Origin of the sequence: Citrobacter sp. HN-141, assembly GCF_033341895.1 — a bacterium.
Lineage (GTDB): Bacteria > Pseudomonadota > Gammaproteobacteria > Enterobacterales > Enterobacteriaceae > Citrobacter.
On sequence record NZ_JAWPBF010000001.1, the window covers coordinates 533988 to 591658 of the forward strand.

At 54.1% G+C, this 57671-nt stretch carries 54 protein-coding genes (1 of these 54 only partly in view); 20 read left to right on the top strand and 34 right to left on the bottom strand.

Annotated elements, in window-relative coordinates:
- The first annotated feature begins 168 nt into the window (after positions 1–168).
- Both sseA and timP read left to right on the top strand, forming a co-directional pair.
- Entirely contained in the window at positions 169–1020 is an 852-nt protein-coding gene (gene sseA, locus RYZ59_RS02505) for a 3-mercaptopyruvate sulfurtransferase (RefSeq protein WP_318044646.1), read from the top strand.
- A gap of 350 nt (positions 1021–1370) precedes the next feature.
- A complete protein-coding gene (gene timP, locus RYZ59_RS24695) occupies positions 1371–1487 on the top strand; it encodes a small toxic inner membrane protein TimP (protein WP_411961632.1) in 117 nt (38 codons plus the stop codon).
- Positions 1488–1523: 36 nt separating this feature from the next.
- Here the strand turns inward: timP and sseB are convergent, their stop codons facing one another.
- The 11 genes from sseB to trmJ form a co-directional block, all read right to left on the bottom strand.
- Positions 1524–2300 carry an enhanced serine sensitivity protein SseB gene (gene sseB / locus RYZ59_RS02510; RefSeq protein WP_202038057.1) on the bottom strand — a complete coding sequence of 259 codons (777 nt, stop codon included), beginning with the start codon at positions 2298–2300 and terminating at the stop codon, positions 1524–1526.
- A 70-nt stretch (positions 2301–2370) separates the two neighbouring features.
- Positions 2371–3654, bottom strand: coding sequence for an aminopeptidase PepB (gene pepB, locus RYZ59_RS02515; RefSeq protein ID WP_318044647.1), 1284 nt, complete (start codon positions 3652–3654; stop codon positions 2371–2373).
- A gap of 61 nt (positions 3655–3715) precedes the next feature.
- Positions 3716–3916 (bottom strand): Fe-S cluster assembly protein IscX, encoded by a 201-nt coding sequence (gene iscX, locus RYZ59_RS02520; RefSeq protein ID WP_003037694.1) that lies wholly within the window; start codon positions 3914–3916, stop codon positions 3716–3718.
- Between the two features lie 11 nt (positions 3917–3927).
- On the bottom strand, positions 3928–4263 hold the full coding sequence (fdx, locus tag RYZ59_RS02525) for an ISC system 2Fe-2S type ferredoxin (protein ID WP_003037690.1): 336 nt from the start codon (positions 4261–4263) through the stop codon (positions 3928–3930).
- A gap of 1 nt (position 4264) precedes the next feature.
- Positions 4265–6115 (bottom strand): Fe-S protein assembly chaperone HscA, encoded by a 1851-nt coding sequence (gene hscA, locus RYZ59_RS02530; protein WP_318044648.1) that lies wholly within the window; start codon positions 6113–6115, stop codon positions 4265–4267.
- A 15-nt stretch (positions 6116–6130) separates the two neighbouring features.
- On the bottom strand, positions 6131–6646 hold the full coding sequence (gene hscB, locus RYZ59_RS02535) for a co-chaperone HscB (RefSeq protein ID WP_043017193.1): 516 nt from the start codon (positions 6644–6646) through the stop codon (positions 6131–6133).
- Between the two features lie 108 nt (positions 6647–6754).
- A complete protein-coding gene (iscA, locus tag RYZ59_RS02540; RefSeq protein ID WP_003835203.1) occupies positions 6755–7078 on the bottom strand; it encodes an iron-sulfur cluster assembly protein IscA in 324 nt (107 codons plus the stop codon).
- Between the two features lie 20 nt (positions 7079–7098).
- Positions 7099–7485 carry a Fe-S cluster assembly scaffold IscU gene (iscU, locus tag RYZ59_RS02545; protein ID WP_002913991.1) on the bottom strand — a complete coding sequence of 129 codons (387 nt, stop codon included), beginning with the start codon at positions 7483–7485 and terminating at the stop codon, positions 7099–7101.
- 148 nt (positions 7486–7633) lie between these two features.
- Positions 7634–8848: a cysteine desulfurase gene (iscS, locus tag RYZ59_RS02550; protein ID WP_137384804.1), complete on the bottom strand. Its 1215-nt coding sequence runs from the start codon at positions 8846–8848 to the stop codon at positions 7634–7636.
- A gap of 167 nt (positions 8849–9015) precedes the next feature.
- Complete coding sequence (gene iscR, locus RYZ59_RS02555; RefSeq protein ID WP_005120405.1) at positions 9016–9507, bottom strand: Fe-S cluster assembly transcriptional regulator IscR; 492 nt, start codon at positions 9505–9507, stop codon at positions 9016–9018.
- A gap of 194 nt (positions 9508–9701) precedes the next feature.
- Positions 9702–10433: a tRNA (cytosine(32)/uridine(32)-2'-O)-methyltransferase TrmJ gene (trmJ, locus tag RYZ59_RS02560; protein WP_137384805.1), complete on the bottom strand. Its 732-nt coding sequence runs from the start codon at positions 10431–10433 to the stop codon at positions 9702–9704.
- A 118-nt stretch (positions 10434–10551) separates the two neighbouring features.
- Between trmJ and suhB the strand changes: the two genes are divergently transcribed.
- A complete protein-coding gene (suhB, locus tag RYZ59_RS02565; protein WP_003835237.1) occupies positions 10552–11355 on the top strand; it encodes an inositol-1-monophosphatase in 804 nt (267 codons plus the stop codon).
- A gap of 70 nt (positions 11356–11425) precedes the next feature.
- Here the strand turns inward: suhB and RYZ59_RS02570 are convergent, their stop codons facing one another.
- Together RYZ59_RS02570 and RYZ59_RS02575 are read right to left on the bottom strand one after the other, a co-directional pair.
- On the bottom strand, positions 11426–12406 hold the full coding sequence (locus tag RYZ59_RS02570; RefSeq protein ID WP_318044650.1) for a nickel/cobalt transporter: 981 nt from the start codon (positions 12404–12406) through the stop codon (positions 11426–11428).
- On the bottom strand, positions 12397–13035 hold the full coding sequence (locus RYZ59_RS02575; RefSeq protein ID WP_318044651.1) for a DUF1007 family protein: 639 nt from the start codon (positions 13033–13035) through the stop codon (positions 12397–12399). The genes RYZ59_RS02570 and RYZ59_RS02575 overlap by 10 nt, the downstream gene beginning before the upstream one ends.
- 417 nt (positions 13036–13452) lie before the next feature.
- On the opposite strand from RYZ59_RS02575, the gene RYZ59_RS02580 reads away from it, so the two are divergent.
- The 7 genes from RYZ59_RS02580 to csiE all read left to right on the top strand — a co-directional run bounded on the left by RYZ59_RS02580 (position 13453) and on the right by csiE (position 21966).
- Positions 13453–14436, top strand: coding sequence for an autoinducer 2 ABC transporter substrate-binding protein (locus tag RYZ59_RS02580; protein ID WP_006683457.1), 984 nt, complete (start codon positions 13453–13455; stop codon positions 14434–14436).
- A gap of 103 nt (positions 14437–14539) precedes the next feature.
- The gene (locus RYZ59_RS02585; protein ID WP_318044652.1) at positions 14540–16048 is read left to right on the top strand and encodes a sugar ABC transporter ATP-binding protein; all 1509 of its coding nucleotides are present in this window, start codon (positions 14540–14542) and stop codon (positions 16046–16048) included.
- A complete protein-coding gene (locus RYZ59_RS02590) occupies positions 16041–17030 on the top strand; it encodes an ABC transporter permease (RefSeq protein ID WP_202038050.1) in 990 nt (329 codons plus the stop codon). The genes RYZ59_RS02585 and RYZ59_RS02590 overlap by 8 nt, the downstream gene beginning before the upstream one ends.
- Position 17031: 1 nt before the next feature.
- Positions 17032–17985, top strand: a complete 954-nt coding sequence (locus RYZ59_RS02595) for an ABC transporter permease (protein WP_003037658.1) — start codon at positions 17032–17034, stop codon at positions 17983–17985.
- Between the two features lie 17 nt (positions 17986–18002).
- Positions 18003–19640, top strand: coding sequence for an FGGY-family carbohydrate kinase (locus RYZ59_RS02600; protein WP_137384810.1), 1638 nt, complete (start codon positions 18003–18005; stop codon positions 19638–19640).
- Positions 19637–20236: an SIS domain-containing protein gene (locus tag RYZ59_RS02605; protein ID WP_318044655.1), complete on the top strand. Its 600-nt coding sequence runs from the start codon at positions 19637–19639 to the stop codon at positions 20234–20236. Before RYZ59_RS02600 ends, RYZ59_RS02605 begins: the two co-directional genes overlap by 4 nt.
- 452 nt (positions 20237–20688) lie before the next feature.
- Positions 20689–21966 (top strand): stationary phase inducible protein CsiE, encoded by a 1278-nt coding sequence (gene csiE / locus RYZ59_RS02610; protein WP_318044657.1) that lies wholly within the window; start codon positions 20689–20691, stop codon positions 21964–21966.
- Here the strand turns inward: csiE and RYZ59_RS02615 are convergent.
- From RYZ59_RS02615 to RYZ59_RS02630, 4 genes are all read right to left on the bottom strand, one after another.
- On the bottom strand, positions 21961–23109 hold the full coding sequence (locus RYZ59_RS02615; RefSeq protein ID WP_318044659.1) for a 3-phenylpropionate MFS transporter: 1149 nt from the start codon (positions 23107–23109) through the stop codon (positions 21961–21963). The genes csiE and RYZ59_RS02615 overlap by 6 nt on opposite strands.
- 88 nt (positions 23110–23197) lie before the next feature.
- Positions 23198–24040, bottom strand: coding sequence for an aldose 1-epimerase (locus tag RYZ59_RS02620; RefSeq protein ID WP_318044661.1), 843 nt, complete (start codon positions 24038–24040; stop codon positions 23198–23200).
- The gene (locus RYZ59_RS02625; protein WP_318044663.1) at positions 24040–25479 is read right to left on the bottom strand and encodes a sugar porter family MFS transporter; all 1440 of its coding nucleotides are present in this window, start codon (positions 25477–25479) and stop codon (positions 24040–24042) included. Before RYZ59_RS02625 ends, RYZ59_RS02620 begins: the two co-directional genes overlap by 1 nt.
- Positions 25480–25551: 72 nt before the next feature.
- Positions 25552–28818 carry a DUF5107 domain-containing protein gene (locus RYZ59_RS02630; RefSeq protein WP_318044664.1) on the bottom strand — a complete coding sequence of 1089 codons (3267 nt, stop codon included), beginning with the start codon at positions 28816–28818 and terminating at the stop codon, positions 25552–25554.
- A gap of 114 nt (positions 28819–28932) precedes the next feature.
- Between RYZ59_RS02630 and RYZ59_RS02635 the strand changes: the two genes are divergently transcribed.
- The gene (locus RYZ59_RS02635; RefSeq protein ID WP_318044665.1) at positions 28933–30126 is read left to right on the top strand and encodes an ROK family transcriptional regulator; all 1194 of its coding nucleotides are present in this window, start codon (positions 28933–28935) and stop codon (positions 30124–30126) included.
- A 3-nt stretch (positions 30127–30129) separates the two neighbouring features.
- On the opposite strand, the gene hcaR is transcribed toward RYZ59_RS02635, so the two are convergent.
- Entirely contained in the window at positions 30130–31023 is an 894-nt protein-coding gene (gene hcaR / locus RYZ59_RS02640; protein WP_318044666.1) for a DNA-binding transcriptional regulator HcaR, read from the bottom strand.
- Between the two features lie 135 nt (positions 31024–31158).
- Here hcaR and hcaE point away from each other — a divergent pair, with 135 nt between their 5' ends.
- Genes hcaE through hcaD form a run of 5 tightly spaced genes read left to right on the top strand, consistent with a single transcriptional unit; the run spans position 31159 to position 35376 of the window.
- Positions 31159–32520: a 3-phenylpropionate/cinnamic acid dioxygenase subunit alpha gene (gene hcaE, locus RYZ59_RS02645; RefSeq protein WP_318044667.1), complete on the top strand. Its 1362-nt coding sequence runs from the start codon at positions 31159–31161 to the stop codon at positions 32518–32520.
- Positions 32517–33035, top strand: coding sequence for a 3-phenylpropionate/cinnamic acid dioxygenase subunit beta (hcaF, locus tag RYZ59_RS02650; protein WP_318044668.1), 519 nt, complete (start codon positions 32517–32519; stop codon positions 33033–33035). Before hcaE ends, hcaF begins: the two co-directional genes overlap by 4 nt.
- Entirely contained in the window at positions 33035–33352 is a 318-nt protein-coding gene (gene hcaC / locus RYZ59_RS02655) for a 3-phenylpropionate/cinnamic acid dioxygenase ferredoxin subunit (RefSeq protein ID WP_318044670.1), read from the top strand. Before hcaF ends, hcaC begins: the two co-directional genes overlap by 1 nt.
- Complete coding sequence (gene hcaB / locus RYZ59_RS02660; protein ID WP_318044671.1) at positions 33352–34164, top strand: 3-phenylpropionate-dihydrodiol/cinnamic acid-dihydrodiol dehydrogenase; 813 nt, start codon at positions 33352–33354, stop codon at positions 34162–34164. The genes hcaC and hcaB overlap by 1 nt, the downstream gene beginning before the upstream one ends.
- 9 nt (positions 34165–34173) lie before the next feature.
- Positions 34174–35376: a phenylpropionate dioxygenase ferredoxin reductase subunit gene (gene hcaD, locus RYZ59_RS02665; protein ID WP_318044672.1), complete on the top strand. Its 1203-nt coding sequence runs from the start codon at positions 34174–34176 to the stop codon at positions 35374–35376.
- Positions 35377–35468: 92 nt separating this feature from the next.
- Here the strand turns inward: hcaD and glyA are convergent, their stop codons facing one another.
- Positions 35469–36722 (bottom strand): serine hydroxymethyltransferase, encoded by a 1254-nt coding sequence (gene glyA, locus RYZ59_RS02670; protein WP_003835277.1) that lies wholly within the window; start codon positions 36720–36722, stop codon positions 35469–35471.
- 325 nt (positions 36723–37047) lie between these two features.
- Between glyA and hmpA the strand changes: the two genes are divergently transcribed.
- Positions 37048–38238, top strand: coding sequence for an NO-inducible flavohemoprotein (gene hmpA, locus RYZ59_RS02675; RefSeq protein ID WP_318044673.1), 1191 nt, complete (start codon positions 37048–37050; stop codon positions 38236–38238).
- Between the two features lie 101 nt (positions 38239–38339).
- Here the strand turns inward: hmpA and glnB are convergent, their stop codons facing one another.
- From glnB to purL, 5 genes are all read right to left on the bottom strand, one after another.
- Positions 38340–38678: a nitrogen regulatory protein P-II gene (gene glnB, locus RYZ59_RS02680; RefSeq protein ID WP_002914032.1), complete on the bottom strand. Its 339-nt coding sequence runs from the start codon at positions 38676–38678 to the stop codon at positions 38340–38342.
- Between the two features lie 60 nt (positions 38679–38738).
- Positions 38739–40073: a two-component system response regulator GlrR gene (gene glrR, locus RYZ59_RS02685; protein ID WP_318044707.1), complete on the bottom strand. Its 1335-nt coding sequence runs from the start codon at positions 40071–40073 to the stop codon at positions 38739–38741.
- Complete coding sequence (qseG, locus tag RYZ59_RS02690) at positions 40073–40792, bottom strand: two-component system QseEF-associated lipoprotein QseG (protein ID WP_137383482.1); 720 nt, start codon at positions 40790–40792, stop codon at positions 40073–40075. The genes glrR and qseG overlap by 1 nt, the downstream gene beginning before the upstream one ends.
- Before the next feature lie 22 nt (positions 40793–40814).
- On the bottom strand, positions 40815–42245 hold the full coding sequence (gene qseE / locus RYZ59_RS02695; protein WP_202039675.1) for a two component system sensor histidine kinase QseE/GlrK: 1431 nt from the start codon (positions 42243–42245) through the stop codon (positions 40815–40817).
- A 643-nt stretch (positions 42246–42888) separates the two neighbouring features.
- Positions 42889–46776, bottom strand: coding sequence for a phosphoribosylformylglycinamidine synthase (gene purL / locus RYZ59_RS02700; RefSeq protein ID WP_318044674.1), 3888 nt, complete (start codon positions 46774–46776; stop codon positions 42889–42891).
- 256 nt (positions 46777–47032) lie between these two features.
- On the opposite strand from purL, the gene mltF reads away from it, so the two are divergent.
- On the top strand, positions 47033–48613 hold the full coding sequence (mltF, locus tag RYZ59_RS02705) for a membrane-bound lytic murein transglycosylase MltF (protein ID WP_318044675.1): 1581 nt from the start codon (positions 47033–47035) through the stop codon (positions 48611–48613).
- 30 nt (positions 48614–48643) lie between these two features.
- On the opposite strand, the gene tadA is transcribed toward mltF, so the two are convergent.
- The 4 genes from tadA to murQ are packed head-to-tail and all read right to left on the bottom strand — an operon-like array spanning position 48644 to position 52105.
- Positions 48644–49141, bottom strand: coding sequence for a tRNA adenosine(34) deaminase TadA (gene tadA, locus RYZ59_RS02710; protein WP_318044677.1), 498 nt, complete (start codon positions 49139–49141; stop codon positions 48644–48646).
- Positions 49142–49198: 57 nt separating this feature from the next.
- On the bottom strand, positions 49199–49834 hold the full coding sequence (yfhb, locus tag RYZ59_RS02715; protein ID WP_318044679.1) for a phosphatidylglycerophosphatase C: 636 nt from the start codon (positions 49832–49834) through the stop codon (positions 49199–49201).
- A gap of 3 nt (positions 49835–49837) precedes the next feature.
- The gene (locus RYZ59_RS02720; protein ID WP_318044681.1) at positions 49838–51202 is read right to left on the bottom strand and encodes a PTS transporter subunit EIIC; all 1365 of its coding nucleotides are present in this window, start codon (positions 51200–51202) and stop codon (positions 49838–49840) included.
- Between the two features lie 9 nt (positions 51203–51211).
- Positions 51212–52105, bottom strand: coding sequence for an N-acetylmuramic acid 6-phosphate etherase (gene murQ, locus RYZ59_RS02725; RefSeq protein ID WP_318044683.1), 894 nt, complete (start codon positions 52103–52105; stop codon positions 51212–51214).
- A gap of 117 nt (positions 52106–52222) precedes the next feature.
- Between murQ and RYZ59_RS02730 the strand changes: the two genes are divergently transcribed.
- Positions 52223–53071, top strand: a complete 849-nt coding sequence (locus RYZ59_RS02730) for a MurR/RpiR family transcriptional regulator (RefSeq protein ID WP_048210891.1) — start codon at positions 52223–52225, stop codon at positions 53069–53071.
- Positions 53072–53126: 55 nt separating this feature from the next.
- A complete protein-coding gene (locus RYZ59_RS02735) occupies positions 53127–53387 on the top strand; it encodes a YfhL family 4Fe-4S dicluster ferredoxin (protein ID WP_137383471.1) in 261 nt (86 codons plus the stop codon).
- Positions 53388–53450: 63 nt separating this feature from the next.
- On the opposite strand, the gene acpS is transcribed toward RYZ59_RS02735, so the two are convergent.
- The 6 genes from acpS to lepB form a co-directional block, all read right to left on the bottom strand.
- On the bottom strand, positions 53451–53831 hold the full coding sequence (acpS, locus tag RYZ59_RS02740; RefSeq protein ID WP_005130319.1) for a holo-ACP synthase: 381 nt from the start codon (positions 53829–53831) through the stop codon (positions 53451–53453).
- Positions 53831–54562: a pyridoxine 5'-phosphate synthase gene (gene pdxJ / locus RYZ59_RS02745; RefSeq protein ID WP_137383470.1), complete on the bottom strand. Its 732-nt coding sequence runs from the start codon at positions 54560–54562 to the stop codon at positions 53831–53833. The genes acpS and pdxJ overlap by 1 nt, the downstream gene beginning before the upstream one ends.
- 16 nt (positions 54563–54578) lie before the next feature.
- Positions 54579–55289 carry a DNA repair protein RecO gene (gene recO, locus RYZ59_RS02750; RefSeq protein WP_137383480.1) on the bottom strand — a complete coding sequence of 237 codons (711 nt, stop codon included), beginning with the start codon at positions 55287–55289 and terminating at the stop codon, positions 54579–54581.
- Positions 55290–55423: 134 nt separating this feature from the next.
- Positions 55424–56329: a GTPase Era gene (gene era / locus RYZ59_RS02755; protein WP_202038026.1), complete on the bottom strand. Its 906-nt coding sequence runs from the start codon at positions 56327–56329 to the stop codon at positions 55424–55426.
- Positions 56326–57006: a ribonuclease III gene (gene rnc, locus RYZ59_RS02760; protein ID WP_003037579.1), complete on the bottom strand. Its 681-nt coding sequence runs from the start codon at positions 57004–57006 to the stop codon at positions 56326–56328. The genes era and rnc overlap by 4 nt, the downstream gene beginning before the upstream one ends.
- A gap of 269 nt (positions 57007–57275) precedes the next feature.
- Positions 57276–57671, bottom strand: the 3' portion of a protein-coding gene (gene lepB / locus RYZ59_RS02765; protein WP_048210888.1) for a signal peptidase I. Its footprint extends 579 nt past the window's final position; only the last 396 of its 975 coding nucleotides appear in the window; its start codon lies off the right edge, out of view; the stop codon is at positions 57276–57278.

Below are 57671 nucleotides of genomic sequence, written 5' to 3' on the forward strand. Positions count from 1 at the left end.
TACAACTATTATGCGTCAGATTTCTTACGGTGGCAGTCGGCAAGTGGATGATGTTGTCTGAATTTTAATGATTAATGTGGTTCGGCCTGACAAATCAGCCTCTTTTACTTGTCGCTTTCCAGTAAACATCCGACAATTTGCCGAAACCTGGTAAAAATGGAGATGCCTATGACTACCGCCTTCTTTGTCGCTGCCGACTGGCTTGTCGAACATATTGACGACCCGGAAATACAAATTCTTGATGCCCGGATGGCACCTCCAGGCCAGGAAGATCGCGATGTTGGCGAGGAATATCGTGCAGGCCACATTCCTGGCGCTGTCTTTTTTGATATTGAAGCCCTCTCTGACCACACCTCCCCCTTTCCACATATGATGCCGCGCCCGGAAGCCTTCGCCGTCGCCATGCGCGAGTTAGGCGTGCACCAGGATAAGCACCTGGTGATATACGATGAAGGTAACCTGTTCTCTGCCCCGCGGGCATGGTGGATGCTGCGGACATTTGGCGTTGAAAATGTCTCGATTCTGGCTGGCGGTTTGGCTGGCTGGCAGCGCGATGAACTCCCCCTGCAGACAGGAAATGTTGATTTGCCCGAAGGTGAATTTGACGCAGCATTCGCGCCTGACGCGGTTGTACGCGTGACCGATGTGCTGCTGGCCAGCCATGAAAAAACGGCGCAGATCGTCGATGCCCGCCCGGCGGCACGTTTTAATGCCCAGATTGATGAGCCTCGTCCAGGCCTGAAACGCGGTCATGTTCCAGGAGCACTGAACGTGCCGTGGACAGAACTGGTTCGTGATGGAGAGTTGAAAACCACCGATGAACTGGATGCTATTTTCTTTAGCCACGGCGTGAGCTTTGACAGACCAATCATTGCCAGTTGCGGTTCCGGTGTAACGGCTGCCGTTGTCGTGTTGGCGCTTGCCACGCTGGATGTGCCTGATGTGTCCTTGTATGACGGTGCGTGGAGCGAATGGGGATCGCGGAGTGATTTACCGGTAGAACCATCTGAGACTAAATAAAATCTGATTTACTCATCTTTTTCGCCCACAAAAAAACCGCTCATGTGAGCGGTTTTTTTGTGCCAGTCCGGTTCGCGGCCTTTCCAGCAGGCTGTGTTGCCATAGCAACGCAGGCACATCGTAGCGAACCAATACTCCCTTTTAAGGGAGAAAAAGTCAAGTTAGTTAGCGGGGAAACTATTCAGTACATGAGGTATTATCCTTTCGGCCCTTTTCGCCGCCTCGCAAACGGGCACTGGTCTCGGGAAAGGACGTTTCATGGCCGTAAGCGCAGGCACATCGTAGTGCTTGCTATCGCGGCATTATCGCCAGTGATGCTGTCGTGATGCGGTCTTCGCATGGACCGCGCAATGAAGATACGATACTTGTGTATCGTGCTTGTTGTTTCTGGTGCACTGTGTCTTCACGGGGATCGGGATTACCCAGGTAATTCCATACGCGTGACGCTCAGCACTCAGGGCAAGTAAGCCAGGTAGCCGCCCTTCGGGGCGGCTTTCCTTCACTCAGATAATCCGGTTCTGTTTAAAATCGCGCAGGAAACCGCCCCAGCGGCGTTCGTAGAACGGCGCGATGTGTTCGGTAATAAAGTGGCTGACCCCTTTCTCACCTTTCACCACCTGGCAGATATCAATAGGTTCATCGCCCGGTAGCGTGTCGGTCGCGACACTGCCTGTAGCATGAATAATCTCTTCGATATCACCATCAGCTTCAATACCAATCAACAGGTTCGGCTGAGCATCCGCGCTCTCTTTAATTGAGCAGAGAAATGCGCGCTTCACCGGTTTAATGGTTTTAAACAGCGTGGTCAACGAGTCAATCATCTGCGCGGGCGGTTCGGCAACTTCGGAGAGAATTAGCGATTCACCGCCTTCCAGTACTTCCTGAGTACTCAGAGGGTTGCCTTCTTCCCCCATCAGCAGACTGATTTCGCGTGGCATAAACTCTTTGCCGGTCGGCAGCTTAGCATTGAGAAACAGCGTTTCGCCGAGCGTCATTTCAAACAGCGTACGCACCGGCATTACGACAAACGCTTGTTCATCTTCAACGGCCTGCTGCAGGGCTTCCAGAGAGGTAAAGAACGGGATTACGGTTGTGCCGTCTTCTTTCTCCCAGTGCTGCAGATCGAGAGCGCTGTCTTCAACCACCGCCTCACCTTCTGCGGCAGTACCCGGTACCCAGACAGTAGACTCCAGCAACGTGCGGAAAAAGGCCGGACGATGCGCTGGCTCAGTCGCTGCTTGTTCCAGCAAAGTTTCTAATTCGTTTTTTGTTTCGGACATAAGTATCACAAGTTGGATGAATACATGTAGGCCGGATAAGCGTAGCGCCATCCGGCAATACAGTAATAAATTATGCGGTCAGCAGATTCGCAATGGTGCGCACACCCAGACCGGTTGCGCCCGCAGACCACTGCTCAACCGGCGCTTTGCGATAGGTTGCAGAGCAGTCGATGTGCAGCCAGCCTTGCTGGTAGTTTTCCACGAAGTGAGACAGGAAGCCCGCCGCGGTGCTTGCGCCAGCAGGGTAAGCCGCGCTGCCAGTGTTATTCAGCTCGGCAAAGTTAGACGGCAGCTGGTTACGGTGGAATTCCGCCAGGGGCAGACGCCAGAACAACTCGTTTTCTTGTGCAGCACTTGCCAGCAGGCGAGCAGCCAGTTGGTCATCAAAGCTGAACAGCGCGTGGTAATCGTTGCCCAGCGCGGTTTTCGCCGCGCCGGTCAGCGTGGCGGCATCAATAATCAGCTCCGGTTTCTGCGCGCTGGCGTCAATCAGGCCATCCGCCAGAACCAAACGACCTTCTGCATCAGTGTTCATCACCTCAACGTTTTTACCGTTGCGATAGTGAATGATATCGCCGAGCTTAAAGGCGTTGCCGCTGATCAGGTTATCCGCACAGCACAGATACAATTTCACACGCTTGTTCAGACCACGGGTGATGGCAAATGCCAGCGCGCCGGTGACCGTTGCCGCACCGCCCATGTCAGACTTCATTGAGTCCATAAATGCGCTTTGTTTGATGCTGTAACCACCGGAGTCAAAGGTGATGCCTTTGCCGACCAGACACGCATAAACCGGCGCTTCTTTATCGCCAGTTGGGTTGTAGTCCAGCGCCAGCAGCACCGGCGGACGTTCGGAGCCGCGTCCCACGGTATGCAGTCCCATGTAGTTCTGCTCACGCAGATCTTCACCTTTGGTGATGCGGTAAGAGACGTTATCGCACGCGACGGAGCACAGCAGATCAACAGCACGCTGCGCCAGCTGTTCCGGGCCCAGTTCTTCCGCCGGGGCGTTAATGGTATCGCGCACCCAGTCGATAATTTTAAGACGGTTATCCAGCTCCTTGCGCTGCGCCTCGTCCAAAGCAGCCCACTCAACTTTGCGGGTGCCTTTTGGTCCCTTGTAGCCTTGCCAGAACGCCCAGCTACGTTCGGTATCCCAGCCTTCACCGTCCAGTTGAACGTGTTTAATGCCCAGGCCGTCGATTTTACGCGCGGCGCGCTGGATAAGGCCGAGGTCATCTTTTCCGTTCAGGTGCAGGGTAATGCCGTCATTATTAATGCTGTATGTCGCCTTTTCACCCCAGCGGGCATCGGCGGGTTGCGTGGAAAGCGTTATTTTCATGGCTTCTGTCATTTTATTTATCCTTATTTTCGCGCATACAGGAAAACGGGCCACCCGTGGGCAGCCCGTTGACTTATTCGGCTTCGTCCAGCCAGACCAGCAAAATGGCCTCAAGGATTTTTTCGTTCGATGCCTGAGGATCATCATCGAACTCTTCCAGGTCACAGATCCACTGATGCAGATCGGTGAAACGAACGGTCTTGGGATCGAGATCGGGGAACGCGTCGTACAACGCCTCGCCGATTTCGCGGCTATCGGTCCACTTCAGTCCCATACTACCCTCTGTTAATGCTCACGCGCATGATTGATTGTGTAACGTGGGATTTCGACCACTAAATCGTCCTCGGTTACCCGCGCCTGACAGCTTAAACGGCTCTCCGGCTCCAGTCCCCAGGCTTTATCCAGCATGTCGTCTTCTTCTTCTGTGCTTTCCGGCAAAGAATCAAAACCTTCACGCACGATGCAGTGGCAGGTAGTGCAGGCACAGGATTTTTCACAGGCGTGTTCAATCTCGATCCCGTTACGCAGGGCAACGTCGAGAATCGTTTCGCCGGTCTCAGCTTCCAGAACTGCGCCATCGGGACAGAGATCCTGATGAGGCAAAATAACAATCTTTGGCATATTAAACCTCGTCCACGGAATGGCCTTTCAGCGCGCTACGGACGGATTTGTCCATGCGGCGAGCGGCGAATTCCTGGGTTTGTTTGTCTACGTTTTTAATGGCTTGTTCTATCGCGTCAACATCGTCACCCTGTGCAACCTCGCTCAAGTGCGCGGCGGCGGTGTCGATAGCCTGACGTTCTGCGGCGCTTAACAGCGCGGCATCAGCAGCGAGCGCACCGGACAGGCTTTCCAGTACACGTGCTGCTTCGACTTTTTGTTCTGCCAGCATACGCGCTTTTACATCCTGCTCGGCAAAACTCATCGAATCCTGAATCATAGAGGCGATTTCGCTATCCGTCAGACCGTAGGACGGTTTGACCTGGATGGAGGATTCAACGCCGGTGGATTTCTCCATGGCGGTCACACTCAGCAGGCCATCAGCATCCACCTGGAAGGTCACGCGGATATGCGCCCCACCCGCAGGCAGTGCCGGGATACCGCGCAGCGCAAAACGTGCCAGTGAACGACAGTCCTGCACCAGCTCACGCTCGCCTTGCATCACGTGAATCGACATCGCGGTTTGCCCGTCTTTAAAGGTGGTAAAGTCTTGTGCCCGCGCCACCGGAATCGTGGTGTTACGCGGAATCACTTTCTCCACCAGACCGCCCATGGTTTCCAGTCCCAGGGACAGCGGGATAACGTCCAGCAACAGCATTTCGCTGTCCGGTTTATTGCCAACCAGAATATCAGCCTGGATTGCCGCGCCGATGGCGACGACTTTATCCGGATCAATCGAGGTCAGCGGCGTACGACCAAAGAATTCGCCGACACGTTCACGCACCAGCGGCACGCGAGTTGAACCACCAACCATCACCACTTCCAGAACGTCTTGCGCCTCAACGCCAGCATCTTTCAGTGCGCGGCGGCAAGCCAGCAGCGTGCGCTTAACCAGTGCGGAAATCAGTTCATTAAAGGTTTCACGGGTGATTTCACCCTGCCATCCCGCCACGTTAACCGTCACAGAATCGGCATCACTGAGCGCGATTTTCGCTGCAATCGCGGCATCCAGCAGTTCGCGCTGTACGCGGTTATCGCTGCGATCGGCCACGCCCGCCTGCTCACGGATGTAGTCGGCCAGCAGATGGTCAAAATCGTCGCCGCCGAGCGCGGAATCACCGCCGGTCGCCAGCACTTCGAACACGCCGCGACTCAGGCGCAGAATAGAAATATCAAATGTACCGCCGCCGAGGTCATAAACGGCAATGACACCTTCCTGACCTGAATCCAGGCCATAGGCGATTGCAGCAGCGGTCGGTTCGTTCAACAGACGCAGCACGTGCAGGCCCGCCAGACGCGCAGCATCTTTCGTGCCCTGACGCTGAGCATCATCAAAGTATGCCGGAACGGTGATCACCACGCCGTCCAGTTCGCCGGACAGCGCTTCGGTTGCCCGCGCGGCCAGCGCCTTCAGAATATCAGCAGAGACGCGGACCGGATTGAGTAAGCCAGCAGCAGTTTCAATCATCGGCAGACCGTTCTCACTCGCCTGGAACGTATAAGGCAAATGCGGGTAGCGCGCCTGAATATCCGCCAGCGAGCGGCCCATCATGCGTTTTACCGAACTGACGGTATTTGCCGTATCCAGCGCGGCATTGGCGCGGGCATCGTAACCGACTGAGTAGCCCTGCTGCTGATAGTGAACCACTGACGGCAACAGGTGGCGACCTTCGTGGTCGGCCAACGTTTCGGCCTGGCCGCTGCGTACGGTCGCAACCAGGGAGTTGGTGGTGCCTAAATCGATGCCTACCGCCAGACGACGCTGGTGCGGCGCAGCGCTCAGACCAGGCTCACTAATTTGTAATAAGGCCATTTTCGCTTCCGGAAATTAAAAATCGAGCAGTTTTTCTTCGAGTTGTTCTGCACTGCTTCGCAGTTTATCGAGAAAACGCAGCTTACGCACGGTATCTGCCGCCGCGTCCCACGTCTCGCTATCCAGCTGTTCTACCATCAGTTGATGGCGAACGTTATACATTTCGCTGACGCGTTGCATAAACGCATCTAAACGTTGACTGTCTTTTGCCTGTTCAATCTCGTCCAGCTCTTCACGCAGCTCAAGTTGCTCCATCAGGAACGCGGTATCGCGCACCGTGTGCTGCTCGTTGCGGATATCAAAGCCGTGTAAAGACAATAAGTATTCGGCGCGCATCAAAGGATGACGCAGCGTTTGCCAGGCCTGGTTGATAGTGGCGGACTGCGAAACCGCAGCAAGTTGTTCCGCCTGGGAACCGCTGGCGAATTTATCAGGATGATACTGACGTTGTAGATCCTGAAAACGTAGGCTCAGCGCCTGAGTATCGAGCTGATAACGGGCCGGTAAGCCAAAGAGGGTGAAGTAGTCCATAACATTCTCAGGGCATCGATTCTCTGTTGTTCGATGAGGCAAAACCAGAGAGTCAGGTAAAACAAACCCCACGCGCAGGCGACCACGGTGGGGTTATCAGTAAGCGCGTTACACGTGGAAGCTTTCGCCGCATCCACATTCGTCTTTCACGTTCGGGTTAGTGAACTTAAACCCTTCGTTCAGACCTTCTTTGACGAAATCTAACTGCGTACCGTCGAGGAATTGCAGGCTCTTACCGTCGATCACGACTTTTACGCCTTTGTCTTCAAACACGGTATCTTCAGCCGCCGGCTCGTCAACAAATTCCAGTACATAGGCCATACCTGAGCAGCCGGAGGTTCTCACGCCCAGACGCAGACCAAACCCTTTACCGCGGTTTGCCAGGAAGGTATTTACACGCGCTGCTGCACTGTCGCTTAAGGTAATCGACATAATAAAACCTCAACTCTTAATTATTTTGCTTCACGTTTGCTTTTGTAATCCGCAATCGCGGCTTTAATCGCGTCTTCAGCCAGAATAGAACAGTGAATTTTCACTGGTGGCAGTTCAAGTTCGTCTGCGATATCGGTGTTCTTAATCGCCTGTGCTTCGTCCAGCGATTTCCCTTTTACCCATTCGGTAACCAGAGAGCTGGAGGCAATAGCGGAACCGCAGCCGTAAGTCTTGAAACGCGCGTCTTCAATGATACCCTCATTGTTGACTTTGATCTGCAACTTCATCACGTCGCCACAGGCCGGTGCACCCACCATGCCGCTGCCCACGTTCTCGTCGCTGTTGTCAAAAGAGCCCACGTTACGTGGATTCTCGTAATGATCGATTACTTTTTCGCTGTAAGCCATGCTGAATTCTCCTTATTTGTACCCTAAATAATTCGAGTTGCAGGAAGGCGGCAAGGGAGCAAATCCCCAGGAGCGTACATAAGTACGTGACTGGGGTGAGCGAGCGCGGCCAACGCATCTGCAACTTGAAGTATGACGGGTATACCGATTAATGATGTGACCATTCAATACTGTTCAGATCCACGCCCTGTTTGAACATTTCCCACAGTGGAGAAAGGTCACGCAGGCGGCCGATGGAGTTGCGAACCAGATTGATGGCGTAGTCAATCTCTTCTTCGGTAGTGAAACGACCTAAAGAGAAACGAATTGAGCTATGTGCCAGCTCGTCAGTCATCCCCAGTGCGCGCAGCACGTAGGAAGGTTCCAGGCTTGCAGAGGTACATGCAGAACCGGAAGATACCGCCAGATCTTTCAGCGCCATAATCAGCGACTCGCCTTCAACAAAGTTGAAGCTGACGTTGAGAATGTTCGGTGCGCCATGCTCGAGGTCACCATTGAGGTATACCTCTTCCATGTCTTTCACGCCGTTCCACAGACGGTTACGCAGACCGCGCAGACGCGCCATCTCGGTTTCCATCTCTTCTTTGGCGATACGGTAAGCTTCACCCATACCGACAATTTGGTGAACAGGCAGCGTACCGGAGCGCATGCCGCGCTCGTGACCGCCGCCGTGCATCTGCGCTTCGATACGGATACGCGGTTTACGACGCACATACAGCGCGCCGATACCTTTCGGGCCATAGATTTTGTGGCCGGAGAAGGACATCAGGTCCACTTTCAGCTGGCTCAGGTCGATAGGCAGTTTACCTACGCTCTGGGTCGCATCAACGTGATAGATGATGCCGCGAGCACGGCACATTTCGCCGATCTTCGCAATATCCTGTACCACGCCAATTTCGTTGTTCACGTGCATGATGGACACGAGAATGGTGTCATCACGCATCGCCGCTTCAAGTTCTTGAAGGTCGATAATACCGTTACGCTGCGGGGCGAGGTAGGTGACTTCAAACCCTTCGCGCTCCAGCTGACGACAGGTGTCCAGCACGGCTTTGTGTTCGGTTTTGCTGGTGATGATGTGCTTGCCTTTTTTCTGATAAAAGTTGGCTGCACCTTTAATCGCCAGGTTATCGGATTCAGTCGCACCGGAAGTAAAGACGATTTCACGCGGGTCAGCGCCCACGAGATCGGCAATCTGGTTACGGGCGATATCTACCGCCTCTTCAGCCTGCCAGCCGAAACGGTGTGAACGAGACGCTGGGTTACCAAAGTTTCCGTCCAGGGTCAGACACTGCATCATTTTCTCGGCAACACGCGGGTCCACCGGCGTGGTTGCGGAGTAATCGAGATAGATCGGTAATTTCATTGCTCTATAAACTCCGTACATCGCTTCAATGCAAGGAATCAGGCAACCGGCTGGATGTACGACCGAGTTAACGGGATGTCTGACATCCCGGCCTGATTCTGAAATACTTTTTACGCTTCATCTTTCTGGTTGCCTTGTTGCAAGCAGAAGATAGTGCGTAATTTTTATTAGGCACGCAGTTTGACGTCGATAGCGTCTTGCGTACGGGTGCTGCGTGGAGCGTCATGCGTGTGCTGGCGACCAGACACATCGAGGACTTCCTGATTATTTACCAACTCGCCCAACGTAATGTTGTTGAGGAAACCGGTCAGGCGGTCGCTAAGATCGCGCCACAGCGCGTGGGTCAGGCACTTATCACCGCCCTGACAACCGCCTTTACCCTGGCAACGGGTCGCATCTACAGACTCGTCAACAGCGCTAATAACTTCACCTACTGCGATGCTGCCTGCATCTTTACCCAGCAGATATCCGCCGCCTGGTCCGCGTACACTGGAAACCAGACCGTTTTTACGCAAACGGGAGAACAACTGCTCCAGATACGACAGGGAAATGCCCTGACGTTCAGAAATATCAGCCAACGGTACCGGGCCCGTTTCGGAGTTGAGCGCAACGTCCAACATTGCGGTCACGGCATAACGCCCTTTTGATGTCAGTCTCATGTCTTACTTAGCCTCAAACTCGCCCCTGCCCGGGGTTTTTTATTGTAAAATGGGGGTATTGCATAGCAGGGGCAAGTCTGACATTCCCGACTAAATCAGTCAACTATTTACTTGACTAATTTAGTCAGGTATTTTGCGTTCCGTGCGGTATTCGTTTACCGGATGGCGCTTCGCTTATCCGGCGTAAAGACCGGTTACTTCCCTTTATTCTGTTGTTCAATCGACGCTAAAATCCCGCGCAGGATATTCAGTTCCTGGCTCTCTGGACGTGCGCGAGTAAACAGACGACGCAGCTTGTTCATCACCTGCCCCGGATGGCCTTCACGGATAAACCCGGTCGACAGCAGTGTCTGTTCCAGATGACCGTAAAAACGCTCTAAATCATCGACCAGTGGATACTGGGTTTCTTCATAGTCAGCTGCTTTACCGCTTTCCTGCGTTGCCAGCCAGGCCATGCGCACTTCATAAGAGATGACCTGGACCGCCATCGCCAGATTGAGCGAACTGTATTCCGGGTTCGCGGCAATAGCGACGTGATAATGGCATTTTTGCAGTTCTTCGTTAGTCAGACCAACGCGTTCACGACCAAAAACCAACGCCACCGGCGTATTTGCCGCTTCAGCAACGCTTTTTAAACCACACTCACGCGGGTCCAGCATCGGCCACGGCAACGTGCGAGAACGCGCGCTGGTTCCGACAACCAGACTACAACCCGCCAGGGCTTCATCGAGCGTGTCGACGATTTGCGCACTGCCAATCACATCGCTGGCGCCAGCCGCCAGAGCGATAGCCTGGGAGTCCGGTTTTACCAATGGATTTACCAGCCACAGATTGGTTAAACCCATCGTTTTCATTGCGCGGGCAACAGAGCCCATGTTGCCGGTGTGAGACGTTTCCACCAGCACGATTCGAATATTTTGCAGCATTGTATTTCTTCGGCTAAAGATTATTCGACCATATTATCATAAAACGAAGACATAATCCGAACTCGCTGCTATACTCTGCGCCGTTTTCCCGTTCTTTAACATCCAGTGAGAGAGACCGATGCATCCGATGCTGACCATCGCCGTGCGCGCAGCGCGCAAGGCGGGTAATGTAATTGCCAAACACTACGAAACCCCAGACTCTGTAGAAACCAGCCAGAAAGGCAGCAATGATTTCGTGACTAACGTCGATAAAGCCGCCGAAGCGATTATTATCGAAACGATCCGCAAATCTTACCCACAGCACACCATCATCACCGAAGAAAGCGGTGAACATGTTGGTGAAGATTTGGATGTTCAATGGGTTATCGATCCACTGGATGGCACCACCAACTTCGTAAAACGTCTGCCGCACTTCGCGGTATCCATCGCAGTACGCATCAAAGGCCGTACTGAAGTCGCCGTTGTTTACGATCCAATGCGTAATGAACTGTTCACCGCGACTCGCGGTCAGGGCGCACAGCTGAACGGCTACCGTCTGCGCGGCAGCACGGCTCGCGATCTGGATGGCACCATCATCGCCACCGGTTTCCCGTTCAAAGCGAAGCAACACGCCGCTTCTTATATGAAAATCCTCGGTAACATGTTCACCGAATGCGCGGACTTCCGTCGCACCGGTTCTGCTGCGCTGGATCTGGCTTACGTTGCCGCTGCACGCGTTGATGGTTATTTTGAAATTGGCCTGCGCCCGTGGGATTTTGCCGCTGGTGAACTGATTGCCCGTGAAGCTGGCGCACTGGTTTGTGACTTTACCGGTGGTCATAACTACATGGCGACTGGCAACATCGTTGCAGGTAACCCGCGCGTCGTTAAAGCCATGCTGGCGAACATGCGTGACGAACTGAGCGACGCGCTGAAGCGTTAATCTGCTGTGGTGCCGGATGCGACGCTCTCGCGTCTTATCCGGCCTACAATTCATACTATACCGCTCTAACCTAAAACGGTCTTATCCCCCACCCCACCGGCACTGCGCTCATCCACATCACTACCGCAGCAGCAATCAACACCGCGCCTCCGGCTAATGCCAGCGTTGTCCAGCCAATCTGCCGCCACAGTACCGGCGCGCTATTGCCACTGAGTTTCACCGCCAGCGAGCGGAAACTGTGCACCAGTAAAGCTAACGATGTGATCGTCAGTGACGTTCCAGCCGCCATGGCCAGCGCCGATGCCATCCCCCAGCTAAAAACGCCAACCACTTTACTAAACAGTAAGACCATGATTGCCCCCGAGCACGGGCGCATTCCCATAGATAAAACGATCATCAGCCGGGCGCGCCAGTCATCACCGCTTTGCAGCTGTTGAGGATCTGGCACATGCTGATGCCCGCAGCCACAACCCTCGTGATGCACATGATGCGGCGTGAAGGCAGTGAATTTTGGGCGGCGCAGCAGTTGGCGCAATTTCTTCAGCGCACGGACGCACAATAAAACGCCCACCCCCCCCACCAGTGCATAACTCCCTTTCTCCAGCCAGAAACTACTCATATGTAGCTGTCGTGCGGGCAACTGCAAGATGGTAAGCACCACAACCACCAGCCCGATGGCGACCAGTCCCTGTAACAACGAAGACGCCAGCGTCAGGCCAATACTCGACTTCAGCTTCGACGGATGGGTCGCGAGCCAGGTGGTAATAACAATTTTGCCGTGTCCCGGCCCCAGCGCGTGGAGTACCCCATACAGGAAACTAAACAGCAGCAGCGATCCCCCGGCCCGGGCCGGATTAGCAGCAACCGCTTTCAGCAATCCACTCATCTGTTGATTAACCTCGCGCTGCCAGACGACACTTTTCATCATCACCTGCGGCCAGGTCTGCCATAGCCACAGTACGCCGCCTGCAGCCAGCAGTAAAAACAGCGCCAGCGGCCATAGGCTAAACCAACGATGTCTGACCGTATGTGGTCGATAAATTACTGACATTGCAACGTCACCGTCTGTGCAAACTGTTTACCTAATTCCATATCCTCCGGCGGCGCATCTTCTTTATCCAGCGACTGTGCAAAACTCAGCGTTTGTTCATTCGGCGTCGGCGTATGCACGGAAATCCGGCATTGCTGGCGTAGGGGCTGCGCCAGAGAGGCATCACTGTCTTTGTCATAGCTCATATCGACGTAATAGGTCGGATCGAACGTTGAAATGCTATATTTTTGTCCGCTCAACGGCTGCGGCTCTGCCAGCGGTAGCACAAACGTCAGCACCGCCTGGTGATCCTCACGCTCCATGCCATATTCCGTCGGCCGATTTTTAAACTTTACCTTTTGTCCCGCATGCCACACTTCGGTGAAATAGTGCTGCCCAAGGACGTTGGCCATTACCTCCGCCGCCAGTTTTTTCCAGATCTCATCGCCCGGTTTGGCATTCCCCGCATCATAAAGCAAGTCAGCCGAGGTGATTTCATCCATCGTCCAGCGCATTTTCAGCGCCACAAGTTGGTTTTTTTCACTCACTATCTCAGTTTTCAGATGGATAAAACTGTGGGGATGCGCACCGACATTAAAAGACAGGATAGCCAGGATCAACGTGACAATGATGCGTTGAACGCGTTGCATGAGTTCTCCACGGTAACAATACAGGCCGCCACGATGATGACACCCTGGGCGAAAAGAGTGGTGAGCATATCATCGAACGGAAAAATGTTGAGCACCCTTTTCCGGTATCGATTCAGTTCTCAATTTCGACATTTTATTATTTTCCCGTCACCGTAAAAACGGCGATTCATGGCTTCAATTTACGTCAAATGATGCATATATGTTAATAACTGGTTTCATATTAATTATTTATTAACAGAAATAGCGCCGCAAAAAATTCAAACCCCGTCATATTTAACCAAAAATTAACTTAAAATTATCTACAAATTAACAATAGTGGGCATAGATCACATTCATCAAACTTATAATTCATTCCCTCTTCCATTCGTTGTTAACTTCACGCCGTAACATGCCCTGCCCCCTACTAAAGGTACAACTATGAAATTCAAACTCGCATTACTCAGTGCAACCCTGGTTTCTGCATGCATGTTGTCCGGCACGTCGTTTGCGGCGGAAAAATATGAAATTGCTGTGGTTGCCAAAGTCACCGGTATTCCGTGGTTTAACCGAATGGAAACCGGCGTGAATGAAGCAGCAAAAAAACTCGATGTAAATGCTTACCAGACCGGACCTTCAACGCCGGACCCGGCGCAGCAGGTAAAAGTCATTGAGGATCTGATCGCTAAAAACGTGAATGCGATCATCGTGGTTCCTAACGATGCCAAAGTCCTCGAACCCGTACTAAAAAAAGCGCGCGATAAAGGCATCGTGGTGCTGACGCACGAATCCCCGGATGAGCACATCGGCCAGTGGGATATCGAAACCATCGACAGTGAAAAATACGCGCAGGCCAACGTCGATGAACTGGCGAAAAATATGGGCGGCAAAGGCGGGTATGCTATCTATGTCGGTTCGCTGACCGTGCCGTTGCATAACGCGTGGGCGGATTATGCAATTAAGTACCAGAAAGAAAAATATCCGGAGATGTTCGAAGTCACCTCCCGTTTACCCGTCGCGGAAAGCATCGATAAGTCCTATGCCACGACGCTGGATCTGATGAAAACTTACCCGCAGATGAAAGGCATTATCGGTTTCGGCTCACTGGGTCCTATCGGTGCAGGCCAGGCCGTGCAGAAAAAACGCGCCAAAGATAAAATCGCCGTCGTCGGGATCGCCATGCCGGCACAGGCTGCGCCTTACCTGATGCGTGGAGACATCAAAAAAGCGCTGCTGTGGGATCCGAAAGACGCGGGCTACGCGCTGGTAACGGTTGCCGATCAACTGCTGCAGGGCAAAGAAGTCAACGCCGATTTGAGTATCGATGGTTTAGGGAAAGCCGATATCGACACGGAGAAGAAAGTGATCCGCTTTAACAAGATCCTCGAAGTCACCAAAGACAACGCACAATCACTCGGTTTCTAAGGCCTTAGCCAACACCAGGGAACCTTAACGCCGACCGTCTGGTCGGCGCTATCTACCAAACTAACACTCAGCGTCCGCGAGGACGCTCGCAGGGGTATTGTCCATGACAGACACCACCGCATTTATCACTCTTGAGAATATCAGCAAACAATTCCCGGGCGTGCTGGCGCTGGATAAGGTGAATTTGATGCTGAAAAAAGGCGAAGTTCACTGTCTGGCGGGTCAAAACGGTTGTGGTAAAAGCACCATTATTAAAGTGATCTCCGGGGTCTATAGCCCTGAAAAAGGCGCACAAATTTTACTCGACGGTAAATTGTTCCATCACCTGACGCCGCAACTCTCTTCCCACTATGGTATTCAGGTTATTTATCAGGATTTGTCGTTGTTTCCCAATTTTAGCGTCGCGGAAAACATCGCGGTCAACCGTTATCTGCCCGGTGGCGATATCTGGGTACGGCGTGGCGCCATGAAACAGCAGGCGCTGGCGGCCATGAAGCGCATCGGTGTGAACATCGATCCCGATAAAAAAGTTGAAAAACTCTCGATTGCCGACCGACAACTGGTTGCTATTTGCCGGGCAATCGCCGCCGATGCCCGACTGGTCATTATGGACGAGCCCACCGCCTCGCTAACCCGCCAGGAGGTTAATGGCCTGCTGCGGGTAGTTAATGAACTGAAAGCGGCCGGAATTTGCGTCGTGTTTGTCAGCCATCGTCTGGATGAGGTGATGGAAGTGGCGGACCGCATCAGCGTAATGCGCGACGGTAAACTGGTGGGCACATACCCTGCCAGCGAACTCGACAGCCACGAGCTGGCCTTCCTGATGACCGGACAACGCTTCCACTACAGCCCGCTGCCGCAAAGGCCTGCCATTGAGCAGGAACCGCTGCTGGAGCTGCGCAATCTCAGCCGTCGGGGCAAATACCAGAACATTAATCTGTCGCTGCACGGCGGCGAGATAGTTTCCATTGTGGGTCTGCTGGGAGCCGGACGTACCGAGCTCTGTCTGAGCCTGTTCGGCATGACGCATCCTGAAAGTGGTGAAATCCGCATTAACGGCCAGCCGGTTACTCTGCGCAATAACCATGACGCCATCAAACACGGGATCGGCTATGTCTCAGAAGATCGCCTGACGCAGGGGCTTATCATGGAGCAGTCGATCTATGACAACACCATCGTCACGGTATTTGACCAACTGCACACCCGCAGCGGCCTGCTCGATCATCGCAAAGCGCAAAAGCTGGTCGCCGACCTGATCCGCGAGCTGAACATTAAAGTCTCCGATCCACATCTGCCGGTCAAAACCCTTTCCGGCGGGAATGCCCAGCGTATCGCCATTGCTAAATGGGTGGCGACCAATCCGCGCATCCTGATCCTCGACTCGCCTACCGTTGGCGTGGACATCGCTAACAAAGAGGGTATTTACCAGATAGCCCGCGACCTGGCGGAGCAGGGGATGGCGGTGCTGATGATTTGCGATGAAATTCCGGAAGCGTATTACAACAGCCATCGCGTGCTGGTAATGCGCCGCGGCAAGCTGGTGGCGGAATTTAATCCTCATCAATGCCGTGAAGAGGAGATTGCTGAAGTGGTCGAGGTAATCAATGAATAAGATGCATCTGTCCCGTTTAATCGGGCAACATGAGTTCTGGCTGGGCCTGCTGGTTGTAGCCCTTGCCGTTGGGCTGAGCATCAGCACCGACGAGTTTCTGTCACTGGGGAACCTGACGGATGTGGCCACCAGCTACGCGATTCTTGGCATCCTTGCCTGCGGTCTGTTTGTAGTACTGATTTCCGGTGGGATCGACATCTCCTTCCCGGCGATGACCGCCATTGCCCAGTACGCGATGGCCAGTTGGGTGATCGGCCACGGCGGCAACTTCGCACTGGCGTTAATCATCGCGATTGCGGTAGGTCTGTTGCTTGGACTGATCAATGGCTTCCTGGTCTACTGGCTGCGCGTTCCGGCGATCATCATTACTATCGCCACGCTGAACGTTTATTACGGCCTGCTGGTTTACACCACTAAAGGCACCTGGCTGTATGGCTTCCCCGACTGGTTTATGAACGGCATTAACTGGTTCTCGTTCACCGCGGCGGATGGCTACGACTACGGTTTGACCCTGCCCCTGCTGTGCCTGGCTGCGGTGATCATCTTTACCGCCGTGCTGATGAACTATACCCGTCTTGGCCGTCAGGTTTACGCCATGGGCGGCAACCGCGACGCGGCCTCGCGCCTGGGACTGAATCTGCTGAAACTGCATTTCTACGTGTATGGCTATATGGGCATTCTGGCGGGCGTGGCCGCCGTGGTGCAGGCACAAATTACCCAGTCAGTAGCACCCAATTCGCTGCTCGGCTTTGAGTTGACGGTGCTGGCAGCGGTAGTGCTCGGGGGAACCAGTATGAGCGGTGGACGCGGTACGTTAACCGGAACCCTGCTCGGCGTGATCCTGCTGGCCTTCTTACAAAACGGCCTGACGCTGCTCAGCGTCTCCTCTTACTGGCATACCGTGTTCAGCGGCGCCATTATCCTGGTCAGCATCAGCGCCACGGCCTGGAACGAAAAACGCAAACTGGCAAGGGAGCTTTGAGATGAAAACAATCGCCAGATTTTTACCCGGTGATGCCATCATTCGCCTGCAATGCGTCATTATTGTGGTCGTCGCGCTGGTCTTCTCGGCCCTGCTCGGCAGCCGTTTTTTCAGCGTCGCTAACTTCCAGTCCATCGGTTCGCAGTTGCCGATCCTCGGCATGCTGGCCCTGGGGATGGGCATGACCATGCTGACCGGCGGCATTAACCTGTCGATAATTGCCGGGGCGAACGCCTGCTCGCTGGTGATGGCGGCGATTATCGTCACCCATCCGGATAACCCGCTGTTTCTGGTGCTGGCGCTGCTGGCAGGCGCTGCCGTCGCGGTTGCCATTGGTACCCTGAACGGCGCGCTGATCGCCTGGGTCGGGGTCTCGCCTATTCTCGCCACGCTCGGCACCATGACGCTTATCTCCGGGCTGAATATTCTGCTGTCTAACGGGACGGTCATTTCCGGCTTCCCGACGGCGATTCAATATCTTGGCAACGCAACCATTGCCGGGATTCCGGTGGCGCTGCTGCTCTTTTTCCTCGTGGCAATCCTGCTGTGGGTGCTGCTGGAGCACACCACGCTTGGGCGCAGTCTGTATCTCGTCGGTTCCAATGAGCAGGCTACCCGCTACAGCGGCGTGAATACCGTACGGGTACAAATTTCGGTGTACGTGATTTCTGCCCTGCTCGGCTGGGTCGCAGCCATTCTGATGATGGCGAAATTCAACTCGGCGAAAGCCGGATACGGCGAATCCTACCTGCTGGTCACCATCCTTGCCTCCGTCCTCGGCGGCATCAACCCGGATGGCGGTTTCGGGCGCATTATCGGCCTGGTGCTGGCACTGATCGTGCTGCAAATGCTGGAAAGCGGTCTTAACTTGCTGGGGGTCAGCAGCTATCTGACGATGGCGCTGTGGGGCGCGGTGCTGATCCTCTTTATCGCATTACAGAATCGTAAAGCCTGATTTCAGGAGAAAAAATTATGGCAAGTTACTTTATTGGTGTGGATGTCGGAACCGGTAGCGCCCGTGCTGGCGTGTTTGATCTCAACGGCAGAATGGTCGGTCAGGCCAGTCGGGCCATCGAGATTTACCGCCCGCAAGCCGATTTTGTTGAGCAGTCATCCGATAACATCTGGCAGGCGGTGTGCAACGCGGTTCGCGATGCCATCAACCAATCGGATATCAACCCGATTCAGGTGAAAGGGTTAGGCTTTGACGCGACCTGTTCTCTGGTGGTGCTGGATAAAGAAGGTAAGCCACTGACCATCAGCCCGTCCGGGCGCAGCGAACAGAATATCATTGTGTGGATGGACCACCGCGCCATTACCCAGGCCGACCGCATCAACGCCCTGCATCATCGGGTGCTGGACTACGTCGGCGGCATTATTTCTCCGGAAATGCAGACGCCAAAACTGCTGTGGCTGAAACAGCATATGCCCAATACCTGGGCCAATGCGGGTTACTACTTTGATTTGCCAGACTTCCTCACCTGGCGTGCGACCGGAGACGACACGCGATCGCTGTGCTCAACGGTCTGCAAATGGACCTATATGGGCCATGAAGACAAATGGGATGCCAGCTACTTCCGCCAGATCGGGCTGGAAGATTTACTGGAGCACGATGCTGCCAAAATTGGCCGCTACGTAAAAACCATGGGTGAACCGCTCGGTCATGGGCTGTCAGCACGCGCCGCCAGCGAAATGGGGCTGATTCCGGGGACGGCAGTCAGCGTATCGATCATCGATGCGCACGCCGGCACTCTCGGTACACTCGGCGCCTGCGGCGTTTCCGGCGAAGTGGCGGATTTCGACCGTCGTGTCGCACTGATTGGCGGTACCTCCACGGGTCATATGGCCATTTCCAAAGAGCCTCGTTTTATCAGCGGCATCTGGGGTCCCTACTACTCTGCCGTTCTGCCGGGGTATTGGCTAAATGAAGGCGGGCAGTCAGCGACCGGGGCGTTAATCGACCACGTCATTCAGTCGCATCCGTGCTATGAAACACTACTGGCGCAGGCGAAGTCCCAGGGACAAACCATTTACGAAGTACTGAACGCACTGCTGCGTAAAATGGCCGGTGAGCCAGAAGATATCGCGTTCCTGACCCGCGACATGCATATCCTGCCCTATTTCCACGGCAACCGCTCACCGCGCGCTAACCCAACGCTCACAGGGGCAATCACCGGGCTGAAGCTATCCCGCACGGCGGAAGACATGGCGTTGCAGTATCTGGCGACTATCCAGGCCATTGCCCTGGGGACACGTCATATTATCGAGACGATGAATCAAAGTGGTTACACCATCGATACCATTATGGCCAGCGGCGGCGGTACAAAGAACCCAATTTTCGTGCAGGAACATGCTAACGCCACGGGTTGCGCAATGTTGCTGCCAGAAGAGAGCGAAGCCATGCTGCTGGGTGGCGCGATGATGGGCACCATCGCGGCAGGTGTTTTTGACACCCTCCCGGAAGCGATGTCGGCGATGAGTCGTATTGGTAAGACGGTCACCCCACAAACAAACCGTATCAAGCAGTACTACGATCGCAAATACCGGGTATTCCACGAGATGTATCAGGACCACATGAAATACCGCGAGCTGATGCAGGAGGACGCATGAGTAACTCCTGGTCTCAGGCCACCAGTGTATTTCAGCTCTATAGCGATGCCCTGGCGAGTCTGGGGCAGCATCTGACTGAACCTGTCTGGCAGTCGTTGATGGCGGAGCTACGCGGTTGCCGGGGGAAAATCGTCGTCACTGGCGTCGGCACTTCCGGCATTGCCGCGCGTAAAGTGGCGCATATGCTTGCCTGCGTGGAGCGTCCGGCGATTTACCTCAATGCCACCGACGCCGCACATGGCGATCTGGGTTTTTTACGTGCCGACGACCTGGTCATCATGTTGTCACGCGGGGGCAATTCGGATGAGCTCACCCGGCTGCTACCCGGTCTGTCAGCGAGAAATGTGCCCATCCTGAGCATCACTGAAAACGCCGATTCAGCCATTGCTAAATCATCGAGACTGGTGATTTCCACCGGCGTCCAGCGCGAAGCCGATCCGCTAAACATGCTGGCGACCACCTCAATAATACTGGTACTGGCGATCTTTGACGCCGCCTGCGCCTGCCTGATGAGCGAAAGCGGCTACTCAAAGGAGACGTTGTTGTCTGTACATCCCGGCGGCGATGTGGGGTTAACGCTGAGCCGTGAGCAGTAACGCCATCCGGCGTATTGTTACGTTCACCTTATGTTTTTCACTTCTCTGAAACGATACTACCTGTGAACGTGTTAAGGGTACTATCGCCGTACCCTTAACAATCCCGCCGGGAGCCTGGGTTGCAAGGGAGGCGGCGGTGAGCCTCCCTTGCTCGTTCACGGGTATCTGCGCTTCAGAGAAATGACACCGTTCAGGTGAACGGAACCCTGAGCAGGAATCACATGTTCTCCATCATGTTTAACAGACATGCAGTACATCTCTGGCATATCTAAACAAAAGATAAAACAGTGAAAAAGCGGATTAACGCGCTGCGTTCGACTACCGCTATCTGTTCCGCACGTTAAAAATTCTGTGACGCTCCCCTGCATTCCTGGTGGAAAGCATTCCATTCTCCAAATCTATGAGCAAACCTTAGCTATTCTTATCAAACAACCTCACGGGAGATCCTACAGATGATGTCAACGCTTGCCCCACCATCTGTACTTTCCGCTCCCCAGCGCCGTTGCCAGATGCTGCTGACGCTTTTCCTGCCAGGGCAAATCACGACTGCACAAACTTTCAGCAGTCTTAATGGCGTGGATGATGCCACGGTTCAGGAAGATATTATCGGTGCCGGACTCGAAATCCAGCGCTATCACCGACTCGCCATTACCACCGCTCAGAATGGACATTATGCAATAGAAGGAACCCCGCTCAATCAGCGTCTGTGCCTGTTACAGTGGCTGCGCCGTGGCCTGCGGATTTGTCCAACATTTATTGCCCAGCAGTTTACCCCGGCGTTAAAAATGGAACTTAAGCAACGTGGTATTGCGCGAACGCTGTATGACGACACCAATCTGCATGCGCTGATCAACCTGTGTTCCCGACGCTTGCAGAAGCCGTTTGAGTGCCGTGATATCCAGTTCCTGCGGCTTTATTTACAGTACTGCCTGCTACAGCATCACGCAGGGATCACCCCGGAGTTTAATCCTCTGCAACAACGCTGGGCGCAAGCTTGTGCCGAATACCCACTCGCTGAGGAAATAGGCCGCCACTGGCAACGGCACGTTATGCAGCGTGCGCCGCTGGGGGAATCGCTGTTTATGGCGCTGCTGTTTTCGATGATCCGCATCCCCGACCCGATTCGTGATAACCACCAGCAGGATCGTCGTTTGCGCCTTGAGATTGCCCGGTTGGTGCTGCGTTTTCGTGAATATGGCAACGTCCGCTTCAGCGATGAACAGGGGCTAAATGACCAACTGTATGTACATCTGACTCAAGCGCTGAACCGCAGTCTGTTCGCCATTGGTATTGATAACACCCTGCCGGAAGAGTTCAGTCGGCTGTATCCCCGGTTAGTACGCACCACGCGTGAAGCGTTACACGGATTCGAAGACGAATACGATGTGCGTTTTTCAGAGGAAGAGGCCGGGCTGGTGGCCGTCATTTTCGGTGCCTGGCTGATGCAGGAAAAGGATTTACACGAGAAACAGATAATCCTGCTGACCGGCAATAACGAACAACGTGAGGCACATATAGAGCAACAGCTGCGGGAACTGACGCTGCTGCCGCTCAACGTAAAGCATATGCCGATGCAGGACTTTCAAAAAGAAGGTTCACCACGTGGTGTGGCGCTGATTATTACGCCGTACACCACGCCGCTACCGCTGTTTTCACCGCCGTTGATTCATGCGGACCTGGCGCTTACGCAACATCAGCAGCAGCAGATCCGCAAAATCCTCGAATCATGATGCTGTCGGTTGCGCCACCACTTTTGGTCGCAGGACAATCGCGGGAAGTGCCACCAGCGCCATCACCCAGAATACGCCACTGCCCAGGTTTTGATACAGGTAGCCGGCGAACACGGTCATGATGGCGATACTCCCCCCCATCGCCACCGCGGAATAAACCGCCTGCAAACGAATGACTTCGCTGCCCTGTCGCGTCGCGATATAGCGCATCGCCGCCAGGTGACAGACGGTAAATGTGCCGCAATGCAGGATCTGCACCACAATCAGCCACGGCAGTTCGGTACTCCAGCCCATTAATCCCCAACGCACCACGCCGCAAACGGCAGAGAGCAGCAACAGATCGCGAGCGCTAAAGCGACGGAATAGCTTGTGGCTGAGCGCAAAAATAATCACTTCCGCTACCACACCGAGCGACCATAAGTACCCTACCGCCGAGGCAGAATATCCAGCCGACTGCCAGTAGAGGGCACTAAAACCGTAATAGGCCGCATGAGCCCCTTGCAGCAAGCTTACGCAGGCGAGAAAACGCCAGCTTTGGGCTATCAACGTGCGCCAGGCCGGCCATCCTGCACTCTCCTGCTGACGGTTTTCACCCGCAGGCTGAACGCTCGGGCGGATCATCATCCCCAGCAGCATCGACGCGACCCCTAGCGACAACAGGACAAGGATCATCCGGTAATCAAACAGGCTCACCAGCTTGCCGGTCAGCGCGGAGCCGATGACAAAGGCCACAGACCCCCACAGGCGCACCCGACCATAATCCATGGTTATTTGTTTCTGCCAGGTGTTGGCCAGCGCGTCGGTCAGCGGCACCAGCGGTGAGAAAAACAGGTTAAAGCCGACCATCACCACCATCAGCCACGCGACGTTAGTGCCCGCCCAGAAGGCCAGCGCAAACACCAACGTCAACAGGGCCAGAATACGTAAAGCAGAGATCAGGCGAGAGGGATCGCTCACGCGCGGCGCAATCAGCAAACTCCCCAGAAAACGAGCAATCAGCCCCGCGCCCAGCAGCACACCAATGGTTTCCGGCGTCAGCCCCAATCCTTCGAGCCAGACGCTCCAGAAAGGCAGAAAAATACCGTAGCTAAAGAAATAGGTGAAATAACTGAGCGCCAGCCAGCGCGTGGAATGCAGAGCCATGAATCCCTCCCGTTTGGAGGCGATAGTCTGGCGACAAACGCAGGCTGGCGCAAGAGAGCATTAACAGACAAATAACATGATTTTCGCCCTATTCGATACAAATTTGCAGCGAAAAATGGCAACGTTCTCCCTGCGCTAAAACCTGCAATCCCGGCTGCCCCTGCATGTTGTGGGCATTCACCGGATGCGTTTGCGGCTCCAGGCACAGGAACTCCTCACCCGACATTCTGAACAGCATCAACCACGGAGTTTGCGCTAAAATCGTGACTTTCATCACATCCCGCTGAATAACGGCCCGCCCGCTCCAGCCAGAATATCCAACATTCAGCCAGCTATCCTCACCGTATTGCGCATGCATGAAATCCGCCGCTGAAGGAATATCGCATTGCCATTCCAGCGGCAGATGCTGTTCCCCCTCCGGCCAGTAGCCGCTGGCGGTGAACTGCGCAGTACTGCGCTTATCAAAGGCGAAAAACGGATGGAACCCGCAGCCGTAAATCATTGGCTGCTCACCGCAATGGGTGAGCGTCAACGAGGCATGCAGACTCGATGTTTCCAGTTGATAGCAAAGCTGCGCCGTATAGTCATAGCCACAGGGATGCCAACTGCGCAACTGCAGTAAACAACCGCTTTGAGTAACGGTGATAACCTGCCAGCGTTGCAGCCAGCCGTCACCGTGCAGGAAAAAGGTGTCATCTGCGCCATGTTGAGGTAAAACCACCTCTTCACCGCGCAGCATAAAACGATTTCCCGCCACCCGATTCGCGACCGGCAGCATCGGGAACAGACCACAATCACCGGGTTGTTGACCATGACCTTCGCGTAAAATGGCCTGTTGATGTTGTAACGAAACCAGACTTAATAGCGAACCGCCCTGCGAGTCTACGCACATCCGCAGATGTGCGTTTTGTAGCGTCAGCAGACCATCCATTATCGAACGCTTCGTTGCTGGGTTGATGCGCCAGCTTTTGTATGTTGCGCCGCCAGCTGTTCTTCCAGCGCTTCCAGCGTCACGCCTTTAGTTTCCGGTACATTACGCAGAACATATATGAAGCCCATCGCGCAAATCACACCGTACAACAGGAAGCTTCCCGACGCGCCCAGACTCGCATTGAGCAGCGGGAAGGTATAGGTCAGCAGGAAGCAGGCAATCCACAGCGCCAGCGTCCCCAGCGACATCGCCAACCCCCGAACGCGGTTAGGGAAAATTTCAGACAGCAGCACCCAGGTCACCGGAGCCAGCGTCAGGGCATAAATAGCTATCGCCGCCAGCACCAGAACCAAAACCGGCCAGCCCATAATGCCCAACCCGTACGCCCCGGCAATCAGTACATAAATAACGGTTAATCCTGACGCACCGAACAACATCAGTTTACGACGACCAATTTTGTCCACTAACGGCAGAGCAGCAAGGGTAAAGACCAGATTGATGATCCCTGTCGCCACGATCGATTTTAACGTACCGTTGATGTCGAATCCGGCAGAGGCGAAGATCTCCTGCGCATAGTTGAAAATAACGTTGATCCCACACCACTGCTGGAACACCGCCAGCACCATGCCAATAATCACGATCGGTTTGATCTGCGGTTGTAACAGCGTTGACCACGCGACCTTGTGATTATCTTTTTGCAGCGTATGTTCAATTTCTTTCAGCGTTTGCCCGGCATACTCCGCTGAACCAATGCGCTGCAACATGGCGCGGGCACGATCGGCTTTGCCCGCTTTCACCAGCCAGCGCGGCGATTCGGGTACAAAGAACATCAGCACCAGGAAAATTACCGCAGGCACTAATTCAGCACCAAACATCCAGCGCCAGCCTGTCTGACCGTTCCAGCTTTCAACAATTGCCTGCTGCGTAGCGCCTGTGGCAACAGGTTCGGCAATCATCAGGTTGATAAGCTGCGCCGCCAGCACGCCAATGACGATGGTGAGCTGGTTAACGGCCACAAAGCGACCACGCTTTTCAGCGGGGCTAACCTCGGCGATATACAGTGGGCTTAGCGCAGACGCCAGACCAATCCCCACGCCGCCAACGATGCGATAAACAATAAACATATCGAAGTTACTGGCGACGGCGGTTCCCCAGGCGGAAGCGCTAAAGAGGATCGCTGAGAGAATCAGCGGCATTTTTCGGCCAAACTTATCGGCGCACCAGCCGGAAATCAGCGCGCCAAAGATACAACCAACCAGCGCGGAACTCATCGCCCAGCCGGATTGCGCCGGATCGGTAATCGAGAAATATGCTTCATAGAAGGGTTTTGCCCCGCCGATCACCACCCAGTCATAACCAAACAGTAAACCTCCGCAGGCCGCAACCAGGCAGATAGTCCAGACGTAACCAATCTTTAAATGTGTCTGCGCGTTGTTCATTATGATTCCTCTTTCAGGGAAACGCAGGGTACAGTAGGTTTCGGGTGAGGTTACCCCCACCCGTTTCGGGTATTACTGGAAAAGCCTTACGTTAATGGCGTGACGCAGCAGTAATGCCTTGTCATGTGCCGGATTGAGTTGCAGGAGTTCATCAAGTTCACGCTGACAGGCGGCGCTATTTCCCAGCCCCAGATGCCCGAGCGCATTGATAAACAGGCAGTGTTGCTGGTGTTTTGCTTGTGCTGAGGTATCCAGCACCACCAGATCGGGTAGCGAGACGGCAAAGAAATCGACATCAGGAACGTTGTCATGCTGCAACTCGACCCATTGCAGGAAGCTATTGAACAACGCGTCCGCCTCTGCGTCATCGCCAAGTTTTCTCTGCGCCATACCCTGCCAGAAGAGATAGTCCACTGGCTGGTCGTTGTAATAGCGTCCGGCATCCAGTGACGTGCCGCCGCACGTCGCTCGCGCAAAATAACGTTGGGACTCCTCAAAGTAGCCTTGTTGCTGTGAACAACATCCCAGCAAATACCAGATGTCATTATCTGTCTGTCCGGGTAAGCGCCCTTCGCCAAGATTCTGCGGGTAGCGCAATGCTTCTTGCAGTAAAGAGATGGCTAATTGCTGATCACCAGAATGTATTGCCGCCAGCGCACGATGGAGTTGATTGAGCAGGTACTGCCCGGTCGCCTTGCCCTCCCCGCCTTCCCACGGATGGAACACTCGCTCGCGCAGCACAGCAGCAGCGGCATCATAGTGACCCAATCCATTCCACAGGCTGAGCAGTTCCACTGTCAGATCATCACGCAGGAAGACAATCTCTTTGCTGGCCTCCAGTCGCTGCAAACGTTGTTCTGCCGGTTGCGCCATCAGTTTATTGAGATAGTCGAGTTCAAACAGGAAACGCGCGTTTTGCGGCTCCAATGCCACAGCCTGTGATAAATAGCGTTTTGCCAGGTGAGCATCGTGCTGTTTGTTCCACGCATAAATACCAAGTAAACGGTGTACTGGGGCAAAATCCGGCTCCTGCTCAAGCGTGAACTGCCAACAGGAGACTGCCTCGGCGTAACGTCGCTTGCTGTACCAGAAACAACCGAGTAGATAGCGGGAAAACGCATCCTGTTCCAGGGTTTGCAGCATCTGTACCTCATCCAGCGTATTAGGGAACCGGACGCGATTTTGCAGACACTCGCGGGCACGAGCGATAAAGTGCTGCGGATTATCGCTTAATGAAGCCCGCCACAGCATCGGCAGCGTTTCCTGGCTGTCGAGCAGTTCCAGCACGCCACGGGCAGCATCCTTTTGCCCCAAAGAAGTCAGCCAGCCTGCCAGTTCACACGCGTTGGTCCCGCGCCGCCCGGTAATCGCAATCAGCGCTTGCGCCGTCGCTTCGTCCTGGCAGATTGCCCAGCGGGCATAATGCAGGGTATAGCTCAGCGGATAATCCACCAGCTGTTGGCGAATGTAGTCCAGCGCTTGCGTATTGCGATCAAGCTTCGCCAGCGCCAACGCTTTCAGCCCCATAGCCAGGTTATTACTGCCATTAAAACGCAGGCTCTGCTCCACCTTTTCCAATGCGCCAGCGTAGTCCTGACGCTTCATCGCCAGACGCGCTAACGACCAGAAAGCCGCATCCCGGCAGTTGCCGCTCCAGCTGGCCTTATAATAATTATCCCACGCGCTGTCATCATCGCCCTGACGTTCCTGTGCGGCGGCCAGCAGCATACTCGCCTCGCCATCACGCGAATTTTTATTGAGCTTATGCGCCCGCTCCAGCGCCTTGCCAGCACATTGTGCCGCCAGCGCCCAGTCGGCGCGGTTTAGCGCCAGCGTCCCCAGGGCTACATTATTGCGGTAGTCCAGCGGATCAACGTCCAGTGCGCGGCGATAATAATCTTCGGCATAGCGGCTGGCGTGGTTGTACTGCTCCAGATGCTGACCAATAAAATAGAGTTCATCGGTATTAGAAAGCGCTTCTGGCAGCGCTGGCGCGACGGCCGCCGATGGCAGCGGTAATTCTTGCGCGATGTGCTCTTCGTACTGCAAAAGCGTAGTGCCATCGGCGCTAGTGACGGTCATCGTCACCCGGGCATGGCCATTGTCGGACACATCGGCCAGCCAACTCTGTCCCGGCTCAAGGGTGAGAGTATTTTCATAGAACGGCTGCCCGTGCGCAGCAAGCGTAACCTGAACATTACGTAGCGGCGCAATCGCATAAACGCCCACAGAAAGCTGGCTACGCTCACGCACCAGACGAAGCGCCAACTGCGTGCTGGCGTTTTGCACCATTCCCAGTTCGCTGTAGGGCAGGAAGTTTTGTACGAAGACTTTCTCTTCGTACGGCGCAAGCCAGGTGAAATCCGGCTGATTATCGGTAAAGACCCCGGTCATCAGTTCAATATACGGACCGTTGTCATCGGTGAGATTACGATCCCAGGCAACCCCAAAGTCGCCGTATCCCCAGGTCCACTGTTTTTTCCCCGGCGAAACATGGTGATCGGCCACATGCAGCAACCCACCACGTTCGCCGTGATGCCACGCGCCAACAAAATCATAATCAGATTTTTCAGCCATATAGGAGGTAGGCACGGGTACATTCTTGTAGCGTGAGATATCCACACCGGCCGAATAGTCCACTTTGTAGTAGGTGCCGGTGGCGATGGGAAACGCTGAGACATCGCGCTTGCCATGGTCAAATACCGCCGTCACATCCGGTGGGAACACACTCTGGTGATCGTCGCCGCCCTTCACCGCCGGATTCGCCCACCATAAGAAGTGGCGCGGGGTAGCGTTACCGTTAAACACTTTCCCGGTTATCTCGATCAACGCGCGATCCGGATACAGCGTGAATCCGGTCATCACCTGTAAACCGCGCATGGGTTCAACCTCACCCATCCACACGGTGTATTCACCCTGCTCACCCTGCTGCTGCGTAAAATCCACCGGCATAAAGGTGGTCGGACGATGATGTTGCGGCCAGTTAAACTCGATACCGCCGGAGATCCACGGCCCAAGCAGACCGACCAGCGCGGGTTTCACCACTTCGTTGTAGTAGACGAAGTCGCGCTGCTGCACTTTGTCATACGCTCGATGAATACGCCCGCCTAACTCCGGCAGCAGCATGATGCGAATGAAGTCATTCTCCATCCACACCGCCTGATAGTCGCGCATTTCACGTTTGCCGGTGAGCGTATCAATCACGCCGTAAGGGTAAACCGCTCCAGAAGATCCCTGATAAACCCGCTTTTCCAGAAACATTGGGTTGGCATCTTCTTCACCTGCCGTCCACGTTGGGAGGGTGATCGTTTCCTGCCAGACTTTAACTGAACCGTACATGCCGCTCTCCACTCAATAAACCAAAGTAAAAGTTCAACTTGATGCTATTCTGCGGCAGTTAAGTGGCGTTAAAATGCGCAATGCTCACGCAATATAGTTAAGGGAGTTAAGTGAATGCAGCGTTCGGGGTTCAACAACGCCAGGGTCCGTCAGGCGAATAAACAGATCTTTTTGTCCCACCTGTGGCGGGAAAAACAGCTCAGCAAGTCACAACTGGCGCAGCTCACCAGCCTGTCGATCCCGGCGGTCAGCAATATCCTCGAAGAACTGATGGATGAAGGGAGAATCAGCCATTCGCGAGAAACCTTAAGCCAGCGCGGTTTGAGCAGCGGCAGCTATCATTTGCCAGAAAAAGGCGCCTGGACGCTGTGTATCAACGTCACCCCCACCAGCATCACCAGTCAACTGGCGGACGCGCGGCTGGTGGCTGTCGGCGACTGGCAGCATGAAGTTATCAACCCCGAATCCCCAAAAGCGCTGCTGTCAGCCCTGGCGGCACACTGGCGGGAGTATCGTCGGCAATTTCCCGAGGTGACGATTAATCTGGCGCTTGGCGTTCACGGTCAGGTTGATCCGATAACCGGTGCATCAAAAACCATGCCCCAGGCTCCGTGGAAAACCCCGGTGGAAATAAAATATCTGCTGGAGGAGAAGCTCGGCGTGCAGGTCCGGCTGGACAATGACTGCGTGATGCTGGCGCTGGCGGAAAAATGGCAAAACCCGGCGGCCAACGGTGATTTCTGCGTAATTAACGTTGATTACGGTATTGGTTCATCGTTTGTGATTAACGATAACATCTGGCGCGGCAGTCTGTACGGCAGCGGTCAGATTGGGCATACCATCATTCATCCCGATGGCGTGGCCTGTGACTGCGGTCGCTATGGCTGCCTGGAAACCGTAGCATCCTTGAGCGCATTGAAAAAGCAGGCCCGGGTGTGGATGAAATCGCAGCCGACATCCCTTTACGATCCGGAAACGCTCACCACTGACCAGCTAATTGCGGCCTGGCAGCACGGTGATGTGCGCATTCAGGCCTGGGCCGAAAATGCCGCCAGCGCCATCGGACTCAGTCTTTATAACTTTCTGAATATACTCAACATTAACCAAATATGGTTGTATGGGCGTAGCTGCGCATTTGGCGATAGCTGGCTCAATACGCTGGTGCAGCAAACTGGGTTTAACCCGTTCGATCACGGCGATAACCCGCGTGCCAGAGCCACGCAGATAAGCTTCGGTCAGCTTAATCGCGCCCAGCAACTGATGGGGATTGGCTATCTGTATGTGGAATCACAACTGAGCGAACTGTAACTATTACTCCGTCAGACTCACCGCTAAACGTTCCTGTACCGTGGCGATAAAATCGGTCAACGCCGGTTTGATTGACCCTTTTTTCCACGCCATCAGCAGTGAAATTGTCGGGATATCGCCGACAATTGGCCGGAAAACCACCTGACCGGTATTAAAATTATTCATATAACCGGGTATCAAAGTGACCCCCAGTCCCATACCGACCAGATTCATGGTCACCAGAATGTTGGTAGCTACCTGTACAATATTGGGCTGGCTTTTTTGCTGCTGGAACCAGTTTTTGACAATCATTGCTAACGCACCAGAATAAGCGGGATCGGTGCTGACAAAATTCACGCCGTGTAGTTGTTCTGCGGAGATTGCTTGCTCATTAGCTAACGGATGATTCACCGGTAAAACCACTACTAACGGCTCATGAATCAGCTCCAGATAATCCAGATCCGGACTGTACACCGGGTGGCGCATTAAGCCCACATCCAGCTCCCCACGCAGGATCTTCTCTTCCTGCTCGGTGGTGATCAGACTCACCAGTTCAATGTGTGTATCCGGTTGTTTTAAACGAAACAAAGGCAGCACCTTAGGCAGCAGATTCACCTCTGCTGAAGGAACAAAACCAATCGTAAAATGGTTATCTTCCTGTACCGTTTTACGGGCGCGAATTTTGGCGCTCTCCGCCTGTTCGAGGATAGCCAGTGCATCTTGTAAAAAGCATTCTCCCGCCGCCGTCAGCGCAACTTTTCGTTTATCCCGCACCAGCAACGGAACGCCCACGCAAGTTTCCAGATCGCGGATCTGGCTGCTTAACGACGGCTGAGAGGTATGCAGCTTTTCTGCCGCTCGGGTGAAATTCAGCGCCTGCGCCACCGCTACGAAATAGCGTAAGTGCCTCAGTTCCATGCCCTTCTCCTTGTTATCGAAAAAATGTCTCAACTGGTAGAAATTTACTATTTCACAGATTGATAACTAACCAGCAACATCCTTAGGGTACAAAAATAGAAGGTCAATACATCTTAGCTTTCAGGATTAAAAAATATGACCACACCCTCAAATTTAGACATCTACCAACTGATCGACACGCAAAACGGTCGCGTAACCCCACGAATTTATACCGACCCTGAAATTTACCAACTGGAACTGGAACGCATCTTCGGACGCTGCTGGTTATTTCTCGCCCACGAAAGCCAAATCCCCAAACCCGGTGATTTTTTTAACACCTACATGGGCGAGGATGCGGTCGTGGTGGTGCGTCAGAAAGACGGCAGCATCAAAGCCTTTCTCAACCAATGCCGTCACCGCGCAATGCGGGTCAGCTACGCCGACTGCGGCAACACCCGCGCCTTTACCTGCCCCTATCACGGTTGGTCATACGGTATTAACGGCGAGCTCATCGATGTCCCACTGGAGCCGCGCGCTTACCCACAAGGGTTGTGCAAATCTCACTGGGGCCTGAACGAAGTTCCTGGCGTCGAGAGCTACAAGGGACTGATTTTCGGTAACTGGGATACCTCCGCGCCTGCGCTGCGCGATTATCTCGGCGACATCGCCTGGTATCTGGACGGCGTGCTCGATCGCCGCGAAGGCGGCACAGAAATCGTCGGTGGTGTACAAAAATGGACTATCGACTGTAACTGGAAATTCCCCGCCGAACAGTTTGCCAGCGACCAGTATCACGCGCTGTTCAGCCATGCTTCTGCCGTTCAGGTACTGGGCGCGAAAGATGACGGCAGTGATAAACGCCTGGGGGACGGACAAACCGCCCGTCCGGTGTGGGAAACTGCCAAAGATGCGCTGCAATTCGGTCAGGACGGGCACGGCAGCGGATTTTTCTTTACTGAAAATCCGGATGCCAACGTCTGGGTCGACGGTGAAGTCTCCAGCTACTACCGCGATACCTACGCGGAAGCCGAGCAGCGTCTGGGTAAGGTTCGCGCCCTGCGTCTGGCCGGTCACAACAACATTTTCCCAACGCTTTCCTGGCTCAACGGTACTGCCACCTTAAGGGTCTGGCATCCACGCGGGCCGGATCAGGTTGAAGTGTGGGCGTTCTGTATTACCGATAAGGCAGCGTCAGATGACGTCAAAGCGGCATTTGAAAACAGCGCTACCCGTGCCTTCGGCCCGGCGGGGTTCCTTGAGCAGGATGACTCAGAAAACTGGTGTGAAATTCAAAAACTGCTGAAAGGCCACCGGGCGCGCAATAGCAAACTGTGTCTGGAGATGGGATTGGGCCAGGAAAAACGCCGTGAAGACGGTATTCCGGGGATCACCAACTACATCTTCTCAGAAACCGCCGCACGCGGCATGTACCAGCGTTGGGCCGATCTGCTTAGTAGCGAAAGCTGGCAGGAAGTGCATGAGAAAACCGCCGCTTACCAGCAGGAGGTGATGAAATGAGTACCTTAGTCTCCCTGGAGCTTCATCATCGCATTGCGCAGTTTCTCTACCATGAAGCCAGCCTGCTGGATGACTGGAAGTTTCGCGACTGGCTGGCACAACTGGACGACGGCATTCGCTACACCATGCGTACCACAGTCAATGCCCAAACCCGCGATCGTCGCAAAGGCGTGCAGCCGCCGACCACCTGGATTTTCAATGACAACAAAGATCAGCTCGAACGCCGTATAGCACGGCTGGAAACCGGCATGGCCTGGGCGGAAGAGCCGCCATCACGCACTCGTCATCTGATCAGCAACCTGCAGGTCAGCGAAACGGACCAACCCGACGTGTTTGCAGTGCGCCTTAACTACCTGCTGTACCGCGCACAAAAAGAGCGAGATGAAACCTTTTACGTTGGCATGCGCGTAGACAAAGTCCGTCGTCTGCCGGGTGATGAGTGGCGTTTACTGGAGCGTGAGATCGTGCTGGATCAGGCGGTGATCACCTCCCATAACCTGAGTGTACTGTTCTGATGAGCCGTGTTTATGCCTGCCCCGTAGGGGATTTGCCGGAGGGTGAAGCTCTCCGGCTCGACACATCGCCCGTCATCGCGCTGTTTAACGTCGGCGGCGAGTTTTATGCCATTAACGATCGCTGCAGCCATGGCAATGCCTCGATGTCGGAAGGTTATCTGGAAGACGATGCCACCGTGGAATGCCCGCTGCATGCGGCCAGTTTTTGTCTGAAAACCGGTAAAGCGCTATGCCTGCCCGCCACCGATCCGCTGACTACCTATGCCGTGTATGTGGAAGGTAGCGATGTGTTTGTTGATATTCCCGGAGGGGCCTGATGAGCGATTTACGCGACAACATCATCTTTATCACTGGCGGTGGCTCTGGCCTCGGTCTGGCACTGGTCGAACGCTTTATCGAAGAAGGTGCAAAAGTTGCCACGCTGGAACTGTCGACAGCCAAGGTCGCCAGCTTGCGCCAGCGCTTTGGCGAACACGTGCTGGCGTTAGAAGGGAATGTCACCTGTTATGCCGACTATCAGCGGGCGGTGGATCAGATCCTCACGACGTTCGGCAAGCTGGACTGCTTTATCGGTAATGCCGGGATTTGGGATCATAATGCTTCGCTGATCAGTACCTCCGCCGAGGCGCTGGAAAGCGGCTTTCATGAGCTGTTCAACGTTAACGTGCTGGGCTATCTGCTGGGCGCGAAAGCCTGTGCCGCTGCGCTTATTGCCAGCGAAGGCAGTATCATTTTTACCCTTTCCAATGCCGCATGGTATCCCGGCGGCGGCGGCCCGTTGTATACCGCAAGCAAGCACGCCGCAACCGGACTCATTCGTCAGTTAGCCTACGAGTTAGCACCGAAAGTTCGTGTCAACGGCGTAGGGCCGTGCGGTATGGCAACTGACCTGCGAGGCCCGCAGGCGTTGGGTCAGAACGATACATCAATTATGCAATCACTGACGCCGGAAAAAATCGCCGCTATCCTGCCGCTGCAGTTTTTCCCTGATCCAGCAGATTTTACCGGTCCATACGTGATGCTGGCATCAAAGCGCAACAACCGTACGTTGAGCGGCGTGATGATCAATGCCGATGCGGGTCTGGGTATTCGCGGTATTCGCCACGTTGCCGCCGGGCTGGATCTCTGAGGAGGCGTTATGCACAACAAAATTATTGCTATCGTCGGCGGTGGACAGGCCGCAGCGATGGCGGCGGTAGCACTGCGCCAGCAAGGGTTTGACGGCGAGATACATCTGTTCTCCAATGAGCCGCATCTGCCGTACGAACGCCCTCCATTGTCCAAAGCGATGCTGCTGGACGACGCCCCGCAGCTGCAGCCGGTGCTAAACGCGACCTGGTGGCAGGAAAATACTGTTCATCTGCATCTGAACGTGACTATCCAGACGCTCGGTCGCCAGACACATCAGCTAGAGCTGGCTGACGGCCAGGGTTATCCGTGGGATCAGCTACTGATTGCCACGGGAGCGGCTGCCCGCCCTCTTCCACTGCTGGATAAACTGGGCGATCGCTGCTTTACCCTGCGCCACGCGAACGACGCGGCTCGTCTGCGAGACGCTTTACTCCCCGGTAAATCGATTGTGATTGTCGGGGCGGGCACCATTGGCCTGGAACTGGCGGCCAGCGCGACCCAGCGCGGCTGCCGGGTAACGGTAGTGGAGCAGGCGCCAACGGTGATGGGGCGCAATGCGCCTGCCCCGGTGCGTGACTATCTGCTAGCACGCCACCAACAGGCGGGTGTGCAGATACGGCTCAACAGCACCATCGAGCACGTCGAAAGCGGAGAGTTACTTACCCTGACGCTGCAAAATGGTGAAACCGTCACTGCCGATGAGGTGATCTACGGCATTGGCATCGTGGCGAATGACGCACTGGCCCGCGATGCAGGCCTGGAGACGGCGAACGGCATTATCGTTGATACCGCTTGTACCACCTCCGATCCGGCGATTTTTGCTGCCGGCGACGTGGCGCTGACGCATCAGCCCGACGGTTCGTTGGCGCGTGTCGAAAGCTGGGAAAATGCCAATATCCAGGCACAAATTGCCGCTGCAGCAATGCTCAATTTACCGTTGCCGGAGAAGACACCAGGCTGGTTCTGGACTGACCAATACCAAGATAATCTGCAGTTTATTGGTGATATGCACGGAGATAGCTGGCTTGTACGCGGCGATGCTGATGCGCAGAAAGCGATATGGTTTAACCTGCAGGATGGCGTGATAGTCGGCGCCGTAACGTTGAATCAGGGCCGAGAAATACGTTTATTGCGGAAATGGATTCAGGCAAAGAAAAAGCCGCCAGTGGCGGCTTTAGTCGACGAAGCAATCTTGCTTAAATCGATATAACGACCGGAGGATACTGCGTTTATCCGGCCTACAAGTTATTCGTATGTAGGCCGGATAAGGTGATTACACCGCCATCCGGCAATCCGTATTGCTTACGCGTAAACCGGGAAACGTGCGCAGATATCCAGTACTTTACCTTTGACGCGCTCAATAACAGCTTCGTCATTGATGTTGTCCAGAACGTCACACATCCAGCCAGCCAGCTCTTTCACTTCCGCTTCTTTAAAGCCACGGCGAGTCACTGCCGGAGAACCGATACGGATACCGGAAGTCACAAACGGGCTCTTCGGATCGTTCGGCACGCTGTTTTTGTTCACGGTGATGTTAGCGCGGCCCAGCGCGGCGTCAGCTTCTTTACCGGTCAGGTTTTTATCCACCAGATCCAGCAGGAACAGGTGGTTTTCAGTACCGCCAGAAACCACTTTGTAACCACGGTTCAGGAACACTTCCACCATCGCTTTGGCGTTTTTAGCAACCTGCTGCTGGTAAACTTTGAACTCTGGCTCCATCGCTTCTTTCAGCGCTACCGCTTTTGCCGCGATCACGTGCATCAGCGGGCCGCCCTGCGCGCTTGGGAACACCGCGGAGTTCAGTTTTTTGTACAGCTCTTCGTCACCGCCTTTCGCCAGGATCAGGCCGCCACGTGGACCCGCCAGGGTTTTGTGGGTAGTGGTGGTCACAACGTGTGCGTGTGGAACCGGGTTCGGATAAACGCCTGCGGCAATCAGACCCGCAACGTGCGCCATGTCAACGAACAGGTATGCGCCGATGCTGTCAGCGATTTCGCGCATTTTTGCCCAGTCAACCACACCGGAATAAGCAGAGAAGCCACCGATAATCATCTTCGGTTTGTGCTCTTTGGCCTGCTTAGCCATGTCTTCGTAGTCAATTTTACCGGACTCATCAATACCGTAAGGGATGATGTTGTACAGTTTGCCGGAGAAGTTTACCGGGGAGCCGTGAGTCAGGTGGCCGCCTTGCGCCAGGTTCATACCCAGAACGGTATCACCCGGTTGCAGCAGAGCGGTATAAACAGCGAAGTTAGCCTGAGAACCTGAGTGCGGTTGGACGTTAGCGTAATCAGCACCAAACAGCTCTTTCGCGCGGTCGATCGCCAGTTGCTCAACGATATCAACGTATTCGCAACCGCCGTAGTAGCGCTTGCCCGGATAACCTTCAGCGTATTTGTTGGTCAGCTGAGAACCCTGTGCCTGCATAACGCGCGGGCTGGTGTAGTTTTCGGAGGCGATCAGTTCGATGTGCTCTTCCTGACGTACTTTTTCCTGCTCCATAGCCTGCCACAGTTCGGCATCATAATCGGCAATGTTCATTTCACGCTTTAACATCCGCATCTCCTGACTCAGCTAACAATAGAATTTCGGCCTAAAAAGGTTGTCCCTAGGACTTCGGCCAACAGTATAACCGAATCATTCTTCGATAACAGGTCTTGACAAAGGATTTTACGCAAACGATTACCTTCACGGCACGCAAGGCTTTGCAGAACAAAGCTCTGCTGAATTTCAACGGATTTCTTTTCAGGTTTGTGATGCAGATTTTTCACGATGTAACCTTTACAACGCAAAGTTACAAAGAACCATTTACAATGCAGGGGTATTTTTTATAAGATGTATTTGACATACATCATTAAAGTCTCAGATAAAGGAAGACCGTATGCTTGACGCACAAACCATCGCTACAGTGAAAGCCACCATTCCCCTGCTGGTTGAAACAGGCCCGAAGCTGACCGCTCATTTCTACGATCGCATGTTTACGCATAACCCAGAGCTGAAAGAAATTTTCAACATGAGTAACCAGCGTAATGGCGATCAGCGTGAAGCGCTGTTTAACGCTATTGCCGCGTATGCCAGCAATATCGAAAACCTGCCAGCGCTGTTGCCAGCCGTTGAGAAAATCGCGCAGAAGCATACCAGCTTCCAGATTAAGCCCGAGCAGTACAACATCGTGGGTGGCCATCTGCTGGCGACGCTGGATGAGATGTTCAGCCCAGGCCAGGAAGTGCTGGATGCGTGGGGCAAAGCGTATGGGGTGCTGGCTAACGTCTTCATCAACCGTGAGGCGCAAATCTACAGCGAAAATGCCAGCAAAAATGGCGGCTGGGAAGGTACCCGTCCTTTCCGCATCGTGGCCAAAACCCCGCGTAGCGCGTTAATCACCAGCTTTGAGTTTGAACCGGTCGACGGCGGTGCGGTCGCGGAATACCACCCGGGGCAGTATCTGGGCGTCTGGCTGAAGCCAGAAGGCTTCCCACATCAGGAGATTCGTCAGTACTCATTGACCCGCAAACCGGATGGTAAGGGCTACCGTATTGCGGTTAAGCGTGAAGACGGTGGTCAGGTTTCAACCTGGCTGCACAACCATGCGAATGTTGGCGATGTTGTTCACCTGGCCGCACCTGCGGGCGATTTCTTTATGGACGTCGCGACCGACACCCCGGTATCTCTGATCTCCGCGGGCGTGGGACAAACCCCAATGCTGGCGATGCTGGATACGCTGGCAAAAGCGAAGCATACGGCGCAAGTTAACTGGTTACACGCGGCAGAAAATGGTGACGTGCATGCCTTCGCTGATGAAGTAAATGAACTCGGCAAAACACTGCCACGCTTTAGCGCACACACCTGGTATCGTGAGCCAACCGAAGCCGATCGCGCGAAAGGTGCGTTTGATAGCGTTGGTCTGATGGATCTGAACAAACTGGAAGGCGCGATCAGCGACCCGGCGATGCAGTTTTACCTGTGCGGCCCGGTTGGCTTTATGCAGTTCGCTGCGAAGCAACTGGTCGGTCTGGGCGTGAAAAACGAAAACATTCATTACGAATGCTTCGGCCCACATAAAGTGTTGTAATGTATTGCGCGAGTAGGCCGGATAAGGCGTTTACGCCGCCATCCGGCAATCACTCTGCCTGATGCGCTACGCTTATCAGGCCTTCAAATTAACGGCGCGGCTTAGATTGCCGCGTCGTCTTCTTCGCCAGTACGGATACGAATAACACGCGCCACATCGAAGACAAAAATCTTACCGTCGCCGATTTTGCCGGTCTGGGCAGTACGAATAATCGTGTCGACACAGGTATCGACAATATCGTCGGTAACCACGATTTCAATTTTTACCTTCGGCAGAAAATCCACCATATATTCCGCGCCACGGTACAGCTCGGTGTGGCCTTTCTGACGGCCAAAGCCTTTCACTTCCGTTACCGTCATCCCGGTGATACCGACTTCTGCCAGCGCTTCGCGGACATCGTCCAGCTTGAAGGGTTTAATAATCGCATCAATCTTTTTCATGCTATTCCTTGAAAAGGTCGCCTGTCTTTTGATCAAATAAAGCTAACATAATCCGCAGATTTATTCTTTGAAATCGTTTGCATCAAGTTCATGACGAGAGAGCAACTTGTAGAATTCTGTGCGATTTCGTCCCGCCATTCGTGCAGCATGGGTAACATTACCTTTGGTAATTTGCAGCAGCTTACGCAAGTAGTTGAGCTCAAACTGATTACGCGCTTCAACAAAGGTTGGCAGCGCCGTATTTTCACCTTCCAGCGCCTGCTCCACCAGCGCGTCACTGATCACCGGCGAAGAGGTTAACGCCACGCACTGTTCAATCACGTTGACCAACTGACGCACGTTGCCCGGCCAGCTGGCGGTCATTAAACGTTTCATCGCATCAGTCGAAAACGCGCGGACAAACGGTTTGTGCCGTTCGGCTGACTGACGCAGCAGATGGTTTGCCAGCAGTGGTATATCTTCTGTACGCTCGGCCAGCGCCGGGATCTTCAGACTCACCACGTTAAGACGGTAATAGAGATCCTCACGAAATTCGCCCCGCGCCATGGCTTTAGGCAGGTCGCGGTGCGTTGCAGAAACAATCCGCACATCAATGTCGATATCGCGATTGCTTCCGAGCGGACGAACTTTACGCTCCTGCAATACGCGCAGTAATTTAACCTGCAGCGGCGCGGGCATGTCGCCTATTTCGTCGAGAAATAACGTTCCGCCTTCTGCTGCCTGAAACAAGCCTTCACGATTACTCACCGCTCCGGTAAAGGCACCGCGCGCATGACCAAAAAGCTCTGATTCCAGCAGTTGTTCCGGCAGCGCCCCGCAGTTTATGGCGATAAAAGGCTTGTGGCTGCGCGGGCTGGCGTTGTGAATCGCCTGGGCAAACACCTCTTTCCCGGTGCCGCTTTGGCCGTTAATCAGTACGCTAACGTCAGATTGCGCCACCATCCGCGCCTGTTCTAACAAACGCAGCATTAACGGGCTACGGGTAACAATTGATTCACGCCAGCTGTCATCAGTAGCAGGCGCGGACTGTTCCAGCGCACCGTCAATCGCTTTGTATAACGCGTCTTTATCGACCGGCTTGGTGAGAAAGCTGAAAACGCCCTGCTGCGTTGCCGCGACAGCATCGGGAATAGAACCGTGCGCAGTCAGGATAATGACCGGCATCCCCGGCTGCACTTTCTGGATTTCAGTAAACAGCTGCATGCCGTCCATTTCATCCATGCGCAGGTCGCTAATGACCAGATCCACTTTTTCACGATTCAGTACCCGTAATCCTTCCTGCCCGCTTTCTGCGGTTACGACGCTGTAACCTTCACTGGTCAGCCGCATACCGAGCAATTTCAACAGCCCCGGATCATCATCGACGAGCAGCAGATGCGCGGGCTTGTGGCTTATCATGGCGTGACCTCCCCATCATCAGGCGTCGTGAGCTTATCAGTACCGTGCAACGCATCGGGATTGTAGCTGCCGGCAGGTTTACGGGTGGACAGTTGTCGCTCAATATCGGTCAGGTTTTCCAGCTTACGGGTGGTGAGATCGAGCTGGCTCTGCAAATGCTGTTGCTGTTGGCGCAGCGCGTCAAGATCGCTGTCGGATGACTGTTGAAGTTTACTGTAGCGCATACGTTCTTCGGCAAGCTGTAACTGCAGCGTTTGACTACTGCGCCAGACCTGATAAAGCGGACGGACCTGGGCCGGAATTTGCGGGCTTAGCGCATCCAGACGGGCCATTATTTCACGCCTTTCAGGCGGTGTAATGTGGGCGCCATCAAGCAGTATCCCGCGCTTAAAAGCGCCCTGCCAGGTATCCGTGAGTTGGCTACTGGCTTCACTGCGTGCCTGAACAGGCATCAGGCGCTCGGCACAATCCATGGTCCGCAGCCAGTAGAGCGGGTTGGAATCTGTGGACTGGCCCGACAGCGACCAGATATCCGTACATTCGGTGGCAAGGTAATCAGCGAGTTGATGCGGCGGGATTTTCTCCTGCGAAGGATCGCCGATAATGTGATTCACCGCGTTGGGAACGCAGCCGACCAGCGCCAGGCATGGCAGACTTGCGAGTAAGACGCGGCGAATAAAATCTCGTTTAAGCATTCGGGCAACAACGTGTGGCATACTCACCAGACTTAGGTTCATTTTAGTGGTTTTTCGATGCAGATAGCGGCAGTTCTATGCGGAAACAAACGCTTTGCGCATGCTCATCAACCAGATACAGTTTTCCCCGCATACGGCGGATACAGTCTCTGGCGATACTCAGTCCCAACCCGCTTCCTTTGACTGCCCCTTTTCGCTGATGGCTGCCCTGGAAAAAAGGTTCGAAGATCATCGCCTGTTCTGCTTCTGGAATCGGTGTGCCGGTATTTATGACATCAATGTATACCGTCGAGCCATGCAAACTGCTGCGGACCCAAATGTTACCGGATTCAGCGCCATAGTGCACCGCATTGGAATAAAGATTGTCCAGCACGCTCATTAACAGCATGGGTTCGGCCAGACAAGCGTTCGCCGCCAGTGCAACATCAGTATGTATCATTTTGGCGCGAGCGGGCAGGCTATGTGCTGAAACAACACTTTCCACCAACGGCGCGATTTCTACGCGCTCAAGTTCTACTTCGTCATCCGCCAGCTTGCGGTTGTAATCAAGCAATTGCTCAATCAGCTTTTGCAGGTTACGGCTGCTGTCATCGAGAATTCCGACCACCTCTTTTTGCTCGGGAGTAAGCGGTCCAACCACCTGATCGGCCAGCAACTCCGTGCCTTCACGCATGCTGGCCAGCGGCGTTTTCAGCTCATGGGAGAGATGACGTAAAAACTGATGTCGCTGTGACTCAAGCCAGGAAAGGCGCTCACTCAACCAGATTATGCGCTGGCCAACGGAACGCAGCTCCCGGGGACCGGTAAATAATACGCTATCGCCCAGTGAGCGACCTTCTCCCAAACGGTTAATCATCCGTTCAATACCCTTCACCGGGCCGATAATCATACGGGTAAACAGCAGTACCATCGCCAGACTCACGAGAAATAGCACCAGCGCCTGCCAGCCGAAGAACTGACCACGTTCGGCAATTTCTTGTTGTAGCTGCTGACCACGCGAGAAGACCACGGTACGTGTAGCCTGCACCATGTCGGTATTCGCATTAGCGAACGATTCCAGACGGGCTGCCGCCTGGCTGTCAGGACCGCTGTTATTGCACTGCAGTTGGGCGAGATCGTTGAGATCCTGCCGTAACGCCTGGTAGAGCTTGTTGTCCGGTAACACGCCCGCATGCGCGTCCAGCATGTCGCTATAACGTTTACGCTGGCTCTGGTAAACCTTTGCCAGCGTCGGATCATCCAGCACACAATACTGTCGATAGCTACGCTCCATCTCCAGCGCGGCGTTGGTCATTGCCTCGCTGCGCCGGGCATCAATGAGCGTGGTTCTGTTCGTCAGCGCCGCCTGAGCGCTCAGGGCGTTCAGGCTCTGCCACGCTTGCCAGGCCAGTACGAGCAAAGGGAGCAGGATCAGCAAAAATGCCAGTGTCACCAGCTGACGTAAGGATCGAGGGAAAACAGACCAGCGCTTCAAGGCGTTACTCTCAATGGACGGGAATAAGACGATGCTAACCGAGGGGAACGTCAGATACAACAAAGCCGGGATTAACCCGGCTTTGCTATGGAATAAGGCGGTGCCTAACTCGACGTTTCGCCCGAAGGTTGATATGAGCTTCGCTAATATCAGATGTTGGACGGCAGGCACCTTGTTGTGCGTCATTCGAAGTTTATGTAGCACGTCCCGAAGGGGCTGACATAAGAAGGTGAATGAGCCACTGGTTAATATTATGCAGCATCTGTGCCAATATTCAAAACACTTTATTAACACAATGATAAATATAAGAAATATGAATAATTGTGTAAAAATAAGGATTGCGTGTTTTTTGTTCTCTCTGTCGCTAATCAGCAACACTCACAGCACTTAAAAATAAAATCATTATAAATCAAATTATTAAGTGTCTCTTTTTGGCGACAAGTCAACCCTGCCAATGTCGGGATTTCCCGACACTTTAATTTTGCGGCATAAGCGCTGAGTTTATTGCCGGATGGCGGCGTGAATGCCTTATCCAGCCTACAAGCGCCCTTCCCCGTAGGCCGGATAAGCGCAGTACCATCAGTCGCTCTGTATCTGGCGACAAAAAAGCCCCTCGAGAGGGGCTTCATGATGTTCGACCAGATTAACCGAGCTGTTTACGCGCATTACGGAAGATGCGCATCCACGGGCTATCCTCGCCCCAGTTTTCCGGGTGCCAGGAGTTGCTCACGGTACGGAACACACGTTCAGGGTGTGGCATCATAATGGTTACACGGCCATTTTCGGTGGTAACCGCAGTGATACCATTTGGAGAACCGTTCGGGTTAGCCGGATAGGTTTCGGTCACCTTACCGAAGTTATCAACGTAGCGCAGCGCCACCAGCCCTTTGCTCTCCAGCCCTGCCAAATGCGCATCGTCACGCACTTCTACGCGACCTTCACCGTGAGAAACCGCGATTGGCATCTGTGACCCCACCATACCCTGCAGCAGCAGAGACGGGCTTTGTGTCACTTCGACCAGGCTGAAACGCGCTTCAAAGCGATCGGAGTGGTTACGCACAAAGCGTGGCCACAGGTCGCTTCCTGGGATCAGCTCGCGCAGGTTAGACATCATCTGACAACCGTTACACACGCCGAGTGCCAGCGTTTGCGGGCGATGGAAGAAGGTTTCGAACTCATCACGTACCCGATTGTTGAACAGAATCGACTTCGCCCAACCTTCGCCTGCGCCAAGCACATCACCGTAAGAGAAGCCACCACAGGCCACCAGCGTCTGGAAGTTACCCAGACCAATACGACCGCCCAGCAGATCGCTCATATGCACGTCGATAGCGTCAAAACCCGCACGGTGGAAAGCCGCCGCCATTTCTACGTGGGAGTTAACGCCCTGTTCGCGCAGCACGGCTACTTTTGGACGTGCACCGGTAGCGATATACGGAGCCGCAATATCTTCGTTGATGTCAAACGACAGTTTAACGTTGAGGCCAGGATCGGCATCGTTGGTTTTAGCGTTGTGTTCCTGATCGGCACATTCCGGGTTATCACGCAGACGCTGCATCTGCCAGGTTGTTTCCGCCCACCACATACGCAGGGTAGTACGGCTTTCGCTAAACACCGGCTGGCCTTGGGCGGTCAGGGTGAAACGATCGCCGGCTACCGCCTGGCCGAGGTAATGCACGCAATCAGCCAGACCGTTCGCCGCCAGAATCGCTTCTACCGCATCACGGTCAGCGGCGCGAACCTGAATGACAGCCCCCAGCTCTTCATTAAACAGCGCCGCCAGATAATCATCGCCCAGAGTACCAATATCTGCTTCAACGCCGCAGTGACCGGTAAAGGCCATTTCTGCCAGCGTAACCAGCAGACCGCCGTCGGAGCGGTCATGGTAAGCCAGCAGCTTACGTTGTGCGACCAACGCCTGAATGGCGTCGTAGAAGCCTTTCAACTGCGCTACATCGCGCACATCGGCAGATTTATCGCCCAGTTGACGGTATACCTGTGCCAGCGATGTCGCGCCCAGCGCATTGTGGCCAAGGCCAAGATCAATCAGCAGCAGCGCATTGTCTTCAGTAGACAGTTGCGGCGTGATTGTATGACGCACGTCTTCCACGCGAGCAAAGGCGGTGATCACCAGTGACAGCGGGGAGGTCATTTCACGCTGCTCGTTACCTTCCTGCCAGCGGGTTTTCATCGACATGGAGTCTTTACCCACCGGAATAGTCAGGCCAAGCGCCGGACATAACTCTTCCCCGACGGCTTTTACCGCTTCGTACAGCCCGGCATCTTCACCGGGATGGCCCGCAGCCGCCATCCAGTTTGCTGACAGCTTAATGCGTTTGATGTCGCCAATCTGCGTGGCAGCAATATTGGTCAGCGCTTCACCGACGGCCAGACGCGCAGAGGCGGAAAAGTCCAGCAGCGCGACAGGGGCGCGTTCACCGATGGACATCGCTTCACCATAGTAGCTATCCAGACTGGCGGTAGTGACCGCACAGTTCGCTACCGGGATCTGCCACGGGCCAACCATCTGGTCACGCGCCACCATCCCGGTGACAGTACGGTCGCCGATGGTCACGAGGAAGGTTTTCTCTGCCACGGCCGGCAGGTGCAGCACGCGGTTTACCGCATCAGCAATCGAAATATGCTCACGTGCAAGCTGCTCGCCTTTGGCTTTCAGCGTTTGTACGTCGCGGGTCATTTTCGGCGTTTTACCCAGCAGAACGTCCAGCGGCATGTCAATCGGCTGGTTGTCGAAGTGGCTATCGCTCAGAGTCAGGTGCTGTTCTTCGGTAGCTTCACCAATCACCGCATAGGGCGCGCGCTCGCGCTTACACAGTTCGTCAAACAGCGGCAATTGATCGGCAGCAACCGCCAGCACGTAGCGTTCCTGGGATTCGTTACACCAGATTTCCAGCGGGCTCATACCCGGTTCATCACTCAGGATATCGCGCAACTGGAATTTGCCGCCGCGTCCGCCGTCGCTGACCAGCTCCGGCATAGCGTTTGACAGGCCACCCGCGCCCACGTCGTGGATGAACAGGATCGGGTTAGCGTCCCCCATCTGCCAGCAACGGTCGATAACTTCCTGGCAGCGACGCTCCATTTCCGGGTTGTCGCGCTGTACGGAAGCGAAATCAAGATCGGCATCAGACTGACCGGAAGCCATAGATGATGCAGCCCCACCGCCCAGGCCGATGTTCATCGCCGGACCGCCGAGGACGATCAGCTTAGCACCCACCACGATCTCGCCTTTCTGCACGTGATCTTCACGGATATTGCCGATCCCACCTGCCAGCATGATCGGCTTGTGATAGCCGCGCAGCTCTTCACCGTTATGGCTGTTCACTTTCTCTTCATAGGTGCGGAAGTAGCCCGTCAACGCAGGGCGACCAAATTCGTTGTTAAACGCAGCACCACCCAGCGGGCCTTCGGTCATGATATCCAGTGCGGTGACAATACGGTCCGGCTTGCCAAAATCTTCTTCCCACGGCTGTTCAAAGCCCGGGATACGCAGGTTAGAGACAGAGAAACCCACCAGGCCGGCTTTCGGTTTCGCACCGCGCCCGGTTGCGCCTTCATCACGAATTTCACCGCCAGAACCCGTTGCGGCGCCCGGCCACGGCGAGATCGCCGTCGGGTGGTTATGGGTTTCAACCTTCATCAGGATATGTGCAGGTTCCTGATGGAAATCGTAGCGACCGGTCTGGTGGTCAGCAAAGTAGCGACCCACTTCAGAGCCTTCCATCACTGCTGCGTTATCTTTATAGGCAGACAGGACGTGATCCGGCGTGGTTTCAAAGGTGTTTTTGATCATTTTGAACAGCGATTTCGGCTGCTGCTTACCGTCGATCACCCAGTCGGCATTAAAAATCTTATGGCGGCAGTGCTCGGAGTTGGCCTGTGCAAACATGTACAGTTCGATATCGTTCGGGTTGCGTCCCAGTTTGGTGAACGCATCTTGCAGATAGTCGATTTCATCCTCTGCCAGCGCCAGCCCCAGACGCAGGTTAGCGTCAATTAACGCCTGGCGTCCTTCACCCAGCAGGTCAACGCTGGAAACCGGCGCAGGCTGGTGATGAACAAACAGTTTTTCAGCATCGCTCAGCGCAGAGAAAACCGTTTCCATCATGCGGTCATGCAGAATATCAGCAACCGTCTGCCACTGCTCAGCAGTCAGCGTGGAGGCCTCAACATACCAGGCAATGCCACGTTCCAGGCGGCTAATCTGTTGCAGGCCGCAGTTATGGGCAATATCAGTCGCTTTAGAAGACCACGGGGAGATGGTACCCGGGCGAGGCGTGACCAGCAGCAGTTTGCCTTCAGGGGCATGACTGTGAAGAGCAGGACCATATTTCAGCAGACGTGCAAGTTGCGTGCGCTCATCCTCATTCAATGGTGCATTCAGATCGGCAAAATGGACGTACTCGGCGTAAATATTGTGGACCTGGAGGTTGGCAGCCTGAAAACGTGCCAGCAGTTTGTTAATACGGAATGCAGACAGTGCAGGTGAACCACGCAGAATTTCCATCATAAGTCTCTCGTCTTCTAAGCTTTCGGTGTGCCCAAGTGGGGAAACGGGCGTCATTATAAAGAATCTACCGCGTCGACGAAACCGTTTGCGTCGAAATAAAATCACGACCTTGTCTTATCATCAAATGCGGTCTGGTTTCTGAATAAGTTGCCAACTGACGTAAGTTTAAGCAAAATGCCGCTCATTAATGACTAATTCACTTCTTAATCAACACCACAGCACGCAGAGACAACGTACGGTTCAGAGAATTAACTAATTGAAAAAATTAAAGATTAATTATCTGTTCATCGGTATTTTGACGCTGTTGTTGGCAGCGGCCCTCTGGCCATCTATCCCCTGGTTCGGTAAAGCCGACAATCGTATCGCCGCCATTCAGTCGCGGGGAGAGCTGCGCGTCAGTACCATCGACTCACCGCTCACTTACGCCACGCTTAATGGGAAAAAGTTTGGCCTGGATTACGAACTGACCAAAGCCTTCGCCAACTACCTGGGTGTGAAGCTGAAAATCACCGTGCGCCAGAACATCAGCCAGCTTTTTGACGACCTGGATAACGGGAATGCCGATCTGTTAGCCGCGGGTTTGGTGTACAACAGCGAGCGCGTTAAAAATTATCAGCCGGGTCCGACCTACTATTCCGTATCGCAACAGCTGGTATATCGCGTTGGGCAATATCGCCCTCGCAGCCTTGCCAGTGTGAGCGAAAATCAGCTGACCATCGCCCCGGGACACGTGGTGATAAACGACCTCCAGCAGTTAAAAGAAAAAAAATTCCCTGACCTGAGCTGGAAAGTTGATGAGAAAAAGGGCACCACTGAACTGCTTGATGATGTCATCGCCGGTAAGCTGGACTATACCATTGCCGATTCCGTCGCCATCAGCCTGTACCAGCGTGTACACCCTGAGCTGGCCATCGCGCTGGATGTCTCCGACGAACAGCCGGTGACCTGGTTCAGCCGTCTGGACGATGACAATACGTTGTCCGCTGCCCTGCTGGATTTCTTCAATACCATGAATGAAGACGGCTCGCTTGCGCGGCTGGAAGAAAAGTATCTTGGGCATGGCGATGATTTTGACTATGTTGATACCCGCACCTTCCTGCGTGCGGTTGATAGCGTGTTACCGGATCTGAAGCCACTTTTTGAGAAATATGCGCAGGAAATAGACTGGCGACTGCTCGCGGCAATTTCTTACCAGGAATCACACTGGGACGCGCAGGCCACCTCCCCGACCGGCGTACGTGGGCTGATGATGCTGACCAAAAATACTGCCCAGAGCCTTGGGCTCACTGACCGTACCGATGCCGAGCAGAGCATCAGCGGTGGTGCGCGTTACTTGCAGGATATGATGAGTAAAGTGCCGGATACCGTCCCCGAAGGAGAGCGTATCTGGTTTGCGCTCGCAGCCTATAACATGGGTTATGCGCACATGCTGGATGCGCGGGCGCTGACGGTAAAAACCAAAGGCAACCCGAACAGTTGGTCCGATGTAAAACAACGTCTGCCGCTGCTCAGTCAAAAGCCGTATTACAACAAGCTGACCTATGGCTATGCGCGTGGTCACGAAGCCTACGCCTATGTGGAAAATATCCGTAAGTACCAGATAAGTCTGGTGGGATACCTGCAAGAGAAAGAAAAGCAGGCAATTGAAACACAGCAACTGGCGCAGGATTACCCGGCGGTATCGCCCACAGAACTGTTAGGCGAGGAGAAGTTTCCGCTGGCGGCATTCCTGTCTCAGACCTCATCAAGCTATCTGTCGCACTCCCCTTCTCTGCTATTTTCGACGCAGAAAAAAGAGCAGAAGTCGTCTTTGAAGGGAGGCCATCGGGCTGATTAGCGCAACGCCCTCAGGCAATCAGATAGGCATTTACATGTTGGAGGATTTTTTCAGGGCTTTAATTTCCTGGCGACGCATACGGAAAAAATCGCTGAGCAACGTGGCGCATTCATCACGTAACACGCCTTCAGTCACGTCAACCCGATGGTTCATGCCAGGGTGATGCAGTACGTCCATTAACGAACCCGCCGCCCCCGTTTTCGCATCGCGCGCGCCAAAAACCACCCGACCGATACGGCTGTGCACCATCGCGCCTGCGCACATCACGCACGGTTCCAGAGTGACATACAACGTTGCATCCAGCAGACGGTAGTTTTGTAACACCAGACCGCCCTGGCGCAACGCCATGATTTCAGCGTGGGCGGTAGGATCATGATGGCCAATCGGCCGATTCCAGCCTTCGCCAATCACGCGGTTGTTGAGGACCAATACTGCACCCACCGGGACTTCACGCTCATCCCAGGCGCGCTTAGCCAGCGTTAAAGCATGACGCATCCAGTGTTCGTGGCTAAATTCAACTTCAGACAAAGGGGATAACTCCAGTAATCAAAGCGGGCGCATTATACACAGACGCTATCGTTTACTCTATTCGAGTTGTTGCAGCTCCCCGCGCGGCGTGACGCGCCAGCGATGCTGGCAAAAAGAGAGCAGTGGATTGTCCTGCTTGCTGTCGCTGTAACCGCTGTAAAGATGCAACGGCGCGCCAATCTGCTGCTCCAGTTGCGCCACTTTTTCATACCCCAGACAGCGCAGCGGCAATACCCAGCCCCCGTATCCACGCGCCATTTGACTGGCGATCAAATTAACACGCGGCAGCCACGGCGTATCGAAGTAAACCTGCTCCACCAGCGACTGCGGGGAACCGGTGATCAGCCAAATATCAGCATCTGAGCTTAACAGGTACGTCGTCAGACGCTGCTGCACGACCGGAAATGCCGTCACATGCCCGCGAAACCAGCGCACAAAATCGGCCTGATGTGCCTTCAGGCGCGCTTCACTGCGGCCAAAGGTACAGCCCCACAACAGCAGGCTCATGGGCCAGCGGGCGGCGCGCCCTTTAATTAACATTGCCAGCGCAATAATCGGCAACAGGGGCAGCACCAGCAACGCATTTAGCGGTTGGCGACGCAACAGAAAACGTAAGAAACTGCCGAACATATCCTGCTGGTGTAACGTGCCATCCAAATCAAAAAAAACAACGCGACGCTGGTGACTGGTCAAACCTTATTCCTCTGGATCGTTGAACCCCAATAGCCAGGTAAACAGGAACCCGGCAATAACCGCTACCAGATAGCCTAACAGATAGAACATCACTTTTCCGGCAACAATCGTCAGTGCCAGCGGTAATCCGGAGATGCCAAAGGTGATGACCGTCGCCACCTTCCAGTAGCTGATCAGCGCCCCACCGACAGCACCACCGAGACAGGCACCGATAAACGGCTTGCCTAATGGCAATGTCACCCCAAAAATCAGCGGTTCGCCAATACCCAGCAATCCGACCGGCAGCGCGCTTTTAATCACTTTTTTCAGCCGTGCGTTACGGGTTTTCATCAGTACCGCAATCGCCGCACCGATTTGCCCCACTCCGGCCATCGCCAGAATAGGAAAGAGTGCGTTATACCCGTGCGCCTGTACCAGTTCTACATGGATAGGGACCAATCCCTGATGGAGTCCGGTGAGAACCAGTGGCAGAAAGGTGCCGGCCAGCACCGCCCCTACCAGGAAGCCACCGCGATCGATAGCCCAGGAAGCGCCATGGGCAATGGATTCGGCTATCCAGCCACCAAGCGGTTGCAGCGCCACAATGGCGATGGTCCCGGTAATAAGGGTGGTCAGCAGTGGATTAAGGATCAGTTCAAGAGACTCCGGCAGCACTTCGCGGAATTTACGCTCAATCCAGCACATTAGCGCCACCACCAGCAGCACCGCGATTACCCCACCGCGTCCCGGCTGCAAGGCCTCGCCAAACAAGGTAATTTGCGCCAGTTGCGGGCTGGAGAGAATGCCGGCCATCACGCCCCCCATCGCCAGCGAACCGCCAAATACTTTGGCAGTATTCACCCCGACAAGGATGTTCATAATGGCAAACACGGCACTACCGAAAATACCTAACAGTCCCAACATATTCGGATAGTGGGTCGCAAAGTCCCCCACGATATCCGGACGTTTGAGGATGTTAATGATGCCGGTAATCAAACCGGAGGCGATAAACGCCGGAATAATCGGGATAAAAACGTTAGCCAGCTTGCGCAGCGCGTCACTCATCGGCGCTTTGTATTTTGCTTTGGCCTCTGATTTTGTTCGCTCAATATCTCCCACATTGGAACGTTCGCCACCATCGGCAATCAGGGAACGCATGGCATCGACCACTTTCGCGGCTTTGCCCGGACCAACAATAATCTGGTGCTGCACCCCCTGCTTCACGTAGCCGCTAACGCCCGGCAGTTGCTTGAGTCGGGAAATATCGAGCTGAGCGTCATCCTGTACTTCCACTCTGACGCGCGTCATACAGTTTTCCAGGCGCAGAATATTTTTCTCTCCGCCCACGCCCAGCAGGATATCGCTGGCAAGCACCGCCGTTTTATCCATATCAACCTCTTAGTGTTCTAACGCCGCGCGTAAAAAACCCTGATGTGCAGCCAGTTTTTCCCGGGCTGCAGTGGCATCGAGACCCGTGAGAGCCATCAAAATGGCGGGCTTAACATCAAAATCGGTCTGTCTCAGCAGAGCTTGCGCCTGGTCATACGCAATACCGGTGGCTTCCACGACCATGCGACACGCCCGGTCTACCAGCTTAACGTTGGTCGCTTTCATATCCACCATCAGGTTCTGATACACCTTGCCAAACTTCACCATTGCACCGGTAGAAATCATATTGAGCACCAGTTTTTGCGCAGTACCAGACTTCAGTCGCGTTGACCCTGTCAGGGCCTCCGGGCCAACAACCGGTGATATGGCGATGTCCGCTTCACGTGCGATGGGGGAGTCCGGATTACAGGAAATCGCCACCGTGGTGCAGCCGACGGAACGGGCATATTGCAAGCCGCCTATCACATACGGTGTACGCCCGGATGCCGCCAGACCCACCACCAGATCCTGTGCCGTAAGGTTGAGCGCACGCAGATCATCTTCACCCAGCTGCGGGTTATCTTCTGCACCTTCAACGGCCTTCAGCAATGCGCCCGGCCCGCCAGCAATCAGGCCAACAACCCGTCCATGCGGTACGCCAAAAGTCGGTGGGCACTCAGATGCATCCAGTACGCCAAGACGTCCACTGGTCCCCGCCCCCATGTAGATAATCCGTCCCCCCGCTTTTAACGCGTCAGCCGCCGCATCGACCGCAAGCGCAACTTCAGGCAGAGTTGCTTTTACAGCAACGGCTACCAGCGTATCCTGTTGATTAAAAAGATGAACCAACTCAAGCGTGGATAACGCATCAAGATCCATGGTCTGAGGATTGCGGCTTTCTGACACTAACGCACCGAGATTCATTTTTTGTTCCTTAGGAATTTTTAATTCATATTAATCCGTTATAATGGAATATAATATTCACCCAGGCGAGTGAAATTTTGTTTTGTAATCGCCATCACGTTTTCGCCAGGAGACAGCATGAACTGTTTGATTCGCATTCGTCAGCGTTACCCGGACCTCGCGCAAAGCGATAAAAAGCTTGCGGATTACCTCCTCGCACAGCCGGATACTGCGCGTCATCTCAGTTCACAGCAACTCGCTTTTGAAGCGGGTGTCAGCCAGTCCAGCGTCGTGAAGTTCGCACAAAAAATGGGGTTTAAAGGGTTTCCCGCACTTAAACTGGCGATCAGCGAAGCACTGGCCAGTAATCCCAATCCCCATTCTATCCCAGTGCATAATCAGATCCGCGGCGACGATCCTATGCGTCTGGTGGGTGAAAAACTGATTCAGGAGAACGTTGCGGCCATGCACGCCACACTGGATATCAATAGCGAAGAAAAGCTGATGGAAAGCGTCGCCTTGTTACGCTCCGCCCGACGCATTGTCCTGACCGGAATTGGCGCCTCTGGACTAGTGGCACAGAATTTTGCCTGGAAACTGTTGAAAATAGGTTTTAACGCAGTAGTGGAACGCGATATGCACGCCCTGCTGGCAACGGTACAGGCGCTTTCGCCGGGCGATCTCCTGTTGGCGATTTCCTATACCGGGGAACGTCGTGAACTCAACCTGGCTGCTGATGAAACATTGCGCACCGGCGCCAAAATCCTTGCCATCACCGGGTTTACACCCAATGCCCTGCAACAGCGAGCAAGCCACTGCCTGTATACGATTGCCGAAGAACAAGCGACGCGCAGCGCGGCAATTTCATCGACGCACGCACAGATGATGCTCACGGATTTACTGTTTATGGCGCTGGTTCAGCAAGATTTAGAACATGCTCCGGAACGAATTCGTCACAGTGAAGCGCTGGTAAAAAAACTGGTCTGAGCAAAGAATGCGCGTATAATGCCCGCCCGATTTGTGATGTTTTGAGAGTTTCCTGATGGCCCTGTTAATCACTAAAAAGTGTATCAATTGCGATATGTGCGAACCCGAATGCCCGAATGAGGCGATTTCGATGGGTGAGAGCATCTACGAGATTAACAGCGACAAATGTACGGAATGCGTAGGCCATTACGACACGCCAACCTGTCAGAAAGTGTGTCCGATCCCCAACACAATTTTGAAAGACCCGGCACATAGCGAAACCGAAGAACAGCTGTGGGATAAATTTGTGTTGATGCATCACGCGGATAAGCTATAACTCACCCTGATTGCATGCCGGATGGCGGCGTAAGCGCCTTATCCGGCCTACAAAATCCTGACACTAGCTTTCAATAATCACCGTAGCACAAGCGTAGTGACGCTCATCGGCCAGCGTCACATGCATATGCGCGACACCCAGTTTTTCCGCCAGTTTTAACGCCTCCCCCCATAACCGCAGACGCGGTTTACCGAGTTCATCGTTAAAGACTTCAAACTGATTAAACGCCAGCCCATTGCGAATGCCCGTCCCAAAGGCTTTTGCTGCGGCCTCTTTTACCGCAAAGCGCTTTGCCAGAAAACGCACCGGTTGCTGATGCGTTTCCCAGATGGCCCATTCGTTGTCACTCAGGACCCGTCTGGCCAGGCGTTCACCGGAGCGGGAGATCACCGCCTCGATCCGCGCAATCTCCACGATATCCGTGCCTAAACCCAGAATCGCCATTAGCCACGCGCTTCCAGCATCAGACGTTTCATTTCCACGACGGCGTCTTTCAGCCCGCTCATCACCGCACGCCCGATAATCGCATGCCCAATATTTAGCTCGTGCATTTCCGGGATCCGCGCAATGGCTTTAACATTATGGTACGTCAAACCGTGACCGGCATTCACCTTCAGGCCCAGACTGGCAGCAAACGTCGCCGCTTTAGCAATACGCGCCAGTTCACTCGCCTGTTCAGCATCGGTTTTCGCATCGGCGTAACAGCCGGTATGAATTTCAATGAACGGAGCGCCCACGTCAGCAGCCGCTTTAATTTGTTCTTCATCCGCATCGATAAACAGCGAAACCAGAATGCCTGCGTCCGCCAGGCGTTTGCAGGCATCGCGCATCTTGTCGCGCTGACCGGCGACGTCCAGACCACCTTCAGTAGTAACTTCCTGACGCTTTTCCGGCACCAGGCAGCAAAAATGCGGCTTCGTCTCTACGGCGATAGCCAGCATCTCTTCGGTTACCGCCATTTCCAGATTCATTCGCGTATCCAGCGTCTGGCGCAGAATACGTACGTCGCGGTCGGTAATATGGCGACGGTCTTCACGCAGGTGCACGGTGATGCCATCCGCGCCAGCCTGTTCAACGATAAACGCTGCCTGAACCGGGTCCGGATATGCGGTACCACGTGCATTACGTAGAGTGGCAATGTGGTCAATGTTGACGCCTAACAGTAATTCAGCCATGACAATCCTCGTTATTTTATTTTCGCTTCGGCAGAAACTGCCGGAATAATTCGCGGCTCTTTAAGGGCTTACCACCAAGATACGGCTTTAAGGCCATACGGGTAAAGCGTTTCGCAGCACGCAGCGTGTCAGCATCAGGAAATTCACGCGACTCTAGCGCTTTCAGATGGCGTCCGGTAAAGGTGCTGTTATCGATGACAACACTGGCGATAAAGCCTTTTTCTTCCCGATAGCGGTAGGTCATGGTGTCATCTACCGGCTCGCCGCTGCCCGCACAGTGGGTGAAATCCACGCCGTAACCCAGGTGGCCAAGTAAGGCCAGTTCAAAGCGACGCAGTGCCGGCTCTGGCGAACCTGTCGCGCCAGCCAGTGCCTGAATGCAGTTCAGGTAGTCGAAAAAGAGTTCAGAAAAACGAGTTTCATACTCAAGCACGCGCGAGATAAGTTCATTGATGTACAGGCCGCTGTACAACGTGATACCGCTAAGGGGAAGTGCCAGAGATACGGCTTCAGCGCTGCGCAAGGTTTTCACCTCACCGCGGCCGCCAAAGCGAAGTAACAACGGGGTAAAAGGCTGGAGTGCGCCTTTCAGGTTGGAACGTTTAGAACGTGCGCCTTTGGCGACAAGGCGCACGCGGCCAGACTCTTCCGTGAAGACATCCAGCACGAGGCTGGTTTCGCTCCAGGGGCGACTATGTAAGACAAAGGCGCGTTGCCATCCTTCCATCATAATACTCGTCGTCTTTCAAGTTGCAGGTGCGTTGGCTGCGCCCGTTCACCCCAGTCACTTACGAGAGTTAGCTCCCGGGGATTCGCGGACTTGCCGCCTTCCTGCACCTCGAAAGCCATAGAGTATTAAAACTACTGGTCGTCGCCGTAACCGAGGCTGCGCAGCGCGCGTTCGTCATCGGCCCAGCCGGATTTCACTTTCACCCACAGTTCGAGGTGAACAGGCGCTTCGAACATTTCCTGCATGTCTTTACGCGCTTCGATGCCGATGGTTTTGATTTTGGCGCCTTTATTACCAATCACCATCTTCTTCTGCCCTTCACGCTCAACGAGGATCAAACCGTTGATGTCGTAACCACCGCGCTCGTTGGAGATAAAACGCTCAATCTCCACGGTAACGGAGTACGGCAGTTCAGCCCCCAGAAAACGCATCAGTTTTTCGCGGATGATCTCAGAGGCCATAAAACGCTGGGAGCGATCGGTGATGTAATCTTCCGGGAAGTGATGAATCGCTTCCGGCAGATGTTTACGCACAATGCCCGCGATAGTATCGACATTCAGTCCGGTTTCCGCAGACATCGGGACGATATCGAGGAAATTCATCTGGCTTGCCAGGAACTGCAGGTGCGGCAACAGATCGGCCTTCTCCTGGACGTTATCCACTTTATTGACAGCCAGAATAACCGGGACCTTACCGTCTCGCAGCTTGTTGAGCACCATCTCGTCGTCCGGCGTCCAGCGCGTGCCTTCCACGACAAAAATGACCAGCTCAACATCACCGATAGAACTGCTTGCCGCTTTGTTCATCAGACGGTTGATGGCACGTTTCTCTTCCATATGCAGACCCGGGGTATCGACATAAATCGCCTGATACGCGCCTTCGGTATGGATACCAACAATACGGTGACGAGTTGTCTGTGCCTTACGTGAGGTAATGGAAATCTTCTGCCCAAGCAGATTATTCAACAGGGTGGATTTGCCAACGTTCGGACGACCGACGATGGCAATAAATCCGCAGTAAGTTTTATCGACGCTCATTCCAGCTCCAGTTTTTTCAACGCCTGTTCGGCGGCAGCCTGCTCAGCCTTACGACGGCTCGAACCTGTGCCTACCACCGGTTCACTCAGGCCGCTGACCTGGCAGTGGATAGTAAATTCTTGATCGTGCGCTTCGCCACGGACCTGCACCACCAGATAAGACGGCAGCGGCAGGTGGCGACCCTGCAAATACTCCTGCAGGCGCGTTTTCGGATCTTTTTGTTTGTCGCCCGGACTAATTTCGTCCAGACGCGTTTGATACCAGTTCAGGATCAACTGTTCAACCGTCTGAATATCGCTGTCGAGGAAGACGCCACCGATCAACGCTTCGACGGTATCCGCCAGAATTGATTCGCGACGGAAACCGCCGCTTTTCAACTCACCCGGCCCCAGGCGTAAACATTCTCCGAGGTCAAATTCACGGGCTAATTCAGCCAGCGTATTTCCACGCACCAGCGTGGCGCGCATGCGGCTCATGTCACCTTCATCCACACGCGGGAAACGGTGATACAGCGCATTCGCAATAACAAAGCTCAAAATAGAGTCGCCTAAAAATTCTAAACGCTCGTTATGTTTGCTGCTGGCACTACGGTGAGTTAATGCCTGCTGCAACAGCTCCTGATGATTAAAAGTGTAGCCCAGCTTCCGTTGAAGCCGATTAATTACGATGGGGTTCATGCGATACCAATAAATGAATGCGTCCACAATTCAGCACACGAAACAGACCTGATATACGCACTTCACTAAGCCGTCTGGCTTCGGCTATATGCATTTGTATACAAACCAACGCTGTTTCGTGTGCCGTGGCAACCTGACGGCGCCAACCTAAAACTTCGGGGGAATATTCTATACACAACGACAAGGGATGTCGTTAGTCTGAGGGAATTAATCCGAGAAATAATTCACGCTGTTGTTATTAAGACAACAGCGTGAACCATTATCAGCAATTAGTGAATGCCACCAATGCGGCTTAAACGAACGCCGGTTGGCCACTCACCTTCTTGTTTGTCGAAACTCATCCAAATTGCGGTCGCTTTACCTACCAGATTCGCTTCCGGTACAAATCCCCAATAACGGCTGTCCGCGCTGTTGTCACGGTTATCACCCATCATGAAGTAATGCCCCGGTGGAACGATCCAGGTGGCTAACTGCTGACCCGGCTGACGGTAATACATCCCCACCTGATCCTGCGCGATTGGCACCATCAGAATGCGGTGTGTTACCTCACCCAGCGTTTCTTTACGCTCGGTCAGGCGAATGCCGTTGTCTTTCGTTTCGTTCAGCGGAACCTCAAAGAAACCGCTGGTCGCTTCCCCGCCGTTACGGCGAGCAAACGTCTGCAC

What these genes read in the sequence shown, in the direction of transcription:
- hcaE (WP_318044667.1), top strand. Translation starts at nt 31,159, where the DNA reads ATGACCACACCCTCAAATTTAGACATCTACCAACTGATCGACACGCAA.
- RYZ59_RS02570 (WP_318044650.1), bottom strand. Translation starts at nt 12,406, where the DNA reads ATGTCAGTAATTTATCGACCACATACGGTCAGACATCGTTGGTTTAGC.
- RYZ59_RS02630 (WP_318044664.1), bottom strand. Translation starts at nt 28,818, where the DNA reads ATGTACGGTTCAGTTAAAGTCTGGCAGGAAACGATCACCCTCCCAACG.
- RYZ59_RS02575 (WP_318044651.1), bottom strand. Translation starts at nt 13,035, where the DNA reads ATGCAACGCGTTCAACGCATCATTGTCACGTTGATCCTGGCTATCCTG.
- RYZ59_RS02595 (WP_003037658.1), top strand. Translation starts at nt 17,032, where the DNA reads ATGAAAACAATCGCCAGATTTTTACCCGGTGATGCCATCATTCGCCTG.
- hcaC (WP_318044670.1), top strand. Translation starts at nt 33,035, where the DNA reads ATGAGCCGTGTTTATGCCTGCCCCGTAGGGGATTTGCCGGAGGGTGAA.
- RYZ59_RS02620 (WP_318044661.1), bottom strand. Translation starts at nt 24,040, where the DNA reads ATGGATGGTCTGCTGACGCTACAAAACGCACATCTGCGGATGTGCGTA.
- RYZ59_RS02585 (WP_318044652.1), top strand. Translation starts at nt 14,540, where the DNA reads ATGACAGACACCACCGCATTTATCACTCTTGAGAATATCAGCAAACAA.
- RYZ59_RS02635 (WP_318044665.1), top strand. Translation starts at nt 28,933, where the DNA reads ATGCAGCGTTCGGGGTTCAACAACGCCAGGGTCCGTCAGGCGAATAAA.
- iscR (WP_005120405.1), bottom strand. Translation starts at nt 9,507, where the DNA reads ATGAGACTGACATCAAAAGGGCGTTATGCCGTGACCGCAATGTTGGAC.
- pepB (WP_318044647.1), bottom strand. Translation starts at nt 3,654, where the DNA reads ATGACAGAAGCCATGAAAATAACGCTTTCCACGCAACCCGCCGATGCC.
- RYZ59_RS02590 (WP_202038050.1), top strand. Translation starts at nt 16,041, where the DNA reads ATGAATAAGATGCATCTGTCCCGTTTAATCGGGCAACATGAGTTCTGG.
- sseB (WP_202038057.1), bottom strand. Translation starts at nt 2,300, where the DNA reads ATGTCCGAAACAAAAAACGAATTAGAAACTTTGCTGGAACAAGCAGCG.
- hmpA (WP_318044673.1), top strand. Translation starts at nt 37,048, where the DNA reads ATGCTTGACGCACAAACCATCGCTACAGTGAAAGCCACCATTCCCCTG.
- RYZ59_RS02600 (WP_137384810.1), top strand. Translation starts at nt 18,003, where the DNA reads ATGGCAAGTTACTTTATTGGTGTGGATGTCGGAACCGGTAGCGCCCGT.
- hscA (WP_318044648.1), bottom strand. Translation starts at nt 6,115, where the DNA reads ATGGCCTTATTACAAATTAGTGAGCCTGGTCTGAGCGCTGCGCCGCAC.
- iscU (WP_002913991.1), bottom strand. Translation starts at nt 7,485, where the DNA reads ATGGCTTACAGCGAAAAAGTAATCGATCATTACGAGAATCCACGTAAC.
- RYZ59_RS02730 (WP_048210891.1), top strand. Translation starts at nt 52,223, where the DNA reads ATGAACTGTTTGATTCGCATTCGTCAGCGTTACCCGGACCTCGCGCAA.
- suhB (WP_003835237.1), top strand. Translation starts at nt 10,552, where the DNA reads ATGCATCCGATGCTGACCATCGCCGTGCGCGCAGCGCGCAAGGCGGGT.
- RYZ59_RS02580 (WP_006683457.1), top strand. Translation starts at nt 13,453, where the DNA reads ATGAAATTCAAACTCGCATTACTCAGTGCAACCCTGGTTTCTGCATGC.
- hcaD (WP_318044672.1), top strand. Translation starts at nt 34,174, where the DNA reads ATGCACAACAAAATTATTGCTATCGTCGGCGGTGGACAGGCCGCAGCG.
- timP (WP_411961632.1), top strand. Translation starts at nt 1,371, where the DNA reads ATGAAGATACGATACTTGTGTATCGTGCTTGTTGTTTCTGGTGCACTG.
- rnc (WP_003037579.1), bottom strand. Translation starts at nt 57,006, where the DNA reads ATGAACCCCATCGTAATTAATCGGCTTCAACGGAAGCTGGGCTACACT.
- hscB (WP_043017193.1), bottom strand. Translation starts at nt 6,646, where the DNA reads ATGGACTACTTCACCCTCTTTGGCTTACCGGCCCGTTATCAGCTCGAT.
- RYZ59_RS02615 (WP_318044659.1), bottom strand. Translation starts at nt 23,109, where the DNA reads ATGGCTCTGCATTCCACGCGCTGGCTGGCGCTCAGTTATTTCACCTAT.
- glyA (WP_003835277.1), bottom strand. Translation starts at nt 36,722, where the DNA reads ATGTTAAAGCGTGAAATGAACATTGCCGATTATGATGCCGAACTGTGG.
- hcaR (WP_318044666.1), bottom strand. Translation starts at nt 31,023, where the DNA reads ATGGAACTGAGGCACTTACGCTATTTCGTAGCGGTGGCGCAGGCGCTG.
- fdx (WP_003037690.1), bottom strand. Translation starts at nt 4,263, where the DNA reads ATGCCAAAGATTGTTATTTTGCCTCATCAGGATCTCTGTCCCGATGGC.
- RYZ59_RS02735 (WP_137383471.1), top strand. Translation starts at nt 53,127, where the DNA reads ATGGCCCTGTTAATCACTAAAAAGTGTATCAATTGCGATATGTGCGAA.
- recO (WP_137383480.1), bottom strand. Translation starts at nt 55,289, where the DNA reads ATGGAAGGATGGCAACGCGCCTTTGTCTTACATAGTCGCCCCTGGAGC.
- sseA (WP_318044646.1), top strand. Translation starts at nt 169, where the DNA reads ATGACTACCGCCTTCTTTGTCGCTGCCGACTGGCTTGTCGAACATATT.
- purL (WP_318044674.1), bottom strand. Translation starts at nt 46,776, where the DNA reads ATGATGGAAATTCTGCGTGGTTCACCTGCACTGTCTGCATTCCGTATT.
- iscX (WP_003037694.1), bottom strand. Translation starts at nt 3,916, where the DNA reads ATGGGACTGAAGTGGACCGATAGCCGCGAAATCGGCGAGGCGTTGTAC.
- RYZ59_RS02625 (WP_318044663.1), bottom strand. Translation starts at nt 25,479, where the DNA reads ATGAACAACGCGCAGACACATTTAAAGATTGGTTACGTCTGGACTATC.
- glnB (WP_002914032.1), bottom strand. Translation starts at nt 38,678, where the DNA reads ATGAAAAAGATTGATGCGATTATTAAACCCTTCAAGCTGGACGATGTC.
- era (WP_202038026.1), bottom strand. Translation starts at nt 56,329, where the DNA reads ATGAGCGTCGATAAAACTTACTGCGGATTTATTGCCATCGTCGGTCGT.
- hcaF (WP_318044668.1), top strand. Translation starts at nt 32,517, where the DNA reads ATGAGTACCTTAGTCTCCCTGGAGCTTCATCATCGCATTGCGCAGTTT.
- RYZ59_RS02720 (WP_318044681.1), bottom strand. Translation starts at nt 51,202, where the DNA reads ATGGATAAAACGGCGGTGCTTGCCAGCGATATCCTGCTGGGCGTGGGC.
- qseG (WP_137383482.1), bottom strand. Translation starts at nt 40,792, where the DNA reads ATGCCACACGTTGTTGCCCGAATGCTTAAACGAGATTTTATTCGCCGC.
- trmJ (WP_137384805.1), bottom strand. Translation starts at nt 10,433, where the DNA reads ATGCTGCAAAATATTCGAATCGTGCTGGTGGAAACGTCTCACACCGGC.
- csiE (WP_318044657.1), top strand. Translation starts at nt 20,689, where the DNA reads ATGATGTCAACGCTTGCCCCACCATCTGTACTTTCCGCTCCCCAGCGC.
- murQ (WP_318044683.1), bottom strand. Translation starts at nt 52,105, where the DNA reads ATGAATCTCGGTGCGTTAGTGTCAGAAAGCCGCAATCCTCAGACCATG.
- acpS (WP_005130319.1), bottom strand. Translation starts at nt 53,831, where the DNA reads ATGGCGATTCTGGGTTTAGGCACGGATATCGTGGAGATTGCGCGGATC.
- RYZ59_RS02605 (WP_318044655.1), top strand. Translation starts at nt 19,637, where the DNA reads ATGAGTAACTCCTGGTCTCAGGCCACCAGTGTATTTCAGCTCTATAGC.
- iscS (WP_137384804.1), bottom strand. Translation starts at nt 8,848, where the DNA reads ATGAAATTACCGATCTATCTCGATTACTCCGCAACCACGCCGGTGGAC.
- hcaB (WP_318044671.1), top strand. Translation starts at nt 33,352, where the DNA reads ATGAGCGATTTACGCGACAACATCATCTTTATCACTGGCGGTGGCTCT.
- iscA (WP_003835203.1), bottom strand. Translation starts at nt 7,078, where the DNA reads ATGTCGATTACCTTAAGCGACAGTGCAGCAGCGCGTGTAAATACCTTC.
- pdxJ (WP_137383470.1), bottom strand. Translation starts at nt 54,562, where the DNA reads ATGGCTGAATTACTGTTAGGCGTCAACATTGACCACATTGCCACTCTA.